The 57,671-nt window shown below is 64.7% G+C and carries 45 protein-coding genes, 1 tRNA gene and 3 pseudogenes (2 of these 49 running past the window's edge); 29 read left to right on the forward strand and 20 right to left on the reverse strand.

Features of this window, described 5'->3' with window-relative positions; translation table 11 throughout:
* From AC5P60_RS07035 to AC5P60_RS07050, 4 genes and pseudogenes are all read left to right on the forward strand, one after another.
* Window positions 1-9 (forward strand): annotated as a pseudogene (locus AC5P60_RS07035) (RHS repeat domain-containing protein) (its annotated part extends 1,308 nt beyond the left edge of the window); the annotation flags it as partial.
* Window positions 10-23: 14 nt separating this feature from the next.
* Window positions 24-491 (forward strand): hypothetical protein, encoded by a 468-nt coding sequence (locus tag AC5P60_RS07040; RefSeq protein ID WP_483693368.1) that lies wholly within the window; start codon window positions 24-26, stop codon window positions 489-491.
* Window positions 492-716: 225 nt separating this feature from the next.
* Window positions 717-1,214, forward strand: coding sequence for a hypothetical protein (locus AC5P60_RS07045; protein WP_224481903.1), 498 nt, complete (start codon window positions 717-719; stop codon window positions 1,212-1,214).
* Window positions 1,211-1,660 (forward strand): hypothetical protein, encoded by a 450-nt coding sequence (locus tag AC5P60_RS07050; protein WP_049453480.1) that lies wholly within the window; start codon window positions 1,211-1,213, stop codon window positions 1,658-1,660. The genes AC5P60_RS07045 and AC5P60_RS07050 overlap by 4 nt, the downstream gene beginning before the upstream one ends.
* Before the next feature lie 82 nt (window positions 1,661-1,742).
* Here AC5P60_RS07050 and AC5P60_RS07055 read toward each other — a convergent pair.
* Window positions 1,743-1,819: transfer RNA gene (locus AC5P60_RS07055), tRNA-Arg, on the reverse strand.
* A 149-nt stretch (window positions 1,820-1,968) separates the two neighbouring features.
* Here AC5P60_RS07055 and ubiA point away from each other — a divergent pair.
* The 3 genes from ubiA to AC5P60_RS07070 all read left to right on the forward strand — a co-directional run bounded on the left by ubiA (window position 1,969) and on the right by AC5P60_RS07070 (window position 5,201).
* On the forward strand, window positions 1,969-2,862 hold the full coding sequence (gene ubiA / locus AC5P60_RS07060; protein ID WP_005411493.1) for a 4-hydroxybenzoate octaprenyltransferase: 894 nt from the start codon (window positions 1,969-1,971) through the stop codon (window positions 2,860-2,862).
* Between the two features lie 476 nt (window positions 2,863-3,338).
* Complete coding sequence (locus AC5P60_RS07065; RefSeq protein ID WP_005411492.1) at window positions 3,339-4,763, forward strand: short-chain fatty acid transporter; 1,425 nt, start codon at window positions 3,339-3,341, stop codon at window positions 4,761-4,763.
* Window positions 4,764-5,036: 273 nt separating this feature from the next.
* The gene (locus AC5P60_RS07070; protein WP_005414774.1) at window positions 5,037-5,201 is read left to right on the forward strand and encodes a hypothetical protein; all 165 of its coding nucleotides are present in this window, start codon (window positions 5,037-5,039) and stop codon (window positions 5,199-5,201) included.
* A 51-nt stretch (window positions 5,202-5,252) separates the two neighbouring features.
* Here the strand turns inward: AC5P60_RS07070 and AC5P60_RS07075 are convergent, their stop codons facing one another.
* Window positions 5,253-5,879 carry a YiiX/YebB-like N1pC/P60 family cysteine hydrolase gene (locus AC5P60_RS07075; protein WP_483693367.1) on the reverse strand — a complete coding sequence of 209 codons (627 nt, stop codon included), beginning with the start codon at window positions 5,877-5,879 and terminating at the stop codon, window positions 5,253-5,255.
* An 82-nt stretch (window positions 5,880-5,961) separates the two neighbouring features.
* Between AC5P60_RS07075 and AC5P60_RS07080 the strand changes: the two genes are divergently transcribed.
* The 3 genes from AC5P60_RS07080 to AC5P60_RS07090 all read left to right on the forward strand — a co-directional run bounded on the left by AC5P60_RS07080 (window position 5,962) and on the right by AC5P60_RS07090 (window position 9,708).
* Window positions 5,962-6,474 carry a hypothetical protein gene (locus AC5P60_RS07080; RefSeq protein WP_049432223.1) on the forward strand — a complete coding sequence of 171 codons (513 nt, stop codon included), beginning with the start codon at window positions 5,962-5,964 and terminating at the stop codon, window positions 6,472-6,474.
* 73 nt (window positions 6,475-6,547) lie between these two features.
* Window positions 6,548-8,386 carry a M3 family metallopeptidase gene (locus AC5P60_RS07085; RefSeq protein ID WP_033833739.1) on the forward strand — a complete coding sequence of 613 codons (1,839 nt, stop codon included), beginning with the start codon at window positions 6,548-6,550 and terminating at the stop codon, window positions 8,384-8,386.
* A 2-nt stretch (window positions 8,387-8,388) separates the two neighbouring features.
* The gene (locus tag AC5P60_RS07090) at window positions 8,389-9,708 is read left to right on the forward strand and encodes a TPM domain-containing protein (RefSeq protein ID WP_164208096.1); all 1,320 of its coding nucleotides are present in this window, start codon (window positions 8,389-8,391) and stop codon (window positions 9,706-9,708) included.
* 1 nt (window position 9,709) lies between these two features.
* Here AC5P60_RS07090 and AC5P60_RS07095 read toward each other — a convergent pair whose 3' ends face one another.
* From AC5P60_RS07095 to AC5P60_RS07105, 3 genes are read right to left on the reverse strand one after another with little or no spacing between them, the layout of a single operon-like run.
* Window positions 9,710-10,381, reverse strand: coding sequence for a VOC family protein (locus AC5P60_RS07095; RefSeq protein WP_033833737.1), 672 nt, complete (start codon window positions 10,379-10,381; stop codon window positions 9,710-9,712).
* 53 nt (window positions 10,382-10,434) lie between these two features.
* Complete coding sequence (locus AC5P60_RS07100; protein WP_049432231.1) at window positions 10,435-11,514, reverse strand: alpha/beta hydrolase family protein; 1,080 nt, start codon at window positions 11,512-11,514, stop codon at window positions 10,435-10,437.
* 13 nt (window positions 11,515-11,527) lie between these two features.
* A complete protein-coding gene (locus AC5P60_RS07105; RefSeq protein WP_049432233.1) occupies window positions 11,528-12,355 on the reverse strand; it encodes an AraC family transcriptional regulator in 828 nt (275 codons plus the stop codon).
* Window positions 12,356-12,541: 186 nt separating this feature from the next.
* Here AC5P60_RS07105 and AC5P60_RS07110 point away from each other — a divergent pair, with 186 nt between their 5' ends.
* The 3 genes from AC5P60_RS07110 (at window position 12,542) to AC5P60_RS07120 (ending at window position 16,864) form a co-directional block, all read left to right on the forward strand.
* Entirely contained in the window at window positions 12,542-12,943 is a 402-nt protein-coding gene (locus tag AC5P60_RS07110) for a hypothetical protein (protein ID WP_049432236.1), read from the forward strand.
* Window positions 12,944-13,160: 217 nt separating this feature from the next.
* On the forward strand, window positions 13,161-15,563 hold the full coding sequence (locus AC5P60_RS07115) for a TonB-dependent receptor plug domain-containing protein (RefSeq protein ID WP_483693365.1): 2,403 nt from the start codon (window positions 13,161-13,163) through the stop codon (window positions 15,561-15,563).
* The gene (locus AC5P60_RS07120) at window positions 15,563-16,864 is read left to right on the forward strand and encodes an aminotransferase class V-fold PLP-dependent enzyme (protein ID WP_483693364.1); all 1,302 of its coding nucleotides are present in this window, start codon (window positions 15,563-15,565) and stop codon (window positions 16,862-16,864) included. Before AC5P60_RS07115 ends, AC5P60_RS07120 begins: the two co-directional genes overlap by 1 nt.
* Before the next feature lie 128 nt (window positions 16,865-16,992).
* On the opposite strand, the gene AC5P60_RS07125 is transcribed toward AC5P60_RS07120, so the two are convergent.
* Genes AC5P60_RS07125 through AC5P60_RS07140 form a run of 4 tightly spaced genes read right to left on the reverse strand, consistent with a single transcriptional unit; the run spans window position 16,993 to window position 20,865 of the window.
* Window positions 16,993-18,507, reverse strand: coding sequence for an aminotransferase-like domain-containing protein (locus tag AC5P60_RS07125; protein ID WP_049418903.1), 1,515 nt, complete (start codon window positions 18,505-18,507; stop codon window positions 16,993-16,995).
* A 9-nt stretch (window positions 18,508-18,516) separates the two neighbouring features.
* The gene (locus AC5P60_RS07130; RefSeq protein WP_032127099.1) at window positions 18,517-19,116 is read right to left on the reverse strand and encodes a DUF6436 domain-containing protein; all 600 of its coding nucleotides are present in this window, start codon (window positions 19,114-19,116) and stop codon (window positions 18,517-18,519) included.
* The gene (locus tag AC5P60_RS07135; protein WP_005414763.1) at window positions 19,116-19,394 is read right to left on the reverse strand and encodes a hypothetical protein; all 279 of its coding nucleotides are present in this window, start codon (window positions 19,392-19,394) and stop codon (window positions 19,116-19,118) included. The genes AC5P60_RS07130 and AC5P60_RS07135 overlap by 1 nt, the downstream gene beginning before the upstream one ends.
* A gap of 55 nt (window positions 19,395-19,449) precedes the next feature.
* On the reverse strand, window positions 19,450-20,865 hold the full coding sequence (locus AC5P60_RS07140) for an aminotransferase-like domain-containing protein (RefSeq protein ID WP_049404417.1): 1,416 nt from the start codon (window positions 20,863-20,865) through the stop codon (window positions 19,450-19,452).
* Between the two features lie 183 nt (window positions 20,866-21,048).
* On the opposite strand from AC5P60_RS07140, the gene cyoA reads away from it, so the two are divergent.
* Genes cyoA through AC5P60_RS07165 form a run of 5 tightly spaced genes read left to right on the forward strand, consistent with a single transcriptional unit; the run spans window position 21,049 to window position 25,594 of the window.
* The gene (gene cyoA, locus AC5P60_RS07145; RefSeq protein ID WP_005411476.1) at window positions 21,049-21,954 is read left to right on the forward strand and encodes a ubiquinol oxidase subunit II; all 906 of its coding nucleotides are present in this window, start codon (window positions 21,049-21,051) and stop codon (window positions 21,952-21,954) included.
* Between the two features lie 5 nt (window positions 21,955-21,959).
* Window positions 21,960-23,936, forward strand: a complete 1,977-nt coding sequence (cyoB, locus tag AC5P60_RS07150; RefSeq protein ID WP_483693363.1) for a cytochrome o ubiquinol oxidase subunit I — start codon at window positions 21,960-21,962, stop codon at window positions 23,934-23,936.
* Complete coding sequence (gene cyoC, locus AC5P60_RS07155; protein ID WP_005414759.1) at window positions 23,933-24,568, forward strand: cytochrome o ubiquinol oxidase subunit III; 636 nt, start codon at window positions 23,933-23,935, stop codon at window positions 24,566-24,568. Before cyoB ends, cyoC begins: the two co-directional genes overlap by 4 nt.
* Window position 24,569: 1 nt before the next feature.
* Window positions 24,570-24,902, forward strand: coding sequence for a cytochrome o ubiquinol oxidase subunit IV (gene cyoD / locus AC5P60_RS07160; protein WP_005411473.1), 333 nt, complete (start codon window positions 24,570-24,572; stop codon window positions 24,900-24,902).
* 11 nt (window positions 24,903-24,913) lie between these two features.
* A complete protein-coding gene (locus AC5P60_RS07165; RefSeq protein ID WP_164208110.1) occupies window positions 24,914-25,594 on the forward strand; it encodes an SCO family protein in 681 nt (226 codons plus the stop codon).
* A gap of 103 nt (window positions 25,595-25,697) precedes the next feature.
* On the opposite strand, the gene AC5P60_RS07170 is transcribed toward AC5P60_RS07165, so the two are convergent.
* Entirely contained in the window at window positions 25,698-26,276 is a 579-nt protein-coding gene (locus AC5P60_RS07170; RefSeq protein WP_005414757.1) for a hypothetical protein, read from the reverse strand.
* A complete protein-coding gene (locus AC5P60_RS07175; protein ID WP_483693362.1) occupies window positions 26,276-28,042 on the reverse strand; it encodes a S8 family serine peptidase in 1,767 nt (588 codons plus the stop codon). The genes AC5P60_RS07170 and AC5P60_RS07175 overlap by 1 nt, the downstream gene beginning before the upstream one ends.
* Before the next feature lie 251 nt (window positions 28,043-28,293).
* Between AC5P60_RS07175 and AC5P60_RS07180 the strand changes: the two genes are divergently transcribed.
* The 3 genes from AC5P60_RS07180 (at window position 28,294) to AC5P60_RS07190 (ending at window position 30,556) form a co-directional block, all read left to right on the forward strand.
* Window positions 28,294-28,704, forward strand: coding sequence for a hypothetical protein (locus AC5P60_RS07180; protein WP_242015502.1), 411 nt, complete (start codon window positions 28,294-28,296; stop codon window positions 28,702-28,704).
* A 108-nt stretch (window positions 28,705-28,812) separates the two neighbouring features.
* The gene (locus AC5P60_RS07185; RefSeq protein ID WP_041863928.1) at window positions 28,813-29,253 is read left to right on the forward strand and encodes a DUF2231 domain-containing protein; all 441 of its coding nucleotides are present in this window, start codon (window positions 28,813-28,815) and stop codon (window positions 29,251-29,253) included.
* On the forward strand, window positions 29,246-30,556 hold the full coding sequence (locus AC5P60_RS07190) for a PQQ-dependent sugar dehydrogenase (protein WP_483693361.1): 1,311 nt from the start codon (window positions 29,246-29,248) through the stop codon (window positions 30,554-30,556). Before AC5P60_RS07185 ends, AC5P60_RS07190 begins: the two co-directional genes overlap by 8 nt.
* A 147-nt stretch (window positions 30,557-30,703) precedes the next feature.
* Here AC5P60_RS07190 and AC5P60_RS07195 read toward each other — a convergent pair whose 3' ends face one another.
* The gene (locus AC5P60_RS07195) at window positions 30,704-31,354 is read right to left on the reverse strand and encodes an exopolysaccharide biosynthesis protein (RefSeq protein WP_033833724.1); all 651 of its coding nucleotides are present in this window, start codon (window positions 31,352-31,354) and stop codon (window positions 30,704-30,706) included.
* A gap of 149 nt (window positions 31,355-31,503) precedes the next feature.
* Here AC5P60_RS07195 and yidA point away from each other — a divergent pair, with 149 nt between their 5' ends.
* The 3 genes and pseudogenes from yidA (at window position 31,504) to AC5P60_RS07210 (ending at window position 35,579) form a co-directional block, all read left to right on the forward strand.
* Window positions 31,504-32,337 carry a sugar-phosphatase gene (yidA, locus tag AC5P60_RS07200; RefSeq protein WP_483693360.1) on the forward strand — a complete coding sequence of 278 codons (834 nt, stop codon included), beginning with the start codon at window positions 31,504-31,506 and terminating at the stop codon, window positions 32,335-32,337.
* Between the two features lie 372 nt (window positions 32,338-32,709).
* Window positions 32,710-35,027, forward strand: a pseudogene (locus AC5P60_RS07205) (TonB-dependent receptor).
* A 165-nt stretch (window positions 35,028-35,192) separates the two neighbouring features.
* Window positions 35,193-35,579 carry a hypothetical protein gene (locus AC5P60_RS07210; RefSeq protein ID WP_483693358.1) on the forward strand — a complete coding sequence of 129 codons (387 nt, stop codon included), beginning with the start codon at window positions 35,193-35,195 and terminating at the stop codon, window positions 35,577-35,579.
* 196 nt (window positions 35,580-35,775) lie between these two features.
* Here AC5P60_RS07210 and AC5P60_RS07215 read toward each other — a convergent pair whose 3' ends face one another.
* Complete coding sequence (locus AC5P60_RS07215) at window positions 35,776-37,275, reverse strand: YifB family Mg chelatase-like AAA ATPase (protein WP_483693357.1); 1,500 nt, start codon at window positions 37,273-37,275, stop codon at window positions 35,776-35,778.
* Between the two features lie 414 nt (window positions 37,276-37,689).
* On the opposite strand from AC5P60_RS07215, the gene AC5P60_RS07220 reads away from it, so the two are divergent.
* Genes AC5P60_RS07220 through AC5P60_RS07230 form a run of 3 tightly spaced genes read left to right on the forward strand, consistent with a single transcriptional unit; the run spans window position 37,690 to window position 45,199 of the window.
* Window positions 37,690-40,338: an RHS repeat domain-containing protein gene (locus tag AC5P60_RS07220; RefSeq protein WP_033834871.1), complete on the forward strand. Its 2,649-nt coding sequence runs from the start codon at window positions 37,690-37,692 to the stop codon at window positions 40,336-40,338.
* A 22-nt stretch (window positions 40,339-40,360) separates the two neighbouring features.
* Window positions 40,361-44,368, forward strand: a complete 4,008-nt coding sequence (locus AC5P60_RS07225) for an RHS repeat domain-containing protein (protein WP_483693356.1) — start codon at window positions 40,361-40,363, stop codon at window positions 44,366-44,368.
* Window positions 44,369-44,380: 12 nt separating this feature from the next.
* Window positions 44,381-45,199, forward strand: coding sequence for a hypothetical protein (locus AC5P60_RS07230; protein WP_138464138.1), 819 nt, complete (start codon window positions 44,381-44,383; stop codon window positions 45,197-45,199).
* Between the two features lie 181 nt (window positions 45,200-45,380).
* Here AC5P60_RS07230 and AC5P60_RS07235 read toward each other — a convergent pair.
* From AC5P60_RS07235 to AC5P60_RS07255, 5 genes and pseudogenes are all read right to left on the reverse strand, one after another.
* Window positions 45,381-45,779: pseudogene (locus AC5P60_RS07235) on the reverse strand (magnesium chelatase domain-containing protein); the annotation flags it as partial.
* A 205-nt stretch (window positions 45,780-45,984) separates the two neighbouring features.
* A complete protein-coding gene (locus AC5P60_RS07240; RefSeq protein WP_483693355.1) occupies window positions 45,985-48,684 on the reverse strand; it encodes an XVIPCD domain-containing protein in 2,700 nt (899 codons plus the stop codon).
* Between the two features lie 41 nt (window positions 48,685-48,725).
* On the reverse strand, window positions 48,726-49,388 hold the full coding sequence (locus AC5P60_RS07245; protein ID WP_483693354.1) for an imm11 family protein: 663 nt from the start codon (window positions 49,386-49,388) through the stop codon (window positions 48,726-48,728).
* A gap of 100 nt (window positions 49,389-49,488) precedes the next feature.
* On the reverse strand, window positions 49,489-50,025 hold the full coding sequence (locus AC5P60_RS07250) for a cold-shock protein (protein WP_483693353.1): 537 nt from the start codon (window positions 50,023-50,025) through the stop codon (window positions 49,489-49,491).
* Window positions 50,026-50,130: 105 nt separating this feature from the next.
* The gene (locus tag AC5P60_RS07255; protein WP_024957929.1) at window positions 50,131-50,487 is read right to left on the reverse strand and encodes a hypothetical protein; all 357 of its coding nucleotides are present in this window, start codon (window positions 50,485-50,487) and stop codon (window positions 50,131-50,133) included.
* Window positions 50,488-51,117: 630 nt separating this feature from the next.
* Between AC5P60_RS07255 and AC5P60_RS07260 the strand changes: the two genes are divergently transcribed.
* Window positions 51,118-51,720 carry a DUF998 domain-containing protein gene (locus AC5P60_RS07260; protein WP_483693352.1) on the forward strand — a complete coding sequence of 201 codons (603 nt, stop codon included), beginning with the start codon at window positions 51,118-51,120 and terminating at the stop codon, window positions 51,718-51,720.
* 495 nt (window positions 51,721-52,215) lie between these two features.
* On the opposite strand, the gene AC5P60_RS07265 is transcribed toward AC5P60_RS07260, so the two are convergent.
* Complete coding sequence (locus AC5P60_RS07265; protein ID WP_146256998.1) at window positions 52,216-53,937, reverse strand: wall associated protein; 1,722 nt, start codon at window positions 53,935-53,937, stop codon at window positions 52,216-52,218.
* A gap of 89 nt (window positions 53,938-54,026) precedes the next feature.
* Entirely contained in the window at window positions 54,027-55,052 is a 1,026-nt protein-coding gene (locus AC5P60_RS07270) for an RHS repeat domain-containing protein (RefSeq protein WP_164124055.1), read from the reverse strand.
* A 415-nt stretch (window positions 55,053-55,467) separates the two neighbouring features.
* On the opposite strand from AC5P60_RS07270, the gene AC5P60_RS07275 reads away from it, so the two are divergent.
* Window positions 55,468-57,671, forward strand: the 5' portion of a protein-coding gene (locus tag AC5P60_RS07275) for an RHS repeat domain-containing protein (protein ID WP_483693351.1). It continues 1,630 nt past the right edge of the window; the window shows 2,204 of its 3,834 coding nt (coding positions 1-2,204); the start codon lies at window positions 55,468-55,470; its stop codon lies beyond the right edge, outside the window.

The raw sequence follows: 57,671 nt of genomic DNA on the forward strand, positions 1-57,671 counted from the left end.
TGCAAATGATGGTGAGTCTACGCGTGGCTGCGCTCCTTCTTCCATTGCTCGGAGGCTGTGGCACTAGCCAGATCAAACACATTGAATGGAACTCAGATTGGGTGGACGTTTCATCGGATGAGATCATTCCTGGGAACTCGACGACACTTCGAAGTGACCGCTTGGCCACCTTGAATCCGCAGAGCGAAAAATCGATTGCTCAGTGGATGCTCGATCAGAACTTGAGCATCATCCAAGCATCGGATGCGGCTGAGAAATTCGCGCCACTACAGTTGAATGGGTTAGTGCCGGCAGAGGGGAAGACTGTTTATCTCGTCAGAGCGGCCTCGGGTGCAGGAGGCGGGAGTTTTGTCGGCTACATAAATGACAATGGAATTCTCATCTTGTACGGGGTAATGGGAAGTTGTGGGGAGCAAGTGCATCGAGTGGTTGCTGTGAGCCTGAGTAAGAGGCCTGCCAAGGTCTTCGGAGGGTGTTCAGGAGCGCTTTGAAGATTCTTATGTGTGTGGGTCTGAGGTGGGAATAGGGAAGTGGGAATTTCATTTGCGAGCGCTCTGTTGGTGTCTACCGTGCGTGCAGCTCGATGAACATCATGGATCCTGTACTCAGCGAACTTCTTTCCCGGTTCGGTGTCGACAGTGCCTTCGGGCAGGCAGTACTCTCGAGCGCTGCGCGATGGGCTGCGTGAGTAGGCCGCCAAGCAGGAGGCAAGGTGCATGAGCTCCCGCGCTCCTCCACAACAGAACGCGATCGGCCTGCACGCCTCGGAGAGGTACAAGATGAAAGCGAGGCAGATTCTTCGGTACGGGCTGGCCTACGCGGTGTCGTGTGGAGCACTCTGGCTGTTCCTGCACTTTGTGGGCAGGGCGCTTTACGCCTTCGACTCACATCAGGTTTTCTTCTGGCTGTATGCCGTCAGCCTTCTGTTGCTGGGAATGGGCGCACGGGTTCCCGCCGCTGGCCGCCTGACGTTCAGGCGGCTTGCCAAGGGGGCTGGCTTGGGGCTGCTCGCGGGCCTTCTGGCCCAGGTCGTGGTACTTGTACTGGAAGCCTACAGATTCAGCGGATTCAGGCCATCGCTGCTCTGGCAGGTACCGGTTTCGCTGACGGTGATCAGCGTCGTGCTGCTCACGCCGCTCTGGGGCGTAGTGCTGGTTGCCCTCACCGCCGCATTCCGCCGCGACAACCACCCACATCAGGCCTCGAACCCATGAAGCGCCTGACTGCCTTTTGCCTCGCGGCCGCACTGACATCCTGTGCGGCGCATCCGAACCGCACGACGAAGTGTCAGCCGGTCCAATTCACTTACATCGGCACCGAGAGCATCGACGGGCTGACCTATGGGCGCTTCCAGGTCAGCCACAACGCTGGTCAGCCGCTTCAGCTGTGGGTGGATGAGAGACGCAGGTTGAACTCAAGGACCGCTCGCGCAGAGATGAGGTGCACAGGCGAAGATGCCTGGCGGCCTTACAACGTGATCCTTGAGGAAATCACACCGGGAGCGATCGGGGTGTCGATCGGGCAGGATGAACAGCAGAGCGTTCTGTTCGATGGTGATGGCCTGTTCCTGCCCGGCGCATCCAGCGCGGGCGCGAATTACTCCATCGTGGTACAGGACGCTGCCGGTTGCGAACATCGCTCGGCAACGTTCATTCCCTGACATTCCTGGCGGCGAGCCGGATTCCTTGCGACTTCGCAGCATCGCCCGGTTGGGACGCTGCGTACAGGCAATGAAGGAAAAATGGCGCGCCCGGAGGGATTCGAACCCCCGACCAATGGCTTCGGAAGCCACTACTCTATCCGGCTGAGCTACGGGCGCGTTGTAGAACTGCCGCGCCGTCGGCCAGTGCCGGGGCGGGCATCGCAGCGCCATGAGGCGGTGCGGGACCGGCATTCTATCCAGTTTCGCCGAACAAATCTCCCCCCACCGGCAAAGCCCTGCCGGAGGGGCAGGAGTATCCTATCGCCATGGCTGATACCCCCCTCACTTCGCCGCAGTCGCCGGCGACGCCGCGTTGGCGGCATTACTGGAGTCTGATGCGCGCTGATCGCCCGATCGGCACGCTGCTGCTGCTGTGGCCCACGTGGTGGGCGTTGTGGCTGGCTGCCGGCGGCCTGCCGCCGCTGTGGACGCTGTTCGTGTTCACCGCCGGCGTGTGGTTGACCCGCTCGGCCGGTTGCGTCATCAACGACTACGCCGACCGCTGGCTCGACCCGCACGTGGAACGCACCAAGGCGCGTCCGCTGGCCACCGGCGCAATCAGCGGCCGAGCTGCGCTCGCCCTGTTCGCGGTGCTGATGCTGGTGGCGTTCGGCCTGGTGCTGACCCTGAACGGGCTGACCATCGGCCTCAGCTTCATCGGCGTGTTCCTGGCCGCCAGCTATCCGTACCTGAAGCGCTACACGCACCTGCCGCAGGTCTACCTGGGCATGTCGTTCGGCTGGGGCATCCCGATGGCCTTCGCCGCCGTGCAGGGCGAGGTGCCGATGCTGGGTTGGCTGCTGTACGCCGGCAACATCCTGTGGTCCACCGCCTACGACACCTGGTACGCCATGGTCGACCGCGAGGACGACCTGAAGATGGGCTCGCACTCCACCGCGATCCTGTTCGGCGACCTCGACCTGGTCATCCAGGGCGTGCTGTACGCGCTGTTCCTGGCCACCATGGCGCTGGTCGGCGTGCGTGGAGGGTTGGGTGGGTACTACCTGGCCGGTGTGGCCGTGGCTACCGCGCTGGTGGTGTACGAGTTCTGGATCTGCCGCAACCGCGAGCGCGGCCCCTGCTTCAAGGCGTTCCTGCACAACAACTGGGTGGGTGCCGCGCTGTTTGCCGGCATCGCCGTGGATCTGGCACTGCGTTGAGCCCAAGGTGAGGTAGAGCCGGCCGCTGGCCGGCTGCACCCGTGCGCGATCCCGAGGTTGCCGGCCAGCGGCCGGCACTACCGCCACCCACCACCTGCGATGATGCTTGGATCTGGTAGAGCCGGCCGCTGGCCGGCTGCACCCGTGTGCGATCTCGAGGTTGCCGGCCAGCGGCCGGCACTACCGCCACCCACTACCTGCGACCGTCCCCAGATCTGGTAGAGCCGGCCGCTGGCCGGCTGCACCCGTGCGCGATCCCGAGGTTGCCGGCCAGCGGCCGGCACTACCGCCACCCACTACCTGCGACCGTCCCAGATCTGGTAGAGCCGACCGCTGGCCGGCTGCACTCGTGCGCGATCCTGAGGTTGCCGGCCAGCGTCCGGCACTACCCTCCTCCGCGACCTACGACCAATAGGTGGCTGACAGGCCGCACCCCACCGCCCAGAATCGATCCATCGAACCTGGGAGGGTAGGCGATGGCCTCGACGGCAGCAGTACAGGACGGCTGGATGGCGCGCGCAGCACTGCGCTCGGCCGCCTGGGCGGAAAAGTGGTTCCCCGATGCGTACGTGTTCGCGGTGCTGGGCGTGGTCATCGTCGCGCTGGCCGCGATGGGCTTCGGCTCGACCCCGCAGGCGACCGCAAGCGCCTTCGGTGACGGTTTCTGGAGCCTGATCCCCTTCACCATGCAGATGGCCTTCGTGGTCATCGGTGGCTACGCCGTGGCGACCGCGCCGGTGGTCGCCCGCTTCATCGACTTCCTGGCCCGGGTGCCACGCACCGGCCGCGGTGCGGTGGTGTACGTGGGCCTGGTCAGCATGCTCGCTTCGCTGCTCAGCTGGGGTTTCTCGCTGGTGTTCGGTGGCTTGCTGGTGCGCGCGCTGGCCCGCCGTACCGAACTGCGCATGGACTACCGCGCGGCCGGTGCGTCGGCGTATCTCGGCCTGGGGGCGGTGTGGGCGATGGGGTTGAGTTCCTCGGCCGCACAGCTGCAGGCCAATCCGGCCAGCATGCCGCCGGGCCTGGTCGAAATCACCGGCGTCCTGCCGTTCACCGAAACCATCTTCCTGTGGCAGTCGATCGCACTGACCGCGGTGCTGATCCTGGTCTCGCTGCTGATCGCCTGGTTGACCGCACCGGCCGCCGGCAGTGCCCGTACCGCTGAAGACTTCCCCGGCGCCGCGCAGGCCGAGCCGGAGCCGTTGCAGCGCCGCACGCGCCCGGGCGAATGGCTGGAGTACAGCCCGCTGCTGACCGTGCTGCTCTCGCTGCTGGCGTTCGGCTGGCTGTTCAACGAGTTCGCCAACAAGCCGGTGGTCACCGCCATCGCCAACCTCAACACCTACAACTTCCTGTTCATTTCGCTGGGCCTGCTGCTGCACTGGCGGCCGCGCAGCTTCCTCAACGCGGTGGCCAAGGCGGTGCCCAGCACCACCGGCGTGCTGATCCAGTTCCCGCTGTACGGTGGCATCGCGATGATCCTCACCCACGCTGCCGGTGGCGACGGGCAGACACTGGCGCACCGGCTGTCGAGCCTGTTCGTGCACGTGGCCAGCACCGATACCTTCGCGCTGGTGATGGGCGTTTATTCGGCGGTGCTCGGCTTCTTCGTGCCCTCCGGTGGTGGCAAGTGGATCATCGAGGCGCCGTACGTGATGCAGGCCGCCAACGAACTGAAGGCACACCTGGGCTGGGCGGTGCAGGTCTACAACGCGGCCGAAGCGCTGCCGAACCTGATCAATCCGTTCTGGATGCTGCCGCTGCTGGGCGTGCTGGGCCTGAAGGCACGCGACATCGTGGGCTTTACCTTCATCCAGCTGCTGGTGCACATCCCGCTGGTGCTGGGCCTGCTGTGGCTGCTGGGGATGACCCTGGCGTATGTGCCGCCGGTGATGCCCTGAATGCTGGGCTTGCTTGCCTGCGTGAGTTGGGAAGCCAGCCTCCTTCCGCGCGTGTTTCCGGCTGAGAACGCCATGAATGCGCGCCATGCTGACCACTGCATGAGCACATGCCGAACCCGCATGAATTCTTCAGCCGCTTGTGCCACAAGGGCTTCTGCGCGTTCATTCACAGGCGTACACGCAGATGTAGCCGCGCACCCACGCGTGATTAACCATTCGCTGCAGACGATGGCCACGTCCACCGCATTCCGCGAGTGGCTTTGGAGATCGGACATGGCACAGCAGAACCAGAACCCGAACCAGAAGCAGCAGGGCCAGCAGAACCAGCAGGATCAGCAGCAGGGTCGTGGCCGCGACCAGCAGCAGCAACAGCAGCAGGAACAGCAGCAGCGCAACCAGCGCAACCAGCAGCAGGGTGGGCAGGACGAGGAAGAGTGACCTCGCTACCAGCTCCGGTGATGCAAAGCCCCGCCCCGTGCGGGGCTTTGCTTATTCCAGCACGCCGACACGCTGCAGCACCGGCGCTGCCGACATGTCGTTCGGATTGGTGCCGGGCTGATCCTGCGGTACGTCCATGCCCATGCCGCGGTACAGATCCACCCAGTGCTGGGCGATCTCCCCGGTCTGCGGGTTGCGGAAGTTCATCGGCTGCAATGCGAACACGTGGTGCGCACGGAAGGCGCGTTCGATGAAGTCCGAGCAGTAGTAGCTGTCCTCGCTCAACACATACGACGTGTTGTACGGCTTGCCCAGCATCGTGCGCGCGGTGGCGACCGCATCCTTGATGGCCGCCTGCTGCGGTGCGTGCAGGCGATAGACCACGATCTGCCGCTGCTTGGCGCGCGCATCCTGGCGGAACTCGACCAGCGATTGCCGGCGCGATCCTTTCTCGTCCGCATGCAATACCTCCCAGCCCGTCGGCGTGGAAGCGACCAGGGCGACGTGATCGAAGCTGGGCGCGCCCTGCTTGCCGGTGGCATCGTCGATGGCCGCACTGAGGCCGCTGCGGCCGGCGGTGACAAACAGCAGATCGCCTTCGTGGACATCGACGGCCATCGCCACCGCTGGCCACAGGGCGGGCAGCAGCAGGCCGATCAGGAGCAGGAGGCGATGCATGAGGACTCTCGGACAGGCGGAATGCCGGAATTGTAGGGCGCGCGGTAGCATGGAGCGACCGGACCGGATTCAGGATGAGCCCATGTGTCGATACCGTTCTGCCGCACTGCTGATGCTCGCCTGTGGCGTGGTGCTGGTTGCCTGCACGCCTGCGCCGCAGCCGCCGCAGACAGCGGGCGAAGCCGGGCCTGCCGCAGCGGCGCCGGCGATCACTGCCGCCGAGCCCACACCTGTGGCTGCACGCAGTGAATGCCCCCACCCGGAATTCGATACATTCCTGAAGCATTTCGGCAACGAGATCGCGCTGCAGGAAAAGGCCACCGCCGACCCGCTGCTGGACAGCTACATCGATGCGGAGGCCGAGCCGGAACCGCGCAAGGTGGAGAGCCGGCTGGCGCTGGCCGATGTCGAGTGGCCGGTGATGCCCGATCCTGCCGCATTGGCCGGGCAGGGCCGCGAAATGCAGGTCAGCCCCCTGGCCGATGGGCAGCGACAGGTGCAGATCCGTATGCCGGACAGCAGCGACCAGCAGACCTACACCTTTGCGCAGACGCCGTGTTGGACACTGGTCAAGCGTGAGGACGAGTCGATCTGAAACCTGATCCGGCACAGGCGCGGCGGGCCAGTGACTGCTAGGCTCGATCCCTGGTCCAGGCAGGGAGACGCCGATGCAGGCTTTCAGGAAGCACGCCACCACCACCGCCATCGCAGCTGTGCTGGCGATAGCCTCCCTCAGCGGCGCCCAGGCACAGTCGGTGCATGCCGATGACCGCGCCTACTTCGCCAATGCCACCGCCGAACAGGCCGCGCGTGACGCACTGGGCAAGCGCGTCGAGGCTCTGCAGCAGGCGTCCACCGTTGCACCCGCGGAACGCTTCCGGCAGGCCGAGGTACTGGAGGCGCAGTGCCTGCGCCATCACAGCTACCTGCACCTGCAGGCCGCCCGCAATGCGCGTGATCAGCGTCCGGCCCAGGCGCTGGACCAGGTGATGGGGCTGTGCAGCCGCATTGCCCGCAGCGGCCGCGCCGCTCTGCGCGAGGCGTCCGCGGATGCACCATGGGCAGCACCCTATGGCTTCCTGCGCGCACGCGCGTTGAAGGAGGCCGCCGCCCCGGCCAACGCCGCGCTGGATGAGGCCGTGGAGGCACTGGCCGATCCGGCGCTGGACAGCTTCGCGCGCCTGCGTGGGCAGATCCTGCGCAGCGCCGAGTACCCGCAGATCGAGCACGGCGGCTGGCACTGGGACACGGGGCGCGACAGGCAGGCACTGGCCCGGCAGCCCGACCGCGCCCTGCGCGAGGCGGGCTGGAAGGGCTACTGGCAAGGCCTGCAATCGCGCCGTGAGCCGATGGCGTCGGTGCTGCTGGGGCTGGTGCAGGTGAATGACGCCGCGGCACGCCTGCAGGGTGACGGCTCGGCGCCGGCACATGGCTATCAGCGCATGGGCCTGGATACTGCCGCAGTGGATGCAACGCTGGTGGCGATCGAACAGCATGCGGGAGACCGCCGCGCCTATCAGGAGATGCTGCTGCACCACGCTGCGCGATCGGGCATCGACGCGCCGCAGATCTGGGATACCACGGTGCCCGATGCTGGCTACACGCCACCGATGCTGACGCTGGCGCAGCTGCGCGACAACGCCGCCGATGCCATGCAGCACCTGGGCCCGGCGTACGTCGCTGAACTGCGCGCGCTGCTCGATCCGGCCAGCCACCGCATGGATCTGGCCACCGAACGCGGTGACCGCAGCCAGGACGCGTTCTCCGTGAGCGCTCCCGGTGTGCCGGCAATGCTGTTCGTTGGTGTCCGCAGCGGGGACCTGGAAAGCGATGTCGAGATCGCCCATGAAGCTGGCCATGCCGTGCATGGCGAGTGGATGCAGCGGGGTCATGCGTCGCCGCTGCAGCGCAATGGCAGCCAGTGGCTGACCGAGGCGTTCGCGATCTACAACGAGCTGCGCTTCCGCGACCAGCTGTACCAGCAGGCACAGGACCCGCGTGCCAAGGCCTACTACCTGAAATCGCTGCTGGACGACATGGTGCTGCAGCTGTTCACCTCTTCCGAGGAAGCGCAGCTGGAGCGGTCGATCTACCAGGGCGTTGCCGCCGGCACGCTGGGCACCGCCGATGACCTGGACGCGCTGACCGGGCGGGTGCTCGCACGCTTCGGCCAGCAACCGGAGCGCTACCCGCAGCTGCGCAACACCTGGATCGGCAAGCGCCTGATGTATGAAGACCCGAACTATCTGGTGAACTACCTGTATGCGGGTCTGCTGGCCGTGCAGTTGTATGTGCAGGACCAGCGCGATCCCGAGGGGTTCCGTGCGCGCTATCTTGCCGTGCTTGGCGAGGGCTTCGATCGCGCGCCGAACGAGCAGGTGGCGCAACTGCTGGGGCACGCGCCTGACTGGGCGGCCCTGGTGGATGCCGATCTGCAGGTGTTCAACCAGACGGCGGCACAGCTGCAGGCGCTGCATGCGCGGATCGAGGCAGGGCAGGGAACGTGAAGATGCTGCGCAGGATGACGTGCACCTGGGCCACGGCATGGCTGTTGATGCTGCTGTGCCTGTTGCCGAGGGTGGTGATGGCCGGTGCTGCAGTCCCTGCGCTGGATGATCCGGTGGTGGACGCCGCCAACGCACTTTCGGCGGATACCCGCGACAAACTGCGCACGCAGGCATTCCAGTTGCAGGCGCGCACCGGCGCGCAGCTGCAGGTGATGGTAGTCAACCATGTTGGCGACGAAGGCATCGAAGCTTACGCGCAGCGGGTGTTCGACCAGTGGCAGCTGGGCCGCGAAGGCGTTGACGATGGCGTGCTGCTGCTTGTGGCCGTGCAGGACCGCCGTGTACGCATCCAGACCGGCTACGGCCTGGAGGGCGCGATACCCGATGCCTATGCCGCCCGCATCATCGACAAGGCGATCGTGCCGCGTTTCCGCGATGGCGACCTTGACCAGGGCGTGCTGGATGGAACGAAGATCATAGTGGCGCTGATCGATGGCGAGGACCTGCCGGCATCGGAAGCGCCATCGATGCGCAACGTGCTGCCGGCCGATTGGCGCAGCGCAGACTCGGTGGTTGCACTGACGCTGCTGGCCGGCTTCCTTGCGGGTCTGTGGCGCTCGCCGCCCTCGGCGCAGGCGCACCCGGAGCGATTGCCGGCCTGGGCCCGCCCGCTGCTGGTGACGGCGGTGGTGGCCGCGGGCGTGCTGGCGGCGGCCATGTGGGCGCCACGCCAGGCACTGGCAGCGCTCTGCATCGTGTTGGCATTGTGCGTACCGGTGGCGAGCCTGCTTGGCTGGTGCTGGCGCCGTAGCCGCGGTGTGCGCGTGGTGCTGCTCGGCATGCTCGGGGTCAGTTCGGGGTTCTTCGTGGTGATGGTGGTGCGTGGCCAGTTGCCACCCAGTCTGGCCTTGCACACGTCGCTGGACCTGGCGGTAGGCATCATGGCCATGCTGGTGTTTTTCCTCGTACAGGCGTGCCGCGCGCGCTGGCACAAGGACCGCAGCAGCTTCGGGGTGAGGTGCGCAGTGCTGTTGCTGCTGACCGCTGGCTACGTGCTCTTCGCACTGCTGGCCATCGATCGCGCCGGCCCGGTTGCGCGCCTCGCCACGACGATCGGGTGGAGTGCCGGCACGCTCGTGCTGTACTTCACCTGGATCTTCACCATGCTGCCAGGTGAGAAGGCTCGCGGCAGCCGCAGATCATCCGGCGGCCACCGCAGCGCGTCCAGTTCGTCATCCAGCAGTTCGTCGTCGAGCAGCTCCAGCAGTTGGTCCGGAGGCGGCGGCCGCAGCGGCGGAGGCGGCGCGTCGGGCAGCTGGTAGATCAGGTCGCCTGCACACGCCAGCCGAGTGCAGCGTCCTCCACAACGCCCGGGCCGGCCACGTCGCCGACCTGCAGCAACAGCCCCTGCGCATTGGGCAGGTCCTTCTGCTCGGGGAACCAGCGCCGGTCCGCAGCGACCACGATCAGCAGCCCTTCGTCGTCGCCCATCGGCGCGAACTGCGGCGAAGGCGGGCTGATCGGTTGCAGGCCAAACCGCAGGCTGGACTGTTCGCGCACAGCATCGACATCGTGGCTGGGCAGGCCGACCTCGCTCAGGCAGGTCAGTTCGCTGCCGTGGAAGGCGCCCTGATGCGTACTGTCGGGCAAGCGGCGGCGGCCGATCAGTTCCAGGATCAAGCCATCGGGGCCAGTGAAGTACACCGACTGCGATTGCCAGCTGCTTTCCAGCGCGAAGTAATCCAGCCCTGCTGGATTGCGTTGCAGTGGCGTGCGTTCGCGCAGCCAGGTCATTGCCTCGCCGAAGCGGTTGTCCGGTACGTTGAAGGCCAGGTGCACGCCTCCGAGCGGACGTCCTTCAGCGGGCTGCAGTTCGATCGTGCTCCAGCCGATGTGCACATGGGGGCCGATCACGCGTTGCTGCAGGACATCGTGAAAATACGCAGCGACGGCGCCGACATCGGAGACCGGCAGGGTGAGGTGCAGCAGGCGCATGATCGTTCTCCGTGGACGCGATCACTGTAGCGCCGGGCCGCATCCGGCGGCCACTAGCGCAGTGCGTCGGCGAAGAATCGCGTGGCTGCATCCACCGCCTGCCGGTGGGTTTTCGTCCTGGGAACCGCAGTGCTGCAGAGCTCGGGCAGCCTCTGCCCGCCGACAACGGTACAGGCCGCCAGGAAGTCGTAGTGACCCACGTCCGGCAGGCGTTGCAGCGTTGCGCGCGGAATCTGCGCCTGTGCGGCCTCACCATTGGTCTCCGGTGGCGCGACGGTGTCTGCGGCCCCCAACATGATCGATACCGGCTGCCGCAACGCGGACAGCTGCGCGGGCGCGAACGCCTGCACGATGGCGGGTGCCAGCAGGAACACGGCACGCACGCCGGGAATCGCGCGCTGTGCGTCAGCCTCGGCGATCCAGGGGGCAAGCGCGGGCGAAGCCGCAGCGGCCCGGCGCGCCTGCATCGTGTGCGTGGCCGCCTCCTGTTGCGGTTGGCAGACGCCGTCATCCGGGTGCGCGGTGCAGAAGGCCAGCAGTCGCTGCAGGCTGGGCCGTGCACCGGCTGCCAGCAGCGCGGTGTAGCCACCGGCCGAGAAGCCGACCACGCCCAGCCGTTCTGGATCGACATGCGGGCCGAGGATCGGATCGGCCTGCACGGCGGCCAGCGCAGCGCGCAGATCATCCGCGCGCAGCCAGCTCAGCATGCTGCCGGCCAGCGTCATCTCGTCGGCACCGTTGTTGCCGGGATGATCGACCGCGATCACCAGATAACCGCTCCGCGCCAGCGCCGTGCCCAGCCAGCCCATCATGCGTGCGCTGCCGCCGTTACCGTGCGACAGCAGCAGCGTCGGCAGGCGAGCCCCCGCGACGGGAGCATCCACCGCTGCGCGTCCAACCTCGAACAGCGGTGCGTCGGGCGGGCCGATGGTCAGGGCGGTTTCCCGGCTGCCGGCCAGCGCTGGGTACCAGACCGTGTAGCGCAGCGCGTCGTGGTGCTGCGCATCGCGTACAGCCGCGCTGGCCACCATGGTGGCGCCGTGGCGCTCGCCGGCCGCCTGCGTCTCGCTGCCCTCGGCGATGGCAGTGGAGACCATGAGGATCATTCCCAGCACAGCGGCCATCATGCGCATCTTCAGTTCCTTGTCAGTTGGGACGTTCGTCGACTGGCAGCCAGATCTCCACGCCGCCGTTGCCGGTGTGCTCGTCGAAGCGGGTGTCGTAGCGCTCCAGATCGGGTGCATTGGCCAGGCTGAGGCCGGAGCCGGGCAGGTAATGGTCCAGCAGCCAGAACCAGGTCGAGCGGATGGCCGAGATGTGCCCGCCGTGCCAGGCCACAAGATAGCGGCGCGCCGGCACGTCCACCCGTTGCCAGTGCGCCGGCACGGTCGGCAGCGCGCTGGCGGGCAGTGCGGCAATGTAATCGAAGCCGCCATCGTCGTCGCTGTTGCAGCACGCACCGAAGCTGATTGGAGCGGCCGTCGGCCATTCGCGGTTGAGCTGCGCCCATTGGCCGGGAATTGCACCGCCACTGTCGCGGGTATGCCGCATGCCGATGCCCGCCACCTGGAAAGCGGGCGTGTCGAGCAGTCGCGGCGCCTCACCGCAGGGCGCCGGCGCATCGTCCACGCGGATCGCCTGTACCAGCGCGAGGCCATCGGTGCCCTGTTCGCGTACCCGTTCCGGCGTCTGCCCGAACTGTTCGTTGAAGGCGCGGGTGAACGCTGCATGGGTGGTGTAGCCCGCACCCAGTGCCACCTGCAGGATGTCGCCTGCGCCGGCGGCCAGCCGCTGCGCGGCCGCGGTCAGGCGCCGTCCGCGCAGGTAGCGCACCACCGAGGTGCCAGTGCGGGCCTGGAACAGGCGTGACAGATGGAACGGCGACAGCCCCGCTGCGGCGGCGATATCGGCCAGCGCCAAGGGCTGGTCCGCATGGGTTTCGATGTACCACAACGCCTTGCCTGCCGCACTCATCCTGCCGTTCCCCGCATCCAATGCCGGCACAGTAGCGGATCGGCAGGCGCGGCGTTTAGCAGTTCTTGCGCTGCCGGGGCTTTGCGTCTGCCTGCGTACCGGCAACAATGCGTGCTTCATGGACGTGATGAGGGGCAGGGAGATGCGATCGACGACGTGGGATGCCAGGCCAGCGGAGCCCGGCCGATGATCGAGATGATCGAAATGCTGCTTGCCCTCTGGGTACTTCCCAGTCTGTTGACCCTGGCGCTGATGCTGCTGATGTTGTTCGGCGCGCCACGGTGGCGCGGCAATCCCTGGGTGTACCGTGTCGGCTTCGCGTTGCTGGGCGGGTTTCTGACACCGACGTTGTTGGGGGCCGGTCACGGTGGGTTGCCGTGCGCGACTATCGGCGGGCTGGTGATGATACTGACGCAGCTGCAATGGATCGGCGATCTGCAGGTCGACTTCATGGGGATCGGGATTCGCAACAGGGGCATCTGGATCATGTCCACCCCCGCCTTGGTGGTGTTCGCCGCCATGATGTTCGTTCCGCTGCGAACGGCACGGCCGACCCGTTTCGGCTTTGGCGACGACGCCAACGGCTAGCCGCAGTGTGCGGGGATGGGGCGTGGGTCTTCATTGCCACCCATGCATGGCGTGGATCTACGGATGAGCCCTGGCAGGGGCCAACCTTGGTTGGCGCATCAAGCTGTCGTACTGACGTCATGCCTCCTTCACACATCGCGCCGAGACTGCGCGCCTTGTCCAGGCCTGTTGTGTGCGCACAGGTGCTGGCCCTGTCGCGTCCTCCCGGAGCCCTGCCGTGCATCGTTCGAAGCTTTCGCGTTCCATCCTCCTCGCCCTTTCCATGGCCAGCGCAGGAGGCGCGATCGCAGCGGAAGCCGATGCGGTCGATGCCGCCGGCGGCAGCCACGCCGCACCCACCCAGCTCGACGCGATGCTGGTCACCGGTACCCGCGCCTCCAACCGCACCCAGTTCGAAACACTGGCGCCGGTGGACGTGTTCACCAAGGAAGACATCACGTCCGTCGAATCCACCGACCTGAAGGACGTGCTGGCGCAGCTGGTGCCGTCTTTCGTGGTGCAGCGCCTGCCGATGGCCGACGGCCAGGTGTTCGTGCGTCCGGCCACCCTGCGTGGCCTGTCGCCGGACCAGACCCTGGTGCTGGTCAACGGCCGCCGCTTCCACCGCAGCGCGCTGCTCGGCAACCGTGGTGCACAGGCGGCCGACCTTGCACAGATTCCGACCAGCGCGATCAAGCGCATCGAAGTGCTGCGCGACGGCGCATCGGCGCAGTACGGCTCGGACGCCATCGCCGGTGTCATCAACATCATCCTCGAGGATGGTCCGGGCACCGAGATCACCGCCGGCTATTCGCAGTACGCGCAGGGCGACGGTGCCTCCCGCGATTTCAGTGCGCGCACCGGCTGGTCGCTGGGCGACTATGGCAGCCTGGTGCTGTTCGCTGAATCCTCCAATTCCGATGCCACCTCGCGCACCCGCCAGCGCCCCGATGCCATCGCCTTCCAGGCCGCGCATCCCGAGCTGGACGTGCCCAACCCGGTGCAGCGCTGGGGCCAGCCGGAGCTGGAAAGCCGCCGCGTCGGCTTCAACGTGAAGGCCAATGCCAGCGAGACGCTGGAGCTCTATGCCTTCGGCCTGTACAGCCACAGCGATGGCGTCAGTGATTTCAACTGGCGCAACCCGGACACCACCACCGGCGCGTACCGCACCACCTCCATCTTCCCCGGCTGGAACCTGCGCTCGCTGTATCCGGTCGGCTTCAGCCCGCAGTACGGCAACGTCCAGAACGACCTGCAGCTGGTCGGTGGCCTGCGCGGCGAGATCACGCCGAAGCTGCGCTGGGATATCAGCGCCTCGTATGGCCGCAACGCCATCGACTACAGCTTGAAGAACTCGATCAATGCCTCGCTCGGCCCGGCCAGCCCGACCGACTTCGATCTCGGCCGCCTGACCCAGACCGAGAAGAACGCCAACGCCGACTTCAACTACGAGTGGGAGGTGGGCGCGCTGTCCAAGCCGATCAACGTCGCCTTCGGTGGCGAGTTCCGCCAGGAGACCTACCAGGTGCGCGCCGGTGACCCGGCGTCGTACGCGGTGGGTCCGGGCGCGGCCGCGGGCCTGGAAGCCAATTCCAATGGCGCGCCGGGCTTCTCGGCCAGCCAGGCCGGGCAGTGGAGCCAGCGCAGCAAGGCCGCCTACGTGGACATGGAAGTGCCGCTGGGCGAGCGCTGGAGCATCGGCGCGGCCAGCCGTTACGAGGACTTCTCCAGCTTCGGCAGCACACTGGATGGCAAGCTGTCGGCGCGCTTTGCGATCACCCCGGACGTGGCCCTGCGCGGCACCGTGTCCAGCGGCTTCCGCGCACCGACGCCGGCGCAGCTCAACACCACCAGCACCACCCAGGGCCTGGACACGCGCACGCTGCAGATCTTCACCAGTGGCCGCCTGTCGCCGAACGATCCGCTGGCGCAGCTGCTTGGAGCCAAGCCGTTGAAGCCGGAGGAATCGCGCACCGCCTCGCTGGGCCTGACCTGGCGCACGGACCTGGGTCTGTCCGGCTCGGTGGATGTCTACCAGATCAAGCTCACCGACCGCTTCAGCCAGTCGGCCAGTTTCGCCATTCCGGCCGGTACGCCCAATCCGCTGGGCTACACCTCGGTGAACTACTTCACCAACGACTTCGACACCACCACCACCGGCGTGGACGTGGTTGGCAACTACCTGCGCGACCTCGGCGCCGGCCGCATGACGCTGACCCTGGCCTACAACTACAACCGTACACGCGTGGACAACGGCAGCACCTCGGTGGCCACCAATGAGACCCAGCGCGTGCTGTTCGAAGATCGCCTGCCCGAGCACAAGGGAAGTCTGACCAGCAGCTGGGACATCGGTGCCTGGTCGCTGATGGCGCGCATGCGCTACTACGGCGCCTGGACCGATTCCAGCGGCAACGCGGTGGGCGACATCTACCAGCGCTTCGGTGAGATGAGCTTCCTCGACCTGGCCGTGGGCTATCGCATCAACGAGCACCACAGCCTGCGCGTGGGCGCCGACAATGTGTTCGATCGCTACCCGGATGAGGCCACGTTCCAGGCCAGCCGTGGCCTGGTCTACTCGCGCAACGCGCCGTACGACACCGACGGTGCCAACCTGTACGCGCAGTACCGGCTGACCTTCTGATGGACGCTCGTCGTCGTTCCCTGCTGCGCGCCGGCACACTGCTGCCGGCCGCAGCTGCACTGTCTTCACTGCCTGCCAGCGCCGCTGCGCGTTACGCTTCGCCGATGGAGATTCCCTCGACGACCGTGGCGCCGGACGTGCTGGCCCGCGATGAAGGCTACTGGGCCGCCGTGGCCAGCCACTTCGACATCACCGATGAAGTGAACCACCTGGAGAACGGCTACTGGGGCGCGATGGGTCACGAGACGCTCGCCAGCTACCAGCGCCACACCACTGAAGTGAATCGTGGCAACGCCTGGTATGGGCGCCGCGCGTTTCCGGCGCAATACATGGCGGTGCAGCGAGAGGTAGCCGAACTGCTGGGTGTGGGTGCTGATGAGATCGCACTGACGCGGGGGGCCACCGAGGCGATGCTGGCGCTGATCGGTGGCTACAACCGCCTGCAGCCCGGCGACCAGGTGCTGTATGCCGACATCGACTACGACAGCATGATCGGCGCGATGCGCTGGCTGCAGCAGCGTCGCGGCGTGCAGGTCGAGCGTATCGCGCTACCGGCCGTGCCCGACCACGCGCAGATTCTGCAGGCCTACGAGGCCGCGTTCGCGCGGTTGCCGCGCCTGAAACTGGTGCTGCTGACCCAGGTCAGCCATCGCCATGGGCTGGTGCTGCCGGTGGCCGAGATCGTCGAGCGTGCGCGCGCACGCGGTATCGATGTGATCGTTGATGCTGCCCATGGGTTTGGCCAGATCGACTACGCGGTGCCGGATCTGAAGGCTGACTTCGTGGGCATCAATCTGCACAAATGGATCAGCGCGCCGGTTGGCGTCGGCGCGATGTACGTGCGCAAGGGGCGCGTGGCGGACCTGGATCCCTACATGGGTGAAACCGACGATGGCCGCGTGGGCAGCCGCGTGCACACCGGTACGGTCAACTTCGCCGCCTACCTGGCACTGCCGGAGGCGATTGCCCTGCATCAGCGCGTCGGCGTGGCCAACAAGCAGGCGCGGCTGCGCTACCTGCGCGAGCGCTGGACGCTGCCAGCGCGGCAGATGGCGCACATCGAGGTGCTGTCCTCGCCGAACCCGGCGCTGGCCAGTGCGCTGGCCAGCTTCCGCCTGCGCGGGCGCACCAGCGTGGCTGACAACATGGCTCTGCAGAAGCGACTTCTGGATGAGCATCGGATTTTCACCACGTATCGCGATGGCCTGGAATCGGGTGCCTGTGTACGCGTGACGCCGTCGGTGTTCACCCGGCCGGAGCAGATGGATGCGCTGGTGAAGGCCCTCTCCGCCTTGGCCTGACCCTGCTTTGGTGGGTGCCAACCTTGGTTGGCACATTCCAACCGTGCCGGGGAATCTTCCGCCGGCCAGCGGCCGGCACTACCGGTCGGGTGGGTGCCGACCGTTGGTCGGCACATCCCATTCCAGGGCTACCGCTCGATCGCCGGCAACGCATCGGACAACAACAACCGATCAATCCGTCGCAGCGCACTCTCCAGCTGTCGGCGGTCCGCCGCCAGCCCGAGCGACAACCTTACGCCGCTCTGGTGCGAGACCCCTGGCGGGCAGAACGCCGAAGATGGCGCAATCGCCAGCCCCTGCAGCTGTGCGGTACGCACCAGCGTCGCATCGGTCCACGGCGCCGGCACCCGGCACCAGGCATGCAGGCCTTCCGCGCGCTGCAGCAGCGATGGCGCCAGCAGGTAGCGCGCCATGCGCATGCGCTCGCGTGCCTCGGTGCACACCTGGGCCAGCAGTGACTGCGCCGAACCATCCAGCAGCAGCTGGCTGGCCAACGCCGAGACCAGCGGATGACCCATCAGCCGCGTCGCCCGCAATGCAGCCGTCATCGCCTCGGCGTGCGCAGCGCTTGGGCACTGCACGAACGCAGTGCGCAGGCCGGGGCTGATCACCTTCGACAGCGTCGCCACGTAGAACACATGACGCGGTGCCAGTGCCGCCAGCGGTGTAGGTGCATCCTCGGCGAGGTGCCAGTAAGGATCGTCTTCGATCGCCAGCAGGCCCTCGCGCTCCAGCACGCGTGCCAGCGCTTCGCGCCGCTGCAGCGGCAGGGTCAGCGCGGTCGGGTTCTGGCAGGTGGGATTGAGATAGACCAACCGCGCGCCGCTTTCGCGTGCCAGCCGGGCCAGCGCATCGGGGCACATGCCGTGTTCGTCGCTGTCCACTGGCAGCAGCCGTCGGCCCAGTGCAGCGGCGGCCTGCAGCAGGCCCGGATAGACCAGCGCATCGCAGAGGATCGCATCATCGTCGCGGCCCTGGCTGACCAGGATCGCGGCCAGCGCCACCTGGGCGCCTTCGGTCAGCAGCAGGCAGGCGTCGTCCACTTTTCCCAGCATCGGTTGCAGCCAACGCGCCGCTGCGTGGCGGTCGGTCGGGTTGCCGCCGCCCAGGTGATAGGTCATCAGGTTGGGCGCGTTGCTGCGTGCAAGCACGGCGGCGGCACCGCGGCGCAGGGTCTCGGCCAGCGCATCGGCGTCGGGCACCGGCGGCACGTTCATGCTCAGGTCCACGACCTGGTCGAAGCCGGCCTTGGGCGGTGCGATGAAACTGCCTTGTGGCCCGCGTGCTTCGATCAGGCCGCGCTTGCGTGCTTCATCGAAGGCGCGGGTGACCGTGGTCAGGTCGATGCCGAGCTGCTGCGCCAACGCGCGCTGCGAGGGCAGGCGCTGTCCGGGTGCGAGGCCGCCACGGCGCACCGTGCGTTCCAGCGAATTGACGATGCGCAGGTAGATCGGCCCGTTGTGCGCGAGCACGTCCTGCACCCATTCGCGCGCTGCGACATCCGGTCGCGGCATGTACGGAGCATGTCGGGGCGTATCGTTGCTTCCAACGGCGGGAGCCTGTCCATAACCATCGGTCGGTTCGGACAGGTGACCGCCGTTGTTGTTTGCGGCGGCCGCACCGGCCAGCGTCAGTGATGTCATTGCGCGTCCTCAGCGCTTGGCCTGCCAGGGGCAGTAGCAGCCCACGGCAAGCAGTCCTTTCGGGCGCACGGTTTCGCCGCGCACCAGTCTGTCCAGCAGCGGTTCGACAAAGCTGTTGGCCGAGTTGCAGACCATGCCGATGCTGTACGGCCCCGCATAGGCGAGGTGGCCCTGGCGATCCCAGATGGCTACGGCGGGGCTGGCCGGGATGTGTTCGATGCCATCAATGGTCGGCAGGTTGATCACCTTGTTGCGCAGCGGCTCGGGCAGCTCGCCCTGCGTGCCCGGGCGGCGGATCGCATAGAAGTCGATGCCGGCGCGGCGGTACATGCTGATCAGGTAGCTCAGGTGCGCACCGGTCTCGCGGTTGCAGACCGCACATGCCGGGTCCCAGAAATGCACCACGCGGATGCGGCCGGTATCACCGGCCAGATCGGCTGGCAGGCGCAGTTGCGAGTCGTCGAAGACGATGGCCTGTTCGGTGAACGTGGATTGCGCGCTGTAGCCGAAGTACTGCCACAGTGCAGCCGCCACGCCAGCCATGAACAGGCAGGCGAGGGCGATCATCGTCGGCAGCAGCCAGCGGCGACGCGGCGCGGCTGCGCCCATCAGGAGTCTTCCCGGCCGAACTTGTGCACGTACTGCTTGCGCATCTCGCGGCAGGAATCGGCCTGCGCGCGGCGCTGGATCTCGCTACGCGACGGATCCTCGCTGCGCTGCACGCACTGCTCGATGGCGTGGCGTTCGGCGGCCTGCACGTCCACGGTCTGCGGCTGCAGGCAGACCCAGGCCAGCGCGGCCAGCATCAACACCACAAAGCCACCGCAGCCGGCCATCACCAGGTGGAACTTCAGTTTCTCGGCGCGCATCGATGCACGTCCCTTCATCCATACATTGCATACAAAATATCATCTTGTATGGATGAAGCGCCATGCACCCGGTTCAGACGATGGCGTTGTGCCGGGCCTCGGGGGCTTCGGACAGGATCTCGTTCAGCTTGGCCAGCGCCCCGGCCAGCGCGCCCTGGTCGACCGCGCCGCCCAGCGACAGGCGGATCGCGTTGCCCGGCGGCGGCTCTTCCACGCTGAAGGCATCCGAGCTGGCGATGCCCAGGCCCTGTTCCTGTGCGGCCTGGATCAACCGGTACTGGTCCAGCCGTGGCGGCAGCGGCAGCCACACATGCAGGCCGGCCGGATGCGCCTGGGCGCGGGGCGGCAGGAACTGCGCGGCAATCGCCTGGCGCTCGCGCAGTTCCTGCTGGAAGCGCTGCACCATGTCCCGGGCCTGGCCGCTGCGGATCCACTGCGACGCCACCGCCACCATCGACTGGGTCGGCATCAGTGCGATCGCACGCAGGGCGTCCAGCACCGGTTCCATCGGCTCGCCGGCCGGCACCACCAGATAGGCGGTGCGCAGGCCCGGGGCCAGGCACTTGGACAGGGTGGAGATGTAATACACCGGGCAGCCGGCGTCGCGGTGGGCGGCCAGCGGTGGCGCGGCGTCACCGGCCAGCAACCAGTAGGGATCGTCTTCGATCACGGTCAGATCGTGGCGCTCCGCCACCGCCAGCAGGGCCTGCCGGCGCTGCGCCGACATCGTTGCCGTGGTCGGGTTCTGGATGGTCGGCACCAGGTACAGCAGGCGCGGGCGGCGTAGCTGGCAGGCCTCCTCCAGCGCGTCCGGCAGCATGCCCTCGGCGTCCATCGCCACCGGCACCACGCCCCGCTGCAGCACGCGCGCGGCGGCCAGCAGGCCCGGGTAGGTCAGCTGCTCGGCGGCGATCAGCTCGCCCGGCTGGGTGCGGGCCAGGATCAGCGCGCACAGCGCGGTCTGCGCGCCGGGACAGATCACCACCTGGTCGGCACCGACCGTGCCCAGCATTGGCGCCAGCCACTGCACCGCGGCGGCGCGGTCCTCACGGGTGCCGGCGCCGACGTGATAGCTCATCAGTTCGCCCTGGCCCAGCTGCTGGCCCACGTGCTGGAAGCCGGCCTCCATGCCCTGTGCGAACGGCGCGCTGCCCAGCAGCGGCGGGATGTTCATGCTCAGGTCCACCGAGGTGCTGCGGTTGCCGGCCGACAGCGCGATGAAGGTGCCGCCGGCGCCCTGCGCGTCGAGCAGGCCGGCCTGGCGCAGCTCGGCGAAGGCGCGGGTGACCGTGGTCAGGTCCACGCCCACCTGCTGGGCCAGGTCGCGCTGCGGCGGCAGGCGGTCGCCCGGGCGCAGCACGCCGTCATCCACCGCCTCGCGCACCTGCTGGGCAATCTGCAGGTACAGCGGGCCGGCGCCCTCGCGGAAGGGGCGAACCCAGGTGCGATTGGGGTGTTTCAGGCGGCGGCCGGCGGCAGGTGGCGTCATCGATCAGTTTTTTCCATACGTGCAGATGCACAAGTCCATACAATGATGTATCTTGTATGGGCTTGATTGGAGTGGTTCGCCTGCTTGTAGGCGACCTCGTACCCACAGTGTAGCCGCTCCACGCCCGGGCGCTGCGCGCAGGCGAGCCGGTCAAGCACGCTTCTTCAACAGGGTTGACCTCCAATGAATATCTGCTGGAACCGCATCCGCCTGGCGCTGGTCGCCCTGGCCTGCGTCGGCCTGTCGGGCTGTGACTGGGTGCTGCTGGATTCGAAGGGCATGGTCGGGCTCGCCCAGCGCGACCTGATCCTGATCTGCATCGGCCTGATGCTGATCGTGGTGATACCGGCCATCGTGCTGACCTTCGTATTCGCCTGGCGCTTCCGCGCTGGCAACACCAAGGCGAAATACACGCCGGACTGGTCGCACTCCACCAAGGTGGAGATCGTGGTCTGGGGCGTGCCGCTGATCATCATCGCGGTGCTGGCGGTGATCGTGTGGAAGTCGACCCACGAGCTGGACCCGTACAAGCCGCTGGACGTGGCCGGTGAGCCGCTGCACGTGGACGTGATCGCCACCGACTGGAAGTGGGTGTTCGTGTACCCGGACCTGGGCATCGCCACGGTCAACCAGCTCAACTTCCCGGCCAACCGCCCGCTGGCGTTCAACATCACCTCCAACTCGACGATGAATACCTTTTTCATCCCGCAGCTGGGAGGGCAGATCTACGCGATGGCCGGCATGCGCACGCAGCTGCACCTGATCGCCAACGAGCCCGGCCAGTTCCGTGGCATGTCCGGCAACTACAGCGGGCATGGCTTCTCGAACATGAAGTTCATCGCCACTTCCAGCAGCAACGAAGACTTCGATCGCTGGGTGGCCGAGGTGCGCAACGCGCCGGACGCGCTCAGCTTCACGCAGTTCAAGGCGCTGGCCGCGCCGTCGAAGAACGCACCGGTGCAGCACTTCTCCAGTGTTGAACCGCTGCTGTTCAAGAAGGTCATCGACCAGTTCATCGGCGTCGGTGAGAACACCGCTGCTGCTACCCCGGCGGGCGCTGCCGGCGGTGCCCAGGTTTCCCAGGAGTAACGAACATGTTGGGTAAATTGACGTGGGAGGCCGTGCCACTGCACGAGCCGATCGTCGTGGTCACATTGGCGGCCATGGTGCTGGGCGGCCTCGCGCTGCTCGGCGCGGTGACGTACTTCAAGCTGTGGGGTCCGCTCTGGCGTGACTGGTTCACCACCGTGGACCACAAGAAGATCGGCATCATGTACGTGGTGGTGGCGCTGGTCATGCTGGTGCGTGGCTTTGCCGATGCGCTGATGATGCGCGCGCAGCTGGCGGCGGCCGGGCCGGGCAGTGACGGCTTCCTGCCACCGGAGCACTACGACCAGATCTTCACCGCGCACGGCGTGATCATGATCTTCTTCGTGGCCACCCCGTTCGTGGTCGGCCTGATGAACATCATCGTGCCGCTGCAGATCGGTGCGCGCGACATGGCGTTCCCGTTCCTCAACGCCTTCAGCTTCTGGATCTTCGTGGTCGGCGCGGCGTTGATGATGATCTCGCTGGGCGTTGGCGAATTCGCCATGACCGGTTGGGTCGCCTACCCGCCGCTGTCGGGCATCGAGTTCAGTCCAGGCGTGGGTGTCGACTACTACATCTGGGCGTTGCAGGCTTCGGGCATCGGCACATTGCTGACCGGCGTCAACCTGTTCATCACCATCCTGCGCATGCGTGCGCCGGGCATGACCCTGATGAAGATGCCGGTGTTCACCTGGACCGTGCTGGTCACCAGCGTGATCATCATCGCCGCCTTCCCGATCCTGACCGTGGCGCTGGGTGCGCTCACCCTGGACCGCTACCTGGACTTCAACTTCTACACCAACACATTGGGTGGCAACCCGATGATGTACGTGAACCTGGTGTGGGCCTGGGGCCATCCGGAGGTGTACATCCTGGTGCTGCCGGCGTTCGGCATCTTCTCCGAAGTGACCGCCACGTTCGCGCGCAAGAAGCTGTTCGGCTACAAGTCGATGGTCGGTGCCACGCTGGCGATCGGCATCCTGTCGTTCATCGTCTGGCTGCACCACTTCTTCACCATGGGCTCCGGTGCCAGCGTCAATGCCTTCTTCGGCATCATGACGATGATCATCGCCATCCCCACCGGCGTGAAGATCTTCACCTGGCTGTTCACCATGTACGGTGGCCGCGTCGAATTCAGCGTGCCGATGCTGTGGACCATCGCGTTCCTGGTCACCTTCACCATCGGTGGCATGACCGGCGTGCTGCTGGCCATCCCGGGCGCCGACTTCCTGCTGCACAACAGCCTGTTCCTGGTCGCGCACTTCCACAACACCATCATCGGCGGCGCGCTGTTCGGCTACCTGGCCGGCTTCGCCTACTGGTTCCCGAAGGTGTTCGGCTTCACCCTCAACGAGCGCCTGGGCAAGTGGTCGTTCGCCTGCTGGGTGATCGGCTTCTACCTGGCCTTCATGCCGCTGTACATGCTGGGTTTCATGGGCATGACCCGCCGCATGAACCAGTACGACAACCCGGCGTGGACGCCGTACCTGATCGCCGCCTTCATCGGCGCGCTGTTCGTGTTCGCGGGCATCGTCCTGATGCTGGTGCAGATCTACGTGAGCGTGCGCGACCGCAAGCGCAACCTGGACCTGACCGGCGACCCGTGGAACGCACGCACGCTGGAATGGGCCACGCCGTCGCCGCCGCCGTTCTACAACTTCGCCGTGGTGCCCAAGGCCGATGAGCTGGACGCCTTCCACGAAGCGAAGAAGCGCGGCCTGCCGCCGCCGCCGAAGAAGTACGCACCGATCCACATGCCGAAGAACACCGGCGTGCCGCTGATCCTCAATATCTGGATCCTGGTGCTGTGCTTCGCCCTGGTCTGGCACATCTGGTGGATGGCCGCAGCCAGCTTCATCGCGATGATCGTCACCCTGATCGTCCGGTCCTACGACGAGGACGTGGACTACTACGTCAGTTCCGAAGAGGTGGCGCGCACCGAAGCGGCCAACCTTGCCAAGCTGAAGGAGGTACGCGCATGAACCTGTTGACCCGCCCCGAGCTGGCCAGCGACACGCAGGCGCACGAGGACCACCACGAGCACGACCACGGCCACGAACAGGGCGGCATGAAGGTGTTCGGCATGTGGGTCTACCTCATGTCCGACCTGGTGCTGTTCGGTTCGCTGTTCGCCTCGTACGCGGTGCTCAGCACCGCCTACGCCGGCGGCCCCACCGGCAAGGAGCTGTTCTCGCTGCCGTTCGTGATGGCCGAGACCTTCCTGCTGCTGGTCTCCAGCATCACCTACGGCCAGGCCGTGCTGGCGATGCATCGCCACGACACCTCGGCGGTGCTGCGCTGGCTGGGCGTGACCTTCGTGCTCGGTGCCTCGTTCATCGGCATGGAGATCTACGAGTTCTCGCACCTGATCCACGAAGGCGCAGGCCCCAGCACCAGTGCCTACCTGTCGGCGTTCTTCGCGCTGGTCGCCACCCACGGTCTGCACGTGGCCAGCGGCCTGATCTGGATGGCGGTGGTCATGCACCAGGTCTACCGCCGTGGCCTGACCCCGACCAACATCACCCGTGTGTCGTGCCTGAGCCTGTTCTGGCACTTCCTGGACCTGGTGTGGATCTGCGTCTTCACCTTCGTCTATCTGATCGGAGCCTTCTGACATGGCCCACGTCGAAACTTCGCGCGCCGGCAATGCGCACGGCTCCACCAAGTCCTACCTGATCGGCTTCGTGCTGTGCGCGCTGCTGACCGTGGTGCCGTTCGCACTGGTGATGAACCCGGTGCTGTCGCGGCCGCTCACGCTGTTCCTGCTGGTCGGCTTCGCGGTGGCGCAGATCCTGGTGCAGCTGGTCTATTTCCTGCACATGGACCGCAAGTCCGAAGGTGGCTGGAACCTGGCCAGCTTCGTGTTCACCCTGGTGATCCTGTTCATCATCGTCGCGTTGTCGGTCTGGATCATCTGGAGCATGCACTACCACATGATGATCAACTGAGCCTGCGAACCGTGAGAGGCATTGCGTTCCCCCAACGTGGCCTGCGGCTGGCCGCAGGCCTGCTGCTCGGCCTGCTGGCCGGCTGCAGTGCGCAGTCGCGCATGGACTTCTACTCCAAGGACATCGCCTGCGAAGAGCTCGGCCAGCAGTGGTCGATGCCCGACAGCCACGGCACCGTGCGTGGCCCGAAGGACCTGCAGGGGCAGGTGACCTATCTGTTCTTCGGTTTCACCAGTTGCCCGGACGTGTGCCCGACCACCATGGTCGAGCTGAGCCAGGTCAAGCACCTGATGGGCAAGGATGCCGACCAGCTGCAGGTGGTGTTCGTCAGCGTTGACCCGGCCCGCGACACGCCGGAGGTCGCGCGCACCTATGTGGAAGCGTTCGATCCCCAGGCAATCGCGCTGGTCGGCAACGAAGCGCAGCTGGCCGCGATGGCCAGCGACTTCAAGGCGTTCTACGAAAAGGAACCCGGTCAGGTACCGGATACCTACACGATGAGCCACATTGCGGGCGGCTACGTGTTCGACCGCCAGGGACGCCTGCGCCTGTTCGCGCCCTATGGCATGCCGGTGGACAAGCTGTTTTCCGACGTGCAGCGCCTGCTGCTGGAGCCCGCTCATCCCGCCGCCGGCAACGACGCACTGGCCAGCTGCAGTCGCAAGCACAGCGACACACTCGCCGCGCGCTGACGTCACCTCCACCGCGGTGGGTGCCGACCGTTGGTCGGCACACCCCCACACCAATCCCCGGCCGGCCAGGAGAGCCAGCCGGCCGGGGGCACCACTCAACGCCTTACTTGGTCTCTTCCCACTGCACCACGTCCGGCTCGGTGGCGCGGATACCGGCGGTGGACAGCAGCCTGGTGGTCGCATCCAGTGCCGCGTTCACCGACGGATACTCCACGATGGCCTGGCCCGAAGCCTTCGACACCTTCACCACGGTGCCACCGGTGGCCGTAGCCGCGCGCTGGGCCGATGCCGCATCGGTGAAGAACACCTTGACCCGCGAGGTCGCCACCACCGGCGCTCCGTCGCGGGAGACCGCCGCCGCGAACTTGCCGGCACCGGCATCAGCAGGCGCGGCCGCTGCGCCATCCAGCGAACGCTTGGTACGCGAACTGGTGGTCGCCGCCGCCTGCGGGGTGATCGTGAACTGACCGCCGCTGGCCTGCTTCACGGTGGTCGAGGGAGACAGCTGGAAGCGCGTGCCGCCCACATCGAACGAGCGGCCGGTAGCGGACGCCTTCAGTTCCTGCGCATCCACGGTCGACAGGGTCCTGGCTGGAGGGGTCTGCCCCGAGCTCTGTGCCCAGGCAGGGGAGGTCATCGCCGCGAAGGCGAGCGTGCTCAACAGAATGGTGGTCTTCATCATCAGTGCCCCAGAACGCGGATCTTGAAGAATTCGAGGTTGCCGCGCGAAGCTGCGGTCGCGGCCTGCCCCATGTCGGTCACTTCCAGCGTCCAGGTGCCGCTGGCATTTTCATCCAGGAAGGCATTGCTGGACAGCAGGTCCCAGCTGGTGAAGTTGCTCTGCGCGCCACCCGTGCCCGAACCGATCGCGGTGAACGCCGGTTGCACCACGCTGCGGGTGCCGCTGGGCGACACCAGCACGAACTGCAGCTGGCGCGTGTTGCGGTGGTTGACCCGGAAGCCCAGCTGCACGCTTTCGATGTTGCGCGCGCCGTTGGCCAACTGGAAGGTCAGGCGTGCGGCGGCAGCCGAGGTGTTGCCGATGGCCACGGTACGCGTGGTGTTGCGCCAGCCGCTGTCGACCAGCGCACCGAGCGACTGGAAGTTCTCGGCCACCTGCACTGCACGTGCAGCGTTGACTACGCCGAAGCCATACCAGTTGCTGTAGGCACGGCCGGCAGCATTCACCGTCCAGCCCGGCACCAGCGTGCGCCCGTCGGCCAGTGTCACCGCCGGCTGGTTCGGGTGGTTGCGGGTGGCGGTGGTGGCCAGGATGTACTTCACATCGCGATAGGACAGGTTCGGATTGGCTTCCAGCACCAGTGCGGCCACGCCCGACACCATCGGTGCCGACGCGGACGTGCCGTTCATCTTGGCGGTGTAGTTGCAGGTGCTGTCGATGGCCGACAGGTTGCTGTCCAGCGTGTTCTGGCGGTTGGTGTTCTTGTTGCTGCCCTGCGCGCACCCGGTCACGTCGGTGGTGACGATGGCCGGGTCGTAGGCGCGCGCCACCAGGCCGGGCGCAAACTGTGCCTGCAGGCCGTACTCACCACCAAAGGCCGACACCCACAAGGCCGAGCCGGTGGAGGAGTAAGACGAGCGCACGCCATCGGCGCGCACCGCGCCTACCGTGATCACGTTGAACAGGTTGTTGCGCGGATCACGGCCGGCCGGCACGCAGCCGGTGTTGCGGTTCTTGGTGTCGGTGGTGCAGACATCCTGGGTCTGGCTGATGGAGGCATTGTTGAAGTTGTTGCCGGCCGACTTCACGTAGATGCCGCCGCGGCCACCGCGCGTGCCCGACAGTGCCTGCTCGTACGAACGAATCGTGTTTTCGCTGTACGCCAGCGGCAGGTTCGGATTGCCCGGGCCGGCGCCCCAGCTGTTGTTGAACACCTGCACGTCGGCCGATTCCGCGCCGTCCCACCAGGCGTACTCGATGTTGCTCTGCTGGTTGCCCAGGGCCGAGCGCGAAATCGGGTTGAAGCCCTTCAACGTCGCCGCCGGGGCCACACCGCGCACGCCCAGGTTGTTGGCGCCCACCGCGCCAGCGATGCCGCCGACCATGGTGCCGTGGTTGTCGACATCCGGGTTGGTCGGGGTGGGGTTGTTCGAGCCATTGGTGAAGTTCTTGCCGGCCACCGCGGCCACGTTGGCCGCCAGGTCCGGATGCGCGATCTGCAGGCCGTCATCGACGATGGCGATGGTGACGCCCTGGCCGCGGATGCCGTTGCGGAACAGGCCATCCACGTTCAGATCGTTGCCGGCCACCGGCAGCGTGTCAGCCGGGACCGTCTGCCCGGTGTTGAGCAGGTGCCACTGGATTGCCGCCAGTGGATCGGCCTGTTGGGCCTGGGCGGTGACGGCCAGGCTGCCCAGTACCAAAGCAGTGGCGAGGGCCAGGCGCGCGGAGCGCGGTGGCGCGGTGCGTTGCGTGTGTCGCTTCATACACGAATCCTTCTGTTGTGAATCGGCATGGCAGGACGGCGGGGCGGAACTGCCCCATCGCAACGAGCCAAACGCGACACAACGAACAACCCCCTACCTCTTCACACCCGCAATGTGCGAATGTGCCAATTGCGTCACAAACACTTAGTACGTCAAGTTATGACGGGGCACTCGAATGCCTTCACGCCATCATCGCGTGCTTGCTTCGAGGTACGGGGAACGTGGGTAATCGCATGCAGGTGAAGTCACACATGAAGAAGGCACGCCAGCGTGCCCGTGCACGCGCGGACCAGACTCCGCTCTCGGTTGCCGTCATCCGCAAGGTGGTGCTGTCCGTGCATACGCGCAGCCACGACTATGGCGACGATGCCGATATCAGCGAGTTGCTGCCCGAGCTGGCAGCCTTCGGCATCACCACGGTGAAACCGCTGCGCCTGTTGATGAAGAAGCATCGTCGCGCGCTGCTGCAGGAGGAACGGATCGTCATGCGACGCGCAGAGACGCTGCATCTGCGCACCGAGTGGCGGCCTGGTGGCATAGACGTGCACGCCAACACCAGCCGCTACGCCATCGGCGGCCTGGTCCGCACCAGCATGGAACACGAATTCGGCTTCGAGACGATGCTGCCCTTCCACGAGGTGCGCGAGGACGAATCCACTTAGCGCGGTGCCTGCGCGGAGGGTGTGGCAGCCCCGCCGGGGCATCATCGCGCGTCCTCACATCGCGCTGTGCTACTACAGCCCGTGCACCCTTCCGCACGGAGCACGATGATGGTCAATCCGCTCGCCCAGGCCCATCGCGGCCTCGGCACCACGCTGTTCAGCCTGTTGAACCCGATACCTTTCGGCTTCTTCGTCGGCGCACTGATCTTCGACGCGATCTATCTCAACAGCGCCGAGGTGATGTGGGGCAAGGCCGCTGCCTGGCTGATCACCTTCGGCCTGCTGATCGCCATCGTGCCGCGCCTGATCAACCTCTTCGCGGTCTGGCGCCGCAACGGTACCGCCACCCGCATCGACCGCATCGACTTCTTCCTCAACCTGGTCGCGGTGGTGCTGGCCATCTGGAACGCCTTCGTGCACAGCCGCGACGCGTACGCCGTTGCGGTGCCGGGCACGATCCTGTCGGCGTTGACCGTGGCCCTGATCGCCCTGGGCCTGATACTGCTGTCACTGCAGCCGCCGGTGCTGCAGGGAGGTCGTCATGGCTAAGCACATCCTGCCCACCGTGGGCGCCCTGGCGCTGGCCGTGATGCTGTCGGCCTGCGCCGGCAAGGCTGAATACCATCCCGCCGATCAGTCGGGCCCGCAGCCGCCGCTGCCCAAGCCGGCCAACTTCCTGATGCCGCCGATGCAGGTGCCCAAGGGCGTCGGCTGGGCTGATGGACAGACCCCCACGGTGGCCGAGGGCCTGAAGATCGAGCGCATCGCCGCCAACCTGCAGCATCCGCGGCGCCTGCTGACCCTGCCCAATGGCGATGTACTGGTGGTGGAAGGTAACGGCCCCGGTGAAGAACCGGTCACCACGCCCAAGCAGTGGATTGCCGGCAAGGTCAAAGCGCGCTCGGGCAAGGCCGGCAAGGGCGGGAACCGGGTCACCCTGCTGCGCCGCACGCCGGGAACGAACACGTGGACCCAGCATGTCTACATCGAGGGCCTTCATTCGCCGTTCGGCATCCAGCTGATCGGCGACACGCTGTACGTGGCCAACACCGGCAACATCATGCAGTACCACTACGTGCCCGGCGAAACCCGCATGTCGGACAAGGGCCGCGAGTTCACCGACCTGCCCAGCACCATCAACCACCACTGGACCAAGGAACTGCTGGCCAGCCGTGATGGCCGCAAGCTGTATGTGGGCGTGGGCTCCAACAGCAACATCACCGAGAACGGCCTGGCCGTCGAATACCGCCGTGCGGTGGTGCTGGAAGTGGACGTGGCCACCCGCGGCAGCCGCATCTACGCCTCGGGCATCCGCAACCCGACCGGGCTGGACTGGGAGCCGAGTACCGGCACGCTGTGGGCCGTGGCGAACGAACGCGATGAAATCGGTGCCGACCTGGTGCCTGATTACCTCACCTCGGTGAAGGAGGATGGCTTCTACGGTTGGCCCTACAGCTACTACGGCCAGCACGTGGACGAGCGCGTGCAGCCGCAGCGGCCGGACCTGGTGGCCAAAGCAATCACGCCCGACTACGCCATCGGCTCGCACGTGGCACCGCTGGGCCTGCTGTTCTACACCGGCCAGGCATTGCCGGCGCAGTACCACGGCGGCGCCTTCATCGGCGAGCACGGCAGCTGGGACCGTTCGCCGCTGAGTGGCTACGAAGTGGTCTACGTAGCGTTCAAGGACGGCAAGCCGACCGGGCGGCCGCAGACCGTGGTCAGTGGCTTCGCCTCGAAGGACGAGAAGACCCTGATGGGCGCACCGGTGGGCATGGCGATGGATGCCGAAGGCGCGCTGCTGGTGGCTGATGACGTGGGCGACGTGGTGTGGCGGGTGTCGGCCAAGTAGCTGTGTAGCGTCGAGCCATGGCCGAAGAACATCCGGTAGAGTCGACTGTCAGTCGACTCGAGCGCGCAGCGCGTGCTTCCCCGGTAAGCAGCGAAGGGCAGTCGACACTACCCTGTCGACTCCGCCCTGCCGGTTCTGCCACCGGGTTCAGCGTGCCCGGAACCCGCTGAACACCGACTCGGCGGCAAACCCCACGCCACCCAGCAACACGCCGAAATACACCACCGTGGCCACCAAGAAGCCATAACCGGCCACTACCGCCGCACCATCGCGCTGGATGAAGCCAATCGCAAAGGACATCAGCGCCAATGCCGGCAGCGTGTTGCTGAAGGGAATCGGTCCGGCCGGCGCCATCAGCAGCAGGGTCGCGAACACCAGCATCAGGTTGTTCAGGCGCATCATCTTCTTCGAGCGCACCATCACCGCCAGCCGCATCGGCCGCGACAGCCGCTCCATGCGGTGCACCCACTTCAGCGCACGGCCGAGGTTGGCCTTCAGCTTGTCGGTGGCGATCTCGCGGCGCGCCAGCTTCTGCGGCACCCACAGCGGGCGGTTGCGCACCCGGCTCAGGCCGATCAGCAGGATCGAGGCACCAAACACTGTACTCAGCCCGGGAATCGACACCGGAATGATGAAGATGGCCGAGAGCAGGATCACGATCAGCAACAGGCCTTCATCGCCCAGCGCACTGAGCAGGGTGCCGACACGCACCTGGTCGCCGGGCAGCTCGTCGATCATCTGCTCGATCTGCTGGGCCAGGGGGGCGCTGTCGTCGGTTTCGGGGGCACGGTAGGTCATGCGTCGCAAGCTTCTCCAGGGAAGGGCGGTCAATGGGCCGTCCTGCGGTGGGGAACGCACAGGCTCCTGCAGTATCCCGGCCAACGTGGGCAGAGAGGTGAACCGGGCATGAGGGGGTAAACTGGCGTGCCCCGCATGAGTTGAACGCAATGGACATGGGCCGCAGGCAATCGACCATCGAACTGGTCGCCATCGACATGGATGGCACCCTGCTGGACCCGTCGCACCAGCTCACCCCACGCGCCAGGAAGGCCGTCGCGCAGGCGCGCGCGCTGGGTGTGCACATCGTGCTGACCAGTGGCCGCCCGGTTCCGGGCCTGGCGCCGTACCTGCACGAGCTCGGCATCACCGGCAACGACGACTACTGCATCGCCTGCAACGGCGGCCTGGTGCAGCGCATCGGCATGCGCGAAACCGTGGTCGAGTATCCGCTCAGCTTCGACGATTTCCTGTTCTGCGAGCAGGTGGCCCGCCAAGTGGGCGTGCACTTCCAGGCGCTGGACAGCCAGCGCATGTACACGCCCAACCAGGACATCAGCTACTACACCGTGGCCGATTCGCATCTCTCGCGGATGCCGCTGTCGTATCGCCGCGTGGAAGACATGGACCCGTCGATGTCCTTCATCAAGCTGATGATGATCGACGAACCCGACGTGCTGGATGCCGCCATCGCGCGCCTGCCCAGCGAACTGATCGAGCGCTTCGCGGTATTGAAGAGCGCGCCGTACTTCCTGGAAGTGTTCGACCACCGCGCAGGCAAGGGCCCGAGCCTGCAGAAGCTTGCCGAGCATCTGGGCATCGACCGCGCCAACGTGATGGCCATCGGCGACCAGGAAAACGATCTGACCATGCTGCAGTACGCTGGCACCAGCGTCGCGATGGGCAATGCCATTGATGCAGTGAAGGCGGTGGCGCGGTTTGAGACCAGCAGCAATGCTGATGACGGCGTGGCGCACGCGATCGAGCGTTTCGTCCTGCAGTAGCCGCGCGTCCCTCTGCTCTGGTAGCTGCCAACCTCAGCTGCCCCGGTAGGTGCCAACCTTGGTTGGCACACACAAACGGCAAGCGCCGACCCAGGGGCTATACCCACGTATAGCCCACCCATCCCTTCCGCCATCGGCGCTGTACCACCGCGCAATGGCGAATGCGGCAGTGCGATGCAAGAATTCAGCACGTCGAAATCACCCCACCGAATCCCACGGCAGATGATCGTCTTCCTCTGCCACTGACCGGCACGCACCGCGCCGTCGCTCCCTCAACGCAATCGCACCGCCAGCCAGGGCGCCGACACCGGTGCTGCAACGCGCTGGGCGTGCGCCTGCGCCGCTCTCTCCCTGCACCCTGGATCTACTGCCATGAACACCCCACCCACGACGCGCCTCGCCCTGGCCATCATCGCTGCCATCACCGCACCTGCGTACGCTGCAGAAACGCACGATGCCGCGCACGACACGCCCACCACGCTCAACGCCCTGCAGGTGATCGCCACACCGCGCGGCGCTGCCGTGGCACCGACCCAGGTGGTCGGCCCCAACCGTTACATCATCAAGGCCGAAGACCTTGATGCGATGGTCACCGGCAACAACGGCCTGGCCATGCTCAAGCAGGTGCCCGGTGCCAGCTACACCGCCACCGACGGGCTGGGCCTGGATATCTCGGCCACCAGCCTGTTCGTGCGCGGCTTCCGCATAATGAAATGGGCATCACCTTCGAAGGCGTGCCGCTGAACGACAACGGCTTCCTCTCGCTCACCGGCACCAGCGTGGTGAACGTGGGCGTGCCCGATGGCATCGGCGCGATCACGGTCAGCCCCGGTGGCGCACCGGTCAGCGTGTTCTCCAGCAGCGTCAACGGCGGCAGCCTGGAATACCGCCTGCGCGAGCTGCAGGACACGCCCAGCCTGCGCGTGAAGCAGGGCGTGGGCAGCAACAACACGCTGGTCACCACCGTATCCGGGCAGAGCGGCCAGCTCGGCGAGCATGGCCCGAAAGTGCTGGTCGACCTGCAGCGCGTGTCCGCCGACAAGTACCAGGGTGGCGGCACCCAACACTTTCTGCGCGGCGATCTGAAGTTGCAGCAGGATGTGGCCTGGGGCGATTTCACTGTGTTTCTCTCTGACAGCAAGGCCAAGGTCTGGGGCTACAACAACATCTCCTTCGACATGATCCGCAAGCTGGGCTGGAAGGCCGACATCTTCTATCCAGACTATGCGTGGGCCTGGTACGTGGCCTCGCCTGAGAATGCGGACAAGGCCTGCGGCGCCTACACCTGCGGTGAGTTGTCCGAACTGATTCCCTACGACACCGGCCAGACCACCCGCGACCGCGTGTCCTCGATCAACCATCGTTTCCAGATCAGTCCGGCGCTGAACGGCAACGTGCAGCTGTACAACGCCAACAGCCATACGCAGGCCACGCTGACCGACCCGACCGTACCGTCGCCCAGCGGCGCGCCATTCTCCGAACAGGTGCAGACGCCGCGCCTCAACCGGCTGGGCGGCATGCTCAACCTGCAGTTCGAGGCGGGCGCACACACCTTCACCGCCGGCTTCTGGCAGGAGAAAAGCAAGGCCGCAGCCAAGACCGAGTGGTACCAGCAGCCGCTGCTGGGCGAGGGCCCGCCGCTGAAGGCCACCGGTCCGTTCGATGTGTATGGTCCGGCGTTCAAGACCGACAACGCGTCGAGCTGGGTGACCCGCTCGCGCCAGTTCTACCTGCAGGACGACATCGTGCTGAACGACACGCTGAAGCTGGGCGTTGGTTTCAAGGCTGTGGACTTCCGCACCAGCGGCGGTGGCCTCGGTGATGCCAAGGACCGGCCGGTGAACGGCACGCTGCGCGCGAAAAGCAACTTCCTGCCGCATGTCTCGCTGTTCTGGAGCCCGACTGAATCCACCGATGCCTTCATCGACCTGGCCAACACCATGAACGGCTATCGCGTTGCCCAGCGCGGCAACATCGGCTACACCGCCTCGGCATGGACCATCACCGACCAGGAAGAGTTCGACCGCGTGGCGGGCACGCTGCGCCCGGAGAAGAACTGGAACCTCACCGTGGGCGCGTCGCATCGCTTCGATCGGCTGACGATCACCGGCGATGTGTTCTACAACGACATCCGCAACCGACTGCTGTCGGCTGCCATCGGCACCCAGTTCGCACAGATCAATACCGTGCGGTTGATGCCGAAGATGCACGTGATCGGTGCCGACCTCGGCATCACCGCCGACCTGAGCGACCACCTGCAGTTCTACCAGGGCGTGGCCGTGGCCCGTTCGTACTACGACAGCGATTTCGTGGTGGGCGACACGGTCTACCCGATCAAGGGCAACGCCCAGCCGGGCTACCCGCAGATCTCGCTGGTCAGCGACCTGTCCGCGCACTTTGGTGACTGGCGCTTTGGTGCCACCAGCACCTCGTACCTGCGCCAGCCCTTCACCTACGAGAACGACATCCGCGTGCCGACCTTCTGGCAGGTCAACACCTATGCCGCCTACCGCTTCGGTGCGGACAGCGCCGTGCCCGGCCTGGAGCTGCGGCTGGACGTGAGCAACCTGCTCAACCGCCACAACATCGGCACCGCCACCATCGCCGGCTCGTCGTTCTCGGGGGATTACCAGACCCTGCAGCGCAGCGCGCCACGGCAACTGATGTTCAGTACCTTGATGACGTTCTGAGGCAACGAAGGCCGGGGTCAGAGCCCTTTGCTGCGCAAAGGGATCCGACCCCGCAGCCATCCCGTGATCGGGGTCAGATCCCTTTGCGCAGCAAAGGGCTCTGACCCCAGACCCAGCTTTGCGCGGCCGGCAGCGATTTTCCGGCAACGACGCAAGGTTCCCACAATGTTGCTGGGTCATGCTGTCGGCATGGCTCAGTACAACCCGCGAACCCCGTTGTTCGGCATCCGGGGCCCAGGACGGCTCCGGCAGGCGCCGTCCATGACGCCTGTGATCGACCTGGAGGCCGAGTACCAGTTCTGGCACGTCTACGAGCGCGTGGTCCGTCCGTTGCCCGGTGGGGGGCTGCGGCTGGCCTGGCTGGTGTGCCAGAAGGTGTACCGGGACCGGTGGCAGCACCCGGACGACAGCGACGAGGCGGCGTTGTCGCGGGTGCTGTTTGGCGGGAACATGACGGCTGACCGGGCGTCGGAGCTGGCGGAGCTCCATGCGCTGGTCAGCCGTCGGGTGGCGCTGCTGGCGAAGCGTGGGCGGGTGGATTCCGCGGCGTGATGCGTGGGGGCGGCATTAGCGCCGCCAGGCGGCCATGACCCGCTCCGGCATCATCGCACCATCCGTCGCCATGACCCGCTCCTGGTAGAGTCGACTGTTAGTCGACTGCTCTTCGCGTCGGCCCACCAAGATACCGCGCTTCGCGCGCGAGTCGACTAACAGTCGACTCTACCAACGACCACTCGGGACGGTGCTTCTAGGGCTTTCCCCGGTCCAGCTGCCGGTAGCCAATGGCCTCAGCCAGATGGGCCGTCTGGATCGTTTCGCAATCAGCCAGATCGGCAATCGTGCGCGCCACCCGCAGAATCCGGTGCATCGCACGTGCCGAAAGCTGCAGACGCTCGATGGCCTGCTCCAACAGATCCTGATCGGCCTCGCTCAGCTTCGTGCACGCCCGCAGCGCCGCTGGCGGCAGATGCGCATTGAGCGCGCCACGCGCCTGCTGCCGGGCGTGGGCGGCTTCCACCCGTGCGCGTACCGCAGCACTGGGCTCACCCAGCGGCGTGCTCTCCCGCAGCTCCACCGCGTCCATCCGCGTCACGCCGATATGCAGATCAATGCGGTCCAGCAACGGACCGGACACCCGTGCGCGATAGCGGTTGATCCGTTCATCGCTGCACAGGCAGCGGTTGCTGCGATCACCGGCCCAGCCGCACGGGCAGGGATTCATCGCGGCCACCAGTTGGAACCGCGCGGGGTACTGTACGCTGCGTGCCGCGCGGGCGATGCGGATGTGGCCGGACTCGAGTGGCTCGCGCAGGGTTTCCAGTGCGCTGCGGTTCCACTCTGGAAGCTCATCAAGGAAGAGGACTCCATGGTGGGCCAGTGATATCTCACCGGGGCAGGGCGGGTTGCCCCCACCCACCAGCGCCGCCGCACTGGCACTGTGATGCGGTGCCCGAAAGGGCCGCTGCCGCCATCGTCGCGGGTCCAGCCCTTCGCCACTCACCGATGCAATCGCGGCCAGCTGCAGCGCCTCAGTCTCTTCGGTATCCGGCAACAGGCTGGGCAGGCGCGAGGCCAACAGCGTCTTGCCACAGCCAGGGCTGCCGATCAACAACAGATGGTGCCCACCGGCGGCAGCCACTTCCAATGCGCGTCGTGCATGCGCCTGCCCGCGCACGTCGGCCAGATCGGGTAGTGGCAACGGTGTCGTGTCCACGCGTTCCACGGGCGGCAACAGGCGCGGATTGCCCAACCCGGCGCAGCACTCCAGCAGCGTACGCGCTACACGCACATCGGCATGCTCGGCCAAAGCTGCCTCTGCGGCATTCCCCGGCGGTACCACCAGGATGCGACCGGCTTCAGCGGCGGCAATCGCGGCCGGCAGTGCACCGGCCACCGGCCGCAGCTCACCGGTCAGGCCAAGCTCGCCCAGGAATTCGTACTGCAGCAGCGACTGTGGATCGACCTGGCCGCTGGCCGCAAGAATGCCCAAGGCAATCGCCAGGTCGTAGCGACCACCTTCCTTGGGCAGGTCGGCGGGCGCCAGATTCAACGTGATGCGCCGCTGTGGAAAGTCGAAGCGAGCGCAGAGCAGGGCGGCCCGCACACGCTCGCGGGATTCGCGCACGCTGGTTTCGGCCAGGCCAACGATCTGGGTGACAGGCAGGCCGCCAGAGAGATGCACTTCCACTCGCACCAGCGGGGCATCGACCCCGGCGCGGGCACGGCTGTGGACCAGCGCCAGGCTCATGATTGGGTTCCTGCAGAGAGACGCTTGATGGTGCGGTAGGTGCGCTGCGGGGAGCTATCGGGAATTGCTGGTGAAGTGGCTAGGAGGATTCTGGCCGGTGTTCGCCGGGTGCACACTCGCCAGAGCACCCAGAGCACGCCTCGACCAACAGTGGCTCTGCGTCTTCCTAGAGCAACCGTCCCAGTTTCCGCTGAGAGTTCATCCAACGCTCGAAGCTGATGCGCGCGCGTTCGCTATCCGGCACTCGCCAGACTGCATCGATCATGCTGGCTACCCAACAGGGCGACTGCTGATTGAACTGAGGAAGTCCGAACATCAAGATCAGGTCTTGACAAGGGTGCTTCAGTTGGAGTAATCATCCGCATGAACGGAAGCTGAGTCGTTTGTCGCCCTTCATCCAAGGATGTAACGGACATGATTTCTGCCAAGGACCGGCGGGGGGAAAATGCTCCCTGCAATGTTTATCCGGGCTCGCCGCTTTGCTCGCTCATCGTCGGCTTGGCACTTGCGCTGGGAGTCGGGTTCCACGTCTCAGCCCAGGATGGGCTCTTCAACTATCAAGAGTATGAGAAGAGGGTAAAAAGCGCGCAGTCGCTTGCCGCCATATCCGCAGATGAGGTATTCGGGGATCGAACTTCCGGCTTCGACGGCAGCACCGAGTTCCTTGTTGAAGACGTGTCCATACCTGGCAATTTCGACCTTCCGGTCAGCATCGCCCGCCGCTTTGGAGTTGAGGCCGTCAACCGAGGATCTCGCTATAGCGAGGCCAAAGGGCTGACGCTGTTTGACGATTGGGAAATCGTCGTTCCCCACATGTCGGGCGTATGGACCAAGGGGGCTGGATGGATTACGGGCGATCCAGGGGCGCAGACCACACAGCGTTGTTCGGTCAATAAGGCGCCCTACCTATTGGAGACCTGGGGCTATACCAATATCGGCTTCGGCATTGACGTGAAGTGGCATGGCGGAAATGGCGAGGAGCTTCTGATTGCCGACGATCCGTCCCATGCCACGGCACCAGGCTTGGAGGCGCCCAAGTGGATGACGGCTTCGAGAGCACGGTTCACCTGTTTGGCTGCAACACGAAATGGATATCCGGGCGAGGCGTTTATTGGGCACACCCCGGATGGGAAGAAGTACTTCTTCGACTGGGGTGTGGAAAGACCCTATGCAACAGCTCAGTTCAGTGATGGCGCTGCCAATCGTTCGGTGGGGCGTAAGCGGGTCTATCTTCTGGCGTCGCGTGTGGAGGACCGCTATGGGAATTGGGTATCCTATAGTTACAACGGAGACAAACTCACTAACATTGAGTCCAGCGACGGTCGCCGGATTGACCTGAGTTATGACGGCGACGGTCGGGTGACCAGCGTGCAAGCCAATGGGCGCATATGGCGGTATTCGTATGTTGGCGACACGGACGGGAACGACGGCGGCTTGTCCCAGGTCACGCTTCCGGATGGCTCGGCGTGGGCTTACAGTCATCGCGGACGCCTCCAGTCCAGTTTCCCTATCCGTAAAGCCGACGATGAGGGCGGGTGCGAAATACGGGCCGGTAGTGAGCCCCCTCCTACGCAGATGACGGTGGTCGCCCCCTCGGGTGCCCGAGGCATATTCGACTTTGAAATGGAGTTGTTCATTCGCTCCGATCCTTGCAATGGACTGACACCCTCGCACTACCAAGCCTGGTCTTTGAAGAAGCGCACCATCACCGGGCCCGGACTGTCTCCGATGGTCACTACGCGAAGCTACAACCTGCAGTTGCCGGGAAGCGGCCGCTGGTCCAGCCTGACCAAGCCGGATGGAACGCAGATTCGCGAGCGCTACGGTGCCAATCCAGCTCTGAACGAGCGAAAGCTCATGCAAAAGCAGGTTCTGGACGCAGCTGGCCAAGTGCAGCGTGACGAGCTCTACACCTATACGTTCGGTTCCGAGACCGGTCCGTTCAGGACGCGGGTCGGGCATTCTATCGGGGTCCAAGCGGGTCAGTTCTTGGCGGGCATGCTGAGCGCTCTCAGTGAAAGCGCATTCTCTCAAGATGGCGATACCTACCGCGTGGTCTACAGCGATTTCGATCGCAAGGCCCGTCCGGCACGCGTGAGCTATACCGGTCCTTCTGGTACCAAGGCTGAGATACGAGAGCATCTGGATACGGCCAGCCCTTGGGTCTTGGATCAGGTGCTGAGTGTCAAGGAGGCTGCGTCGGGAAAGATCACCACACAGTATGCCTATGACGGTATGGCCAAGCCGAATGCCGTCTATCGGGCCGGGGCTTTGCTGCAGAGTGTTACTTATGCGGCGGATGGCACGATCAGTGCAGTGCGCGATGGAAAGGGGAACGAAACGCAGATCCAGGACTGGTATCGCGGCGTGCCGCGATTGGTCATCAATCCCGATGGCACCACCAATCGCATGTCGGCAGATGGAAACGGGTGGATCACTTCCACCACGGACGCGCTACAAAGGACTACTTCCTATCTGCACGATCCGATGGGTCGCGTGCGCGAAGTCCAACCGCCGGTCGATGAGAACCAGTGGGCCAAGACTACCATCTCATTCCGTCAGGTCGCGGCCGATGAGTACGGCCTTTCGCCGGGGCACTGGCGAGTCGATAACGCCCAAGGGGCACGGCGTCAGGAAACCTATCTCGACGCACTCTGGCAGCCGCTCCTGGTGCGCGAATACGATGCAAACAACGTCGCCGGCACGCAGCGGTGGGTCAGGAACGCATACGACAGCGAAGGTCGCCTGACGTTCACCTCTTATCCTTCACGCGATAGCACGGTGGCGACCGGTACCTGGACCGAGTACGACGCGCTGGGGCGGAAGATCTCTTCGTCCCAGGACAGCGAGCAGGGCCTGCTGATTACAACCATTGGCTACAGCAGCAATGCCACCACCACAGTCGTGGATCCACTCGGCCATCAGACCATCACCCGATTCGATGCGTTTGAAGGCCCGGACTACGGGAAGCCTGCGCAGATCATTCGTGCCGATGGCAGCAAGGTCAGCATCAAACGAAATGCTTTTGGCCTTACCACCGAAGTAGCCCAGTCCGCCAACTAAAGGCATGTCAAGGATGGCAAGCATGTACGCTGAAAAACTGCGCATGGCCGCGGCGGTGCTGCTGGGCTTCGTGCTCATCCTCATCTGCCAGGTGGCCCATGCCCAAGCATGGATTGAACTCACCGGGCCGGCCCAGACATCCTACAGCGCGCCTGCAACCTATCAGTTGCAGCTCAAGAGTGGCGTCAGAGGCACCGGCCCCAAGGCCGAGTACCTGTCGGGCATACAGCTCTTGCGTAACGGCCAGGTGATCTCGCGGCTTCCGAACGGGACGTACACCGAAAACGGGATCTCGCCTGGAAGCTATCAGTATGTCTACAGGGCTCTTGCCGTACGCAATGTCAATGGTGATGAGTTCACGCGAGAGCTGACGTCGCCTGTCATCACGATCACGGTGGCCGCGCCACCGGCCCCCTTCGACGGTGCGGAGTATGTTTCCGCGAGCTGGCCGAGGTCAGCCGACAGGGGCACGCCGTTCAGCGGTGCTGTCACGTTCCGGAACACCGGAAACACGACGTGGAGAGCGGGAGATGGCTACCGCTTGGGTCAAGCCGAACGCTATGTTTCCAGTGCTGTGAGACTAGGGATCGCCGACGTCGCCGTTCCCCACGACGTGGGCCCCGGTGGGACGGTTACCTTTGCCTTCAACGGCGCGGCGGCCAATGAGAATGGACCGAGCACCCTCCAATGGCAGATGAACCGCAATGGTGTTCGCTTTGGTAGCACCAGCAGCGAGCAGACCTTTGAGACGACCGGAAGGCTCAATCGCGGCGTCATGTATGAGCAAGAAGTCCCGACCAGCATGGAGGCAGGGCGGACCTATCGCGTCAAGCTGAAGTTCGTCAATACGGGCAACACCACGTGGTCGGCGTCTGCGGGCTATGCATTGGGCTCCTGGAATCCCAATGACAATGTCCGGTGGGGCACGGCGCGGGTCCCAATGCCGAATGACGTCAGTCCACAGCTGCCTGCGTTCTTTGAATTCGATGTGGTAGCTCCTTCATTGCCGGGCGTCTACAGCTTCCAATGGCGATTGCTGGAAGAGGGCAAAGAGTGGTTTGGTCGGGAAAGTGACAATGTCCAGGTCACCGTCAACGGGCCGCCGTCCAAGGTAATCGGCAATATCGATGGCGTCACCAGCGACGGTCAGATCCGAGGGTGGGCGTGTTCGACGGGCATTGATTCGTCGATCGACATTCATGTCTACACCGGTGGAGCCGCCGGCAGTGGCGGGACGATCTTCCTGACCGGTAAGGCCGATTCGGCGAGTGAGCCGGCCGTGGCTACGTCCTGCAAGGCCGGAGGCAATCATCGCTTCTCGCTTCCAATGAGCAATGAGCAGCGCCGCCAGCGGGCTGGGCAACCGATCTATGTCCATGGAATTTCCCCCGTTGGACAACCCAACAACACCATTGGCGGTTCCGGTGCGTTCGTCGTTCCCGCAGCGCCCAGTGGCACTCTGTCTGTGTCCCCTGCGATGTGCCAGATTGCAGCTGGTGCGCAGACCTGCAACGTCACCCTGACCTGGTCGGCCACGGACTCCCGTGCAGAACTCAAGCGTGATGGCGGTTCTGTGGTCGGCAGCGGAGCGAGCGGTTCCATCGTGGTGCCGATTGGCGCCGGCACGAATCGATTCACGCTTTCGGTTGCGGGTGATGCGATTGCCCAGGCGGCGGCCACCGCCAAAGCCGCTCCTACCTTGCCAGTCAATCCAGACAATCCGGCCCCGACCGTGGCCCGGCGATACATCTACGACGACAACCTTCGGTTGTGCAAGGTCATCGAGCCAGAAACCGGGGCGACCGTGTTTGGCTACGATGCGGCCGGCAATCTTGCCTGGAGTGCGAGCGGGCTGGAGTTGCCCAGCTTGACCGAATGCAACCGTGAGGCGCCGCAGATTGCAGCGCGCCGCGTTTCACGCAACTACGATGCCAGCAATCGCCTGCAGACGGTGGTCTATCCCGATGGTCTGGGTGATCAGCAGCTTGAGTACACACCTACGGGCCAGCTGAAGACTGAGAGGGTCTTCAATCAGGACCGTGTGCCAGTGGTGACCACCCGTACCTACAACTCTCTCGGGTCGGTGGTCAGTCAGAGCCGTGTCATAGGCAGCGCGAGCGCCCGAACGCTGGCATTTGGCTATGACCACATGGGTCAGCATGTTCGTACGGACTACCCTGATGGCTACTCCGTCCAGCAATCCTTGGATGCTCTGGGCCAGCCCGTGCGGCTACAGGATGGCACTGGCGCCGTACTCGCCAGCAACATCTCCTATTTCCCCAGTGGTGAAACCGCCGCGCTGACCTACGGCAATGGCATCGTACGTGGCGTAACCGAGAATGCGCGACAGTTGACCAGCCGCATCGTTGACAGTGGCATGGTCGATCTGAACTACAGCTATGACGCGACGGGAAACATCAGCCAGATCAGCGATGCCGTACGCGGCGACTCCTGGAAGATCAGCTTGGGCTACGATCGCCTCGATCGATTGATTCAGGCCCGCGCGCCGGCATTTGGTGGGAATGGGCAGTACACGTTCGGCTATGACACGTTGGACAACATCGTCTCGATGCGATTGCCAGGGAAGCGGGAGCGCACGTTCCATTACGACACCCGCAATCGCCTGGAACTGCTGCGGGACCCAAGCGGTAACGGCGTCTCTGGCTTCTCCTACGACGTGGCAGGCAATCTGGCGGTACGTAACGGCCAGACGTTCACCTACGACATGGGTGGCCAGCTCCGTTCCGCCGGAGATGTGCAGAAATACTTCTACGACGGAGCCGGACTGCGTGCTTACGCAACAGCATCAGCGTCGGCACCGACATCAGAAGCTTCACCCATGTTGGGCAAGACGCCCATCACGGCTAGCCACAACTGGGAGGTATCCATTCCAGAGCGCGGTGGCGGTGAACTTGGCTTCTTGGCGATTGATCTGGATCGCTCCTGGCAGTACCTCGTGGGTGGGGAGCTGATCGAGTCCACCCAAGGTGGGGAAACGTCCGACTACATCTACCTCGGCAAGAGACTGCTGGCTATTCGCACCAGCTCTGCCACGGGCGCAACGCTCACCTATCTTCATCACGATGCACTCAATACGCTGGTGGCAACGAGCAGGGCTAATGGAGAGGTGCTGACGCGTCACTTCTGGTCACCGTATGGCGAGGCAGACGCGGCGCCTGCTGCGAAGATTCCAGGCTACTCAGGCCATCTTGCAGACCCCGAAACGGGACTGGTCTACATGGGGCGGCGCTACTACGACCCACAACTGGCGAGGTTCATTTCTCCCGATCCGTTAGCTGCTAGCACCTCCGGAGGGCCAAATTTCAATCGCTATCGGTACGCCAGCAACAACCCATTCCGATTCTCTGATCCCACGGGCGCGTGTGACCAGGCAACCGGGTCACATATGTGCAATGGCAGCTGGTTCGCCGGGGCAAACCTGACCGGTGCGCCGTCGCCGACACCTGGCGGAGTGCCACAGCACGATCCCAACGCCCCCGCGCCTGCGGAGACCGTCAAGGCTACAGGCCTGGGCGCCATTGAGGAGTATTTTTCTGAACGGAATTTCTTCATCGGACAGGGGAGCTTGACCGATTTCGATGCCGTGTCGGAGGCGATCGTCGTTCCGTTGATGAACTCTCCAACGGGATCAACGGCTGCTGGTGGCCTCAAGCTCGCCTCCATCATGGTAGTGCTGCGTGGGGGCAATGCAGCGAGAGGCTTTGGGAATCTCTCGCGTGCGGGTGAGTTTGGCATTGCATCCTACAACTCTCTGAAGAGAATGGTGGGTACAGGGTCTGGGTTACAAGTTCACCATCTTATTGAGAAGCGGTTTGCAGGTGTTATGCAAGTGAAGGAGGGTGAAATGCTTTCCGTTGTGGTGACTAGAACGGAGCATCAGGTCTTTACCAACCAGTGGCGATCGATGTTTCCGTATGGCAGGCCGCCACCGAGCCAAGCCCAGATAATGGACGCCGCAAGGTCAATTTATGCCAATCATCCCGCCATCCTTAAATCTTTGGGACTCTGATAGCATCGTGACATGAAGATCAAGTATCGATTTGCTTTCACTTGGAGTGAGGCACGTGCTTTGCAGCTCCGTGCTCTAGGCTTGAAGGTTCAGCCCCCGGCTGATCCTCGTCCTGAAGTCGGTGGCATTGCTGTGAGCTTTGCTTTGGAAGGTGCGCCAGGGTGGAGTGAAGCTTGTAGCTTGATTCGCTCGTGGAATGGTGCAACTTCTGTGACTACGGAGTTTACTGCTGCGGAGATTTCGGAAGCCGCACACTGCGCGCTTCAGGTTGTCCACGCCAGCGGCTACCCGCAGCCAGAAAGAGATTTTCTGTATCTTGAGCAGGTATACGACCTGAGCGCGCGATGCCCAAAATGTGGCGAAGGCGCAGTTCAGGTGGCGCCGTTCCGGATCAAGAAGACGTTGAAATGGGGGCGGAATGCCTTTCTGAAGCTGAATTGGGTAGAGGAAGCTTGCTTCATGCAGACTTCCGTTTGGTCAGAACATCTTCGCCCCCTGGGTATCGGAGTGCTTCCGGTTGAGGACACCAGAGGAAGCCTCTTGGATGAGGTTGTTCAACTCGATCTTGGGCCTGTGGTTCCGCTGTGTATGGGTGAGCTGGAGGGAGTTCGTTGCGAGAAATGCGGCAGAGAACGCTACCAATGGCATGACCGCGGCTTTTTCCCGTCAATCAAGAACCCTCCAGATGTGCCGATCTTCCGTAGTTCGCAGCGTTTCGGGGTCGAGCATCAGTCGGCGAACGCAATGATTGTGAGTGCGACAGTAGCGAACGCCATCAGAGCTGCAGGATTGAGAGGTGTCGAGCTCTGGCCTTGTGCGCCGGCAGGATAGACTTTACAGAGCAGTTAGGCGGTGTTTCAGAGCATGGTCATATTGAGGAATGTGACAAGCGCGTCTGCATGGTGGATTTCCACTTGCCACTTGCCACTTGCCACCAGCGCCGCCGCACTGGCGCTGTAGTGCCCGGAGTGGGGGCTGCCGCCATCGTCTTGGGTCCAATCCATCAGGTTGCGCCGGCCTCGGCCGCCACAATCGCGGCCGGCAGCGCGCCCACCACCGGCCGCAGCTCGCCGGTCAGCCCCAGCTCGCCTAGAAACTCGTATTGAAGCAGCGACTGCGGATCGACCTGGCCGCTGGCCGCAAGAATGCCCAGCGCAATGGCCAGGTCGTATCGCCCGCCTTCCTTTGGCAGGTCGGCGGGCGCCAGATTCAACGTGATGCGCCGCTGTGGAAAGTCGAAGCGTGCGCAGAGCAGGGCGGCACGCACGCGCTCGCGGGATTCGCGCACGCTGGTTTCGGCCAGGCCCACGATCTGCGTGACAGGCAGACCGCCAGAGAGATGCACCTCCACCCGCACCAGCGGGGCATCGACCCCGGCGCGGGCACAGCTGTAGACCAGCGCCGGGCTCATGTGTGGTTTCCTGCGGATGGGGGTTTAATGGTGTGGCAGGTGCTGTGCGCAGGGATATAGGGAATTGTTGGTGACGCAGCTAGGAGGATTCCGGCAGGTGCCTGGAGCGTGCCTTGTTCCTATGCGGCGACCAGTCTCTGCAATGTGAGCGCCGGAACTCGCCCGGTATCAAGTGGATCGGCGTTGATCAGCAGAACGGTTGCCATCAACCCAACCGCGGCCCCTGCCGGCTCTCTTCCTGCTGCCGTTCCTGCGCTTGCGCCAGCTGCTGCGACTGCTCCCGATCCTGAGCGCCGAGGCTCCGGTTGGCCGCTGCATACTGCTGCTCCGGCGCGACCGCCAGGGCGTCCTGTGTTGGCATCTGCACCCGGTTGGCGGCGGGGTCCGATGACGCGCCCGGTCCTGAGCGCGTCACGAACAGCGTGGCGCCCGCAGCACGGGTTTCGGTGGCTTCACTCAGTGCCATGTCTACCTGGTCGCCGGGCTTGAACCCGGCTTCTGCTGCAAGCCGGTAGGCGCTGGCCAGCAGGCGGTCGCTGCTCTGGTCCCACAGCTTGTTGTTCTTCTCATCCAGCATGGCTACCGACGAGCGCAGCTGTTCCAGCAGCCCGCTGCCATCTGGGCGAAGGGCCGTGCCGGGGTGCCGGTCTACGTCAGCGTCGTGCTGCGTGGCAGGCCTGGAGGTGTGTGGCGGCGATGCACTCGGTGCGGGCTCAGGTGAAGTTGGCGCGCGCGGCAGGGCATCCGCGGGCTGCTGCTCCGCAGTCGAGCGCTGCACGTGTGCCTGGGCAATCTCCTGTGGCGTGGTGACGCAGACGATCTGCATGCGCTCGTCATCTTTCCCGGCCAGTGTGGCCAGCGAGCCATCCTTTTGCACCTGCAGCATGAACGTACCGAAGTCGGGCACGGCGCGTGCATGATCCTGGGCAACGGCGGCTACGGCGTCATCAATCTCTTCTGCACTGCGCACAATGCCGGCACTACGGTAGGCGTCCACCACCTGGCTGCGCAGGCCGTATTCGGTTGGCGTGGGGTTGGCCCGGGCGATGTCGGCCATGGACGTCAGCTCCTGTACGCCGGCCTGCTGGCTCTGGCGCGTACGATTGAGCTCCTCGACGATGCTGCCCTCGGCCGGGTTGGTGCCATACAGCCAACCCGGCGTTTGCCACTGCCCGTTGGGGTCCTGCGTGTACTTCTCGCCGTTGGAAGCGCGCAGGGGCTGCGTCTGGGTCAGCGCGTTGGTGATCACCTCCGGTACCGGCTCAATGGTGGCGAACTCGTGCCAGTTGTACTGGTTGAACGCCACCTGGTAACGGGCGGCAAGCGCCTCCGGCGTGTTCAAGGCGTTCTGGGCAATGATGCGCTGCGATTCCCGTTCCAGTTGGCCCGACTTTTCCGGGCTGACAGGCACGCTGTAGTCAAAAGGGACGCGTCCATCAATCATCGAGTGGATGGAGAGGTTCCATTCGCCGTTGTGCGGATTGCGCACGTAGTGGCGGTTGGTTTCAAACGGCTCGCGCGGCGGCGTGCTCTCGCCGCCTGCATCAAGCTTGAAGGGGTTCTGCGGCTTGGGCAGGTTGGCCATGCCCAGTGAATATGAGTCGTTGGCGGCCTTGTAGTTCAGCTCATCCAGCAGCCGGCCACCGGCGACCATCGTGATCTCGCGGTAGCTTCCGTCGGGCTGCGGTGTGCGCACGCTGCGGCTCCAGGTGCCCTTGGCATCGTCCGGATCGCGGCTCCATTCGTTGCCGCTGCGGTCCACCTGGGTGTAAACCGCCTTCTTGTCCTGGTACTGAGCCCAGTACTCACCGCCGAAGCCACCGGCCACGCCGCCCAGCAGCCCGGTAGCCAGCGCACCTGGCCCGGTCCACGATCCGGTGAACAATCCGTACCCCGCGCCCAGCAGGAAGCCGCCACCGAAGCCGCCTGCAGTGCGCCCCACGAAGTGGGTGGCCGCGGATTTTGCGCCGGCGTTGTTGCCCTCGCTGTGCAACTCGGCCACGCGGTGGCCGGTGATGGCGAGGTCCACGGCCAGTGCGGCAACACCCGCGGCCCCGAGTACGCGCGCGCCGGTGATCTGTCCGCGCGCGGCGGCAGCTTCGGCGGCGCCTTCCGCAACGCCAGCGCGCCCAGCAGAGCCGGCCAGTTCCGGAGCGGTGGTTGCCGGGCCAGGGCGCACGATGGTCAGTGGCATCTCCGGGTTGAACGCCGTACGCACGCGGGCCGCGGTGTGCTCGCTCAGCGGCAGGCGGCCGCCCTGGTTGGCCTCCTGGATTGCGGTGCCCAACGATGCGCGGCCCCCCCAGCGCTCGCTCAGGGTGGAGTTGCCGGATTGGTCGATGGCATCCAGCGCCGCCGTCACGTTGGCTTCGGAGTGGGTGACGCCGCGCCAGCGCAACTCGGTCGGGTTGAGGGTCTTCAGTTCCGCAATCTGCGCGGCGTGGGTGCGCTGGTAGCCGTCCAGATCGGCGAAGAAGGTGCGGATCCTGGCGTTGGCTTCGGCCGGGGTCATGTTCTCCGGCGTGTTGGTGACCAGGTCGCCGTTGAGGATGCCGGCGCGAAGCGTGAACTCCAGGTTCTGGATGCGGGCAGCCATACGCTCGGCGGCGGCAGCGCGCACATCCGGCGCAGAATCCTTCGCCAACAGCGCTCGGCCATCGTAGGTTTCTGCGAGGTCGTCGAGAACGAACTTCAGTTGATCCGAGTACGCACTCAACGGGCCGCCCGAGTGCGGCGATATACCCAACCGGGTTGCCAGCGCGGGGTTCGCGGGCAGGTTGAGGATGTTGTCGGAACCGTGGAGCGTGAAATGACCACTCCTGGCAAGCGACTTCAGCAGCTGGCTTTGTTCGAACGCATTCTGTTCGATCAGATGGTGTCCCTGGAAAACCGGTGTGTCGGCCATGCGCACCACCTCATTCAAGAATCCGTTTGAAGGAGCTCGTCCTAGAGATCGGCTACATCGCGCAGCCGTACGCCGGAGAAGTTGGCGGCATTCAATGCATCAAACATCGCGCGGTCGCAGATGGGCGGTGCGCCCATGCGATCCTGGCGGAAGATATGGGCATCACCCACAACGTCCTGTTTGAACACCAGGCTGGCGCCGCCGACGAGGCTGTAAAGCATCTCGTCCTCGCCGGTCTGATAATTGTGGTCGAGCTTGATTCTCACGCGGGACGAGGCTTCATCCAGGGCGTCGAGCCTGCGCAGCACATTGCCCAGGTAGTACTGGGGCCCGGGGCTGCCGTCGGCAAGGCTGAAGTCGCAGGCCACAAAGGCAAACGCCTGGGGGTCCATCTGCTCAAACAGCTGCTTCAACGGTTCCGACACAATCCAGATGCCAGCGAGCTCTTCCAGATCGCGTGGCATTGCGCCCTTCTCGGGCACATGAACCAGGTGGGGGCGCTCCGGATACTGGCCTGGCGTTCCATCAGGACGCGAGATGACATTCATCCCCGGATCGATCAGCTTGTCTTCGTTGGCGATCTCTATACCGGGTACCCCGCCGTTGCTCAGCAAGCCTGCGTCGATCAGGAAGAATTCGCCCTTGTGAGATGCGGCTTCGGCTGAAACTTCAGTGGCGGTCGATTCGGTCACGGGGGCTTCCATCATGGATGCGTGGGCAGAACGGGAAAAACCGTTGAGCCGATGCTAGCGGGGCTTCTGCGCAGCCACAAGTTGCGCCGAAACGGTGCCGAGGGCACGTGGTTCACGCGGCTCTTTTGGAATTTCGGAGCAATGCCGAGGATGATGCTGCCATTCCTTTCACTGCCTGCAATGGTCTGCTGGATAGGCGGAATGACGAGGGAGATTCCAGCCGAGGGTGGCCTGGGTCCCTGAACACGCAGCGCTGGTCATCAGGCACCGACCTGTCAAGGCGCCCAAGCCGTGCCTCAACCCACGAAGGCCCCGCACTTTCCACCAGCAACCGCCCCTGGCTCTGGTGCAGATCCAGCCAACGCTCGAAGCTGGTGCGCAGACGCTCGATGTCTGGCGCCCGCCACCGTGCATCGGCAGGCATGCGGATCAGCACGTGCGAGGGCGCGTTCTCCACGTCCATCACCAGCACGCCCTTGCACCGGATCTCGAAGGACGTCGCCCCGGCATGGCGCGCGTGCAGTTCAAAGCCCTCGTGGGCCTTCGCGGTCACGAAGCCAAGTGCATCACTGTGCAGCAGGCGGTAATCGGCCGGCCGCAGCTTCTGGTAGGCCCACACCTGATCGCCCGCAGGCTCGGGCCACCCCATCTACACCGCCGCCATGATCGAGGCGCACACTGCCGCAGCGGCAAGGCCGTGGTTCTTCATTTGTCACCCCAGACACAGGCAGAAACGTACGCGCCACAAGCGCGCTCAGTCCTTGGGCCGTACCCGTTCGTGGATGAACGCAGTAAGCGCCAGATCGGCCATCACCAGCCCCTCCATCACCCGGTCGCCCACGTACTGCTCAGGCTCACCGTTCTGGCGCGTGCGTTCGGCCGCCAGCAGGATCTCCTGCACGATGCGCTGGCCAGTGAGTGCGCAGTCGGCGTCGGACAACGCCATCTGCCGGCTGCGCAGGTGATGCCGCTCGGGCCAGGGCTGGCCGTCGGCCGCAGCACCCGCGCCGATGGCGTGCAGGATGGCGATGAGGCTGTTGGGATCCAGGGCCGGGGCGGCCGAGGGGGCTTCCTGGATCGGGCGCGGGGGAGGGGAGTGCGGCGTGGTCATGGCGGGCTCCTTGCAAGCAGGCAGAAGCCGCCACCGATAAAGGTGGCGGGCAGAGCGTGGCTCGAAAACCGGTTGCTAGACAAAGCCGGCGGGCACGAGGCCCCCACGCCCCGCCCGCCATAGCCGGCAGACGGATTGCCAGCCGGCACCACGTGCGGTGGTGCCGGCTGGCAAGCGCAAACTTACGTCTAGCAATCCGGGTTTTCGAGTCCCGACCACCGATGCACGGTGGCGCAGTAACGATTACCTGCTGTTGTGCGGAATGCCAACGGGTAGGGGTCAATGCCGCCAAAACCCGAGACGCTTTTGGCATTGTCGCATAGCCCCGGATGCGGCGAGAGCCTTGGCGTGCTTGGCGCAGCGGCACTTCTGGAACGGAGTCGTCAGAACCTTCCGTCAGAGATGTAGGGCGCGGCAAATGCGACAGCATTGGTCTGACGGTCGCTGATGGATGCCGCGTAATTCGCCTCCATGCGTGAGTGACTTTCTGCCTATTGACCCCGTGGGGCGTCACGCAGAATCTGACTACCGTTGTAGTCACCAGGAACTGTCCTGCCCGCAGCAGGAAGGTTCTGCGGCGTTTGAACGGACTCCACCCACCGGCGCAGGCCGCTACAAGGATCACTGGACGTGTTACGCCGCAATCGACTTCTTCTGTCTGCGGGTCTGCTCCCGCTTCCGTGGTTCCTGTTCTGGACCAGCGTCGCTGCCCTGTTCGCGCCGGGTTACAACCCGCTTGCCCAGCACGCCAGCGAGCTGCTGCAGGCGCCAATGCTTGCAAGCATTTGCGCCAGGATCGCCGCCATCGGCTCTGGCGTGGGATTCGTGGCGTTTTCAGTTGGGGTATGGCGGGAATCCGGTCGCCGGATTGCCGTAGGTGCGATCTGCTGGATGATCTTTGGCATTTCCATGCTGACCAACGGGCTCTGGCCCATGGGCCATCCGATGCACGGCTTCTACACCATCGGTATCGCAAACATCATTGCACCGGCGATGTCGCACATCGAGATGAGCGCGTGGTCTGCCAACCGCAGGGCGTACGCCGTGACTGCTATGGTGAGCATCGTGGGCATCGTCTATCTCTGGTTGAACGTGGTGGGAGCGGATCCGGAGGGGTTCAGGGGGCTGACACAGCGCCTGTTCTCGTCGATCAACTCGCTGTGGCCATTCCTGGTTGCGTTGTACCTGCTGCGAAGGGGTTCAAGCGTGCCGTGGACGCAGGCGACGCATTGATGGAGAGGCATGCTGGCACATGGATGGCGATTGGGCGCGTGGAGTTGAGAAGGGGACGGGGATTCTTCGCCGTCAGCTGATCTATGTTCAAGTGCATCAGGACCATTTCGTTGCCTGCGTGGTCGCTGGTGACAAGTCCATTCGCCGTGAGTGCAACGCACTTGGCAATCGTGCCGGGCCGGTCAGGAACTTCTCGATTCTCCAGGGCCATATCGAGGCGATGATCTGGTGGAGATGTTCAAGTAGGGGCCGGCCAACTGTTCATTCGAACTCAAGCAGATTCGCCGCTCGACCGCATTCTTGCAGCGTGAGCGTCGGGTCCCTGCTGAGAGCAGACACGCTGGTGATCGAAGCGAGATTCATGTCCAGCCTCCGTCCCGTGGGGACCTGAAACCCGAACAGCTGGGCACGCTCATCTCAAGCGTGGCTGCTCTCCTCAGCCACGAGTAGTACCCACTCGATAGGTGCACCTGGGATATCCCGCGTCCGTACAGTTCAGGGCTGGACGGCGCTCGATTCAGTGATGCTTGTGGGGCGCGCCATGGTGTCGAAGGCATTCACCCTCCAACTGCTTTTCACCCCATCCTGAAGTGTCGAACGCTCGCGCAGGGGATTGATCCTGGACAGATACCAGCCCCTGCCTGCTGCTGGCATGATGCTGATTCCAGCATACAACGGGAACTGGCCTGGATCGCCGAACTCGTAGCTGGTGGTCTGCACACTGCCGGGGCGTTCGACGCGCAGGGGATACCCTTCCGAATGATCTGCCTTGTTGCTGAAAACGTGTCGCACCGTTGCGCCAGAGGGCTCCACAACCACGACCTGCTTCTCCATTGGCGAATTCGGTTTGCAGGTCATCGGGTCGTTGGCAGCCAGACCACTTACGTAACAACCATTGTCTGGACCATAGTTGTAGGTCCATTCGTAGGGTGCTGGCAGTCCTGGGCCGCTGACCACTTTCTTGGTGAGGGACCAGGCGTAGTAGCGGGCTGGGAAGGTCTCCATTGTCTCCCGTATCAACGCCGTATTGGGCTGGGCGCTGCAACTGTAGTATCCATACGAGCGCCCATGCAGCGTTGGCGTGATCGTGAAGGTGGCAACCGCTCCACTGGGGTGCTGCATTGAAGCGACTGAGCTGTAAGTTGGAACGCCCGGATTGTTGCAGAATGCACGCAACGCCGGCACGTTTCCTGCTGCCTCGAACGACATGGTCAAGCCAGGTGTGAAGGACCAATAAGAGTTGTCAGGCAGGGTTACCGTCGTCAGTACGCCTGCGGGGTAGTCATAGGTCCAGGTTCTCCCAGCAGCACGGACCTGGGAAATGCGCGTGCCGTTGTAGGAGAACTCGACAGATCTTCCGTCGGTGGAGGAAATACGGCGCAGCTGGCCGCTCGGTGCGTCCCACTCATAATTGAGGGCGTTTCCAAAACGGTCGCGGGCGGTCACCGGGAAAAGGCGATGGTCGGCGCGCTGCAGTACGTAGCGCGTTGGCGTCAAGTTGCTGTTTCCGCCAGGCTGTGGGCCGTACGTCACGATTGGAAGCTCGAACCGCTTCACCATGAAGGCAAACTGGTAGGTGATACCTGCCGGGGTTAGTACCTCGAATCCTTCCTCGGCACCGCCCTTGATCGCGATGCAGCGGATGGCCGCGCCCGACTTTGTGGTCAGCGGGTACGTACCGCCGTTGCCTGGGCGAAGCCGGGCGTTCTCCTGGACTTTCAGGATCTCCTCTTCGCCTACACCTGGCAGGTAAAGGAATGTGCCATGCCAGAAATCCTCGGGCATCACCTGGCGCTCGGGTCTCGGCCGCGATGGTGACTCCCCCTGGACGATCTCAACAGCGGGCCAGGCATACTTGGAGCAACGATTGAGGTTGCGGCCGTCAAGTCCGGAGTTCCATCCGCCCTGCTCGCTGAAAACACCGTGTACGGAGGGAATGGCCAGGTCCCAGTCTGAGAAGAAGCGCGTACCGCCCTGCGATCCCACAGTCAGCTTCCGGCTCACTTCGATGTCCAGGCCGGGGCCTCCCGGCAGTACCAGGTCTGTCTGCAGGAACTCCAGTGAGCCCGTATACAGGCCCAGCTTGTCGCCGAAAGCGTCTTCGGCGGAAAGCGATTGCACCGTTGAACTCGCGCGCAGCCGCGCGGGATAGTCATCGGCCACGGAGAGCTGGTTGCCTGCACTGGCCTCCAATGCAAGCCCCAGCGATAAGATCACCGTCAGCCACCTGGCAGTTTCCCTTGTATGTTCCATCCGTTGCTCTCCTGCCACTGTGTACGGGGGTGATTTCAACACGTGACCTGGCGTCAGCGGCTGATTGAGACCGGTTTCCCGAAAACATCCCGGGCAATGGTCGTAATGGTTCCATCCGCCTTGCGTATTTTTACGGGGGCTTCGTAGTTGGGCTCTGCAAACATCTGGTACCACGTGCGGGTCTGAAGACCTCCTGGTTGTGTCACCAGGGTGAACGCTCCAGAAGAATCGGCCCCATAGGCCGTGGTGGTGATCAGCAGGCCCTGCTCGCTGTCCTGGCTGGACGCCGTCAACCGACCAAGCGCGTCGTACTCGCTCCACACGCCCGTACTCGGGTTGGCAGCAGCTGAAGGGTAGGAGGCAAATACTTTACGGCCCTGGCTGTCATAGGCGAAGCGGGTGTACTTCTGGCTTTCGGCCACACGTGCAGCGTCGTACTGCCAAACGGTAAGCGGTCGCCACAGGGCGTCATAGTAGGTCACAGTGACCGCATTGCCGGTGGTTTCAGTCTGCCGCCAATGGCCTGCTGCAATGCCATGCTCTTCGCCGCTAACGGACTCGAAGATCCGGGTCGTCGGAGTCCAGTTGACCGTATCGCCAGCCGGAGGCGTGACCCGGTTGATCCGGCCCATGCTGTCGTAGCCGTAGGTGGTGATGCTGCCGTTCTCGTCGGTAATCTGGGTGATCCAGCCCTGGTCGCTGACTGCGGCGATCTGGGTGGTACCGTCGGGGCGTTTGATCGACTGCGGTATGCCGCGCTTCCAGCTTCCGTAGCGCGTGGTATTGCCGGCACCGTCGACGCTGCTGGCCAGCGTGCCGTCACCGTTGTAGGAAAGCCTGGTCTTGAGGATGCCAAACTCGCTGCGCGTTGCTGGAAGGGCCGTGCCGGTGTCGTAAGTGGTCGACTCGGTGACGACGCCATTGATGGTGCGCGTGGCAACCTGGCCCAGTACCCATGCACTGGTGCTGTCGTAATAGGTGATCTGCTCGGTGCGCGAGTACTGCTGAGCCACTGCCGGCCCGGTGATGCATGCCAGAAGAAGCACGAGCTTCCGGCGACGTGACGATCGATTATGCATTCCCACTTCCTCGTGAGCCCATCTTCCTGCCTGTACACACCAACCTCCGCGGCGCGCGCTGGGCCGGTTGGCATGCCCCCGTTTCTGCAAAGACTGGAGTGCGTCTCGCGACCTGCGCTGCAGGCTGCTCCTCCGTTGGCCGCAGCAGCCTACAGCAGGCAATGGCTGCGCGGAAGATGGCAACGCAATCGGCAGGGCGATGCTCTGCGCTCGTGCAGCGGGCATGACCGATGTGATATACAGCGCGTTGCGATCTTCCGTGTTCGACGACCGATGCCGCGATGTGGCTGCAGATCCTGCCTGGGGAACAAGGTCAGGGTCGACTCCGGTTCCGTCCACGCCGATACGCGCACAAGGGGGCCAACGGCGCAGCGCGCGGGAGGCAGGTGGAACTGCGATTCAAGGAATGCTTCGCATGTTGAAGTACGTTGTCGTTGCCGTGGTACGGGCTCTTCCTGCGCTCGCCCTGCTTCTTGGTGTTGCTGTAGCTTCCTCTGCCAAGGCCGCCCCCTTCTGCGAAGAGCCCCGCATGCTCAGGTCGGCGGCTGCGGCTACTTCATCATCGTTGCGGGCATTCTGCCCGGAGTTCCCGGAGCTTCCCCCCGAACCCGAGTATCACGCGTCGATCTTTGCCGGTCAGAGCGTTCCCACGACGATGGTGGTGGGCCAGCGTTACAACGTCAGCGTATCCATGCGCAACACCGGTACGCTGGTGTGGACGGCGGCGCAGAACGTCAATCTGGGCTCGCAGAACCCGGGCGACAACTGGACATGGGGCTTGCACCGTGTTCCCACCCCGGGCAGCGTCGGCGAAGGGCAGACCGCCACCTACAATTTCACGGTCACCGCACCGCGGAATGCGGGCCGCTACAACTTCCAGTGGCGCATGGTGCAGGACGGGGTGACCTGGTTTGGCCCAAGCTCCAGCAACGTGCAGGTCAACGTCGTCGGATCGACCATCCGCGGCAATATCGATGGCATCACCAACGGGCAGATCACCGGCTGGGCCTGCTCCAGCGGCATCAATGATCCGATCGACGTCCATGTGTACCTGGGCGGCGCTGCGGGTGCCGACGGTGCGGTCATGGTGGGTGGCTACCGCGCCGGCAGCGTGAGCGAACCTGGCGTCGCCACCGCCTGCGGAGCAGCGGGCGGCGCCTATCGTTTCTATATTCCGATCCAGGGGGACTGGACGGTCAGCCATGCCAACAAGCCCATCTACATCCATGGAATCTCACCGGTGGGCGCGCCCAACCTGACCATTGGTGGTTCGGGCAACTTCCGAATTCCCTACAACACGCCTCCGTCGGTCGCGTTCACCGCGCCTGCGGCCGGTGCCGTGGTGGCGGAGGGCGGGTCCACGCTGATCTCGGCCAATGCGTCCGATCCCGATGACGGCGTATCGCAGGTGACATTCCTGATCGACGGCAATGCCCGGGCAACCAGTGGTGCACCCTATCAATGGACCTACAGCGATATTCCCGAGGGACCGCACACGCTCCAGGTGCAGGCCCGCGATACCCGCGGCGCGGTGACCACCACGCCAGCCCGGACGATCTATGGTTCACGCGTGATTGGAGACACCGGCGTGGCCAACGGTGCCATCTTTGGTTGGGCATGCGCAACGCACTTCAACGGTTCGATTCCGGTTCACCTCTATCTTGGAGGTCCGTATGGAACGGGTGTGGGCTATGGCATCGCCACCGCAAACCTGGGTAGCGAGCCTGCCATCAACAATCAATGCAAGGGTGGTGGTGGCGCGTACCGTTTCAGCATTCCGATCACCGACGCAATGGTGCGCGATCACGGTGGCAAGAAGATCTATCTGCATGGCATATCGCCGGTCGGCGGCGGCAACAATGTGCTGGCAAACGGCGGTACCTTCAGCGTGCCGGTCAACAGCCCACCGACGATATCGCTGGTATCACCTGGCAACGTGCAGGTGGAAAGTCCGGGAGAGATCCGGCTGGTTGCCAACGCCAGCGATCCCGACGATGCCGTGGCGCAGGTCGCTTTCTATCGCGATGGGAATCAGGTCGCAGTGGTTGGCGCCGCACCCTACGAGTTCACGGTTTCCGGCCTGGGTGCAGGGAGCTACAGATTCCATGCGGTGGCCACTGATCGACGCGGCGCAACCGCGATATCGAACACGCATACGGTGTCGGTCGTCCGCGGGCAGTCGCCCCGTGCGGTTACGCGGACCTATGTCTACGATGGCAACCAGCGGCTGTGCAAGACCATCGAGCCGGAAACTGGCGCTACCGTGGTGGACTACGATGCCGCGGGTAACATTGCGTGGACGGCGTCCGGGCTTGATCTGACCGACACCGGTGCCTGCAACCGCGCCGAGGCCTCGGATTCGGGGCGCCGTGTGGATCGTGCCTACGACGCACTCAATCGTGTTGTGCGGATACGCTTCCCTGATCGCAACGGCGACCAGGACTTGAGCTATCGCAACAGTGGCGAAGTACAGAGCGTCACCACCTGGAACGACCAGGGCAGGCAGACCATCGTCAACTCCTTCCAGTACAACAAGCGCAACCTGTTGGTGGGCGAAAGCGCGGCCAGCACCGGACGCCCAACCTGGTCGATGGGGTACGGTTACGACGCGCAGGGCGC

It is taken from the genome of Stenotrophomonas sp. YJH_SMC_120 (genome assembly GCF_059368675.1).

Excerpts from the sequence above, each read along its gene's own strand:
- AC5P60_RS07045 (WP_224481903.1), top strand. The coding sequence starts at position 717 with ATGAGCTCCCGCGCTCCTCCACAACAGAACGCGATCGGCCTGCACGCC.
- AC5P60_RS07050 (WP_049453480.1), top strand. The coding sequence starts at position 1,211 with ATGAAGCGCCTGACTGCCTTTTGCCTCGCGGCCGCACTGACATCCTGT.
- ubiA (WP_005411493.1), top strand. The coding sequence starts at position 1,969 with ATGGCTGATACCCCCCTCACTTCGCCGCAGTCGCCGGCGACGCCGCGT.
- AC5P60_RS07065 (WP_005411492.1), top strand. The coding sequence starts at position 3,339 with ATGGCCTCGACGGCAGCAGTACAGGACGGCTGGATGGCGCGCGCAGCA.
- AC5P60_RS07070 (WP_005414774.1), top strand. The coding sequence starts at position 5,037 with ATGGCACAGCAGAACCAGAACCCGAACCAGAAGCAGCAGGGCCAGCAG.
- AC5P60_RS07075 (WP_483693367.1), bottom strand. The coding sequence starts at position 5,879 with ATGCATCGCCTCCTGCTCCTGATCGGCCTGCTGCTGCCCGCCCTGTGG.
- AC5P60_RS07080 (WP_049432223.1), top strand. The coding sequence starts at position 5,962 with ATGTGTCGATACCGTTCTGCCGCACTGCTGATGCTCGCCTGTGGCGTG.
- AC5P60_RS07085 (WP_033833739.1), top strand. The coding sequence starts at position 6,548 with ATGCAGGCTTTCAGGAAGCACGCCACCACCACCGCCATCGCAGCTGTG.
- AC5P60_RS07090 (WP_164208096.1), top strand. The coding sequence starts at position 8,389 with ATGCTGCGCAGGATGACGTGCACCTGGGCCACGGCATGGCTGTTGATG.
- AC5P60_RS07095 (WP_033833737.1), bottom strand. The coding sequence starts at position 10,381 with ATGCGCCTGCTGCACCTCACCCTGCCGGTCTCCGATGTCGGCGCCGTC.
- AC5P60_RS07100 (WP_049432231.1), bottom strand. The coding sequence starts at position 11,514 with ATGCGCATGATGGCCGCTGTGCTGGGAATGATCCTCATGGTCTCCACT.
- AC5P60_RS07105 (WP_049432233.1), bottom strand. The coding sequence starts at position 12,355 with ATGAGTGCGGCAGGCAAGGCGTTGTGGTACATCGAAACCCATGCGGAC.
- AC5P60_RS07110 (WP_049432236.1), top strand. The coding sequence starts at position 12,542 with ATGATCGAGATGATCGAAATGCTGCTTGCCCTCTGGGTACTTCCCAGT.
- AC5P60_RS07120 (WP_483693364.1), top strand. The coding sequence starts at position 15,563 with ATGGACGCTCGTCGTCGTTCCCTGCTGCGCGCCGGCACACTGCTGCCG.
- AC5P60_RS07125 (WP_049418903.1), bottom strand. The coding sequence starts at position 18,507 with ATGACATCACTGACGCTGGCCGGTGCGGCCGCCGCAAACAACAACGGC.
- AC5P60_RS07130 (WP_032127099.1), bottom strand. The coding sequence starts at position 19,116 with ATGGGCGCAGCCGCGCCGCGTCGCCGCTGGCTGCTGCCGACGATGATC.
- AC5P60_RS07135 (WP_005414763.1), bottom strand. The coding sequence starts at position 19,394 with ATGAAGGGACGTGCATCGATGCGCGCCGAGAAACTGAAGTTCCACCTG.
- AC5P60_RS07140 (WP_049404417.1), bottom strand. The coding sequence starts at position 20,865 with ATGACGCCACCTGCCGCCGGCCGCCGCCTGAAACACCCCAATCGCACC.
- cyoA (WP_005411476.1), top strand. The coding sequence starts at position 21,049 with ATGAATATCTGCTGGAACCGCATCCGCCTGGCGCTGGTCGCCCTGGCC.
- cyoB (WP_483693363.1), top strand. The coding sequence starts at position 21,960 with ATGTTGGGTAAATTGACGTGGGAGGCCGTGCCACTGCACGAGCCGATC.
- cyoC (WP_005414759.1), top strand. The coding sequence starts at position 23,933 with ATGAACCTGTTGACCCGCCCCGAGCTGGCCAGCGACACGCAGGCGCAC.
- cyoD (WP_005411473.1), top strand. The coding sequence starts at position 24,570 with ATGGCCCACGTCGAAACTTCGCGCGCCGGCAATGCGCACGGCTCCACC.
- AC5P60_RS07170 (WP_005414757.1), bottom strand. The coding sequence starts at position 26,276 with ATGATGAAGACCACCATTCTGTTGAGCACGCTCGCCTTCGCGGCGATG.
- AC5P60_RS07175 (WP_483693362.1), bottom strand. The coding sequence starts at position 28,042 with ATGAAGCGACACACGCAACGCACCGCGCCACCGCGCTCCGCGCGCCTG.
- AC5P60_RS07180 (WP_242015502.1), top strand. The coding sequence starts at position 28,294 with ATGAAGAAGGCACGCCAGCGTGCCCGTGCACGCGCGGACCAGACTCCG.
- AC5P60_RS07185 (WP_041863928.1), top strand. The coding sequence starts at position 28,813 with ATGGTCAATCCGCTCGCCCAGGCCCATCGCGGCCTCGGCACCACGCTG.
- AC5P60_RS07190 (WP_483693361.1), top strand. The coding sequence starts at position 29,246 with ATGGCTAAGCACATCCTGCCCACCGTGGGCGCCCTGGCGCTGGCCGTG.
- AC5P60_RS07195 (WP_033833724.1), bottom strand. The coding sequence starts at position 31,354 with ATGACCTACCGTGCCCCCGAAACCGACGACAGCGCCCCCCTGGCCCAG.
- yidA (WP_483693360.1), top strand. The coding sequence starts at position 31,504 with ATGGACATGGGCCGCAGGCAATCGACCATCGAACTGGTCGCCATCGAC.
- AC5P60_RS07210 (WP_483693358.1), top strand. The coding sequence starts at position 35,193 with ATGTTGCTGGGTCATGCTGTCGGCATGGCTCAGTACAACCCGCGAACC.
- AC5P60_RS07215 (WP_483693357.1), bottom strand. The coding sequence starts at position 37,275 with ATGAGCCTGGCGCTGGTCCACAGCCGTGCCCGCGCCGGGGTCGATGCC.
- AC5P60_RS07220 (WP_033834871.1), top strand. The coding sequence starts at position 37,690 with ATGATTTCTGCCAAGGACCGGCGGGGGGAAAATGCTCCCTGCAATGTT.
- AC5P60_RS07225 (WP_483693356.1), top strand. The coding sequence starts at position 40,361 with ATGTACGCTGAAAAACTGCGCATGGCCGCGGCGGTGCTGCTGGGCTTC.
- AC5P60_RS07230 (WP_138464138.1), top strand. The coding sequence starts at position 44,381 with ATGAAGATCAAGTATCGATTTGCTTTCACTTGGAGTGAGGCACGTGCT.
- AC5P60_RS07240 (WP_483693355.1), bottom strand. The coding sequence starts at position 48,684 with ATGGCCGACACACCGGTTTTCCAGGGACACCATCTGATCGAACAGAAT.
- AC5P60_RS07245 (WP_483693354.1), bottom strand. The coding sequence starts at position 49,388 with ATGGAAGCCCCCGTGACCGAATCGACCGCCACTGAAGTTTCAGCCGAA.
- AC5P60_RS07250 (WP_483693353.1), bottom strand. The coding sequence starts at position 50,025 with ATGGGGTGGCCCGAGCCTGCGGGCGATCAGGTGTGGGCCTACCAGAAG.
- AC5P60_RS07255 (WP_024957929.1), bottom strand. The coding sequence starts at position 50,487 with ATGACCACGCCGCACTCCCCTCCCCCGCGCCCGATCCAGGAAGCCCCC.
- AC5P60_RS07270 (WP_164124055.1), bottom strand. The coding sequence starts at position 55,052 with ATGCATAATCGATCGTCACGTCGCCGGAAGCTCGTGCTTCTTCTGGCA.